58 protein-coding genes and 2 tRNA genes (1 of these 60 running past the window's edge) are annotated in these 56,595 nt (G+C 49.5%); 30 read left to right on the top strand and 30 right to left on the bottom strand.

Annotated elements, in window-relative coordinates; all coding sequences use genetic code 11:
• The 5 genes from P6574_RS00800 to P6574_RS00780 all read left to right on the top strand — a co-directional run.
• Positions 1–429 carry the 3' portion of an MATE family efflux transporter gene (locus tag P6574_RS00800; RefSeq protein ID WP_310618509.1) on the top strand. Its footprint begins 963 nt before the window's first position, so 429 of the gene's 1,392 nt are visible here — the last part of the coding sequence; its start codon lies off the left edge, out of view; the stop codon is at positions 427–429.
• Positions 430–540: 111 nt separating this feature from the next.
• On the top strand, positions 541–978 hold the full coding sequence (locus tag P6574_RS00795; protein WP_310618508.1) for a hypothetical protein: 438 nt from the start codon (positions 541–543) through the stop codon (positions 976–978).
• Positions 979–985: 7 nt separating this feature from the next.
• Positions 986–1,390 (top strand): glutathione S-transferase N-terminal domain-containing protein, encoded by a 405-nt coding sequence (locus P6574_RS00790; protein ID WP_310618507.1) that lies wholly within the window; start codon positions 986–988, stop codon positions 1,388–1,390.
• A 33-nt stretch (positions 1,391–1,423) separates the two neighbouring features.
• A protein-coding gene (locus P6574_RS00785; protein WP_310618506.1) for an IS630 family transposase occupies positions 1,424–2,487 on the top strand; the annotation gives its coding sequence in 2 pieces (ribosomal slippage) (positions 1,424–1,913 and positions 1,913–2,487; 1,065 coding nt in all).
• Complete coding sequence (locus P6574_RS00780) at positions 2,488–2,751, top strand: hypothetical protein (RefSeq protein ID WP_310618505.1); 264 nt, start codon at positions 2,488–2,490, stop codon at positions 2,749–2,751.
• Here P6574_RS00780 and P6574_RS00775 read toward each other — a convergent pair.
• From P6574_RS00775 to P6574_RS00745, 7 genes are all read right to left on the bottom strand, one after another.
• Positions 2,748–3,221 (bottom strand): ABZJ_00895 family protein, encoded by a 474-nt coding sequence (locus P6574_RS00775; RefSeq protein WP_310618504.1) that lies wholly within the window; start codon positions 3,219–3,221, stop codon positions 2,748–2,750. The two genes, P6574_RS00780 and P6574_RS00775, sit on opposite strands and share 4 nt — an antisense overlap.
• Positions 3,222–3,340: 119 nt before the next feature.
• The gene (gene nqrF / locus P6574_RS00770; protein WP_310618503.1) at positions 3,341–4,561 is read right to left on the bottom strand and encodes an NADH:ubiquinone reductase (Na(+)-transporting) subunit F; all 1,221 of its coding nucleotides are present in this window, start codon (positions 4,559–4,561) and stop codon (positions 3,341–3,343) included.
• 14 nt (positions 4,562–4,575) lie between these two features.
• Positions 4,576–5,184, bottom strand: a complete 609-nt coding sequence (gene nqrE / locus P6574_RS00765) for an NADH:ubiquinone reductase (Na(+)-transporting) subunit E (protein WP_310618502.1) — start codon at positions 5,182–5,184, stop codon at positions 4,576–4,578.
• Between the two features lie 2 nt (positions 5,185–5,186).
• Complete coding sequence (locus P6574_RS00760) at positions 5,187–5,843, bottom strand: NADH:ubiquinone reductase (Na(+)-transporting) subunit D (protein WP_310618501.1); 657 nt, start codon at positions 5,841–5,843, stop codon at positions 5,187–5,189.
• Positions 5,843–6,667, bottom strand: a complete 825-nt coding sequence (locus tag P6574_RS00755; RefSeq protein ID WP_310618500.1) for a Na(+)-translocating NADH-quinone reductase subunit C — start codon at positions 6,665–6,667, stop codon at positions 5,843–5,845. Before P6574_RS00755 ends, P6574_RS00760 begins: the two co-directional genes overlap by 1 nt.
• The gene (locus tag P6574_RS00750) at positions 6,660–7,868 is read right to left on the bottom strand and encodes an NADH:ubiquinone reductase (Na(+)-transporting) subunit B (protein ID WP_310618499.1); all 1,209 of its coding nucleotides are present in this window, start codon (positions 7,866–7,868) and stop codon (positions 6,660–6,662) included. Before P6574_RS00750 ends, P6574_RS00755 begins: the two co-directional genes overlap by 8 nt.
• A 3-nt stretch (positions 7,869–7,871) precedes the next feature.
• Positions 7,872–9,221, bottom strand: a complete 1,350-nt coding sequence (locus P6574_RS00745) for a Na(+)-translocating NADH-quinone reductase subunit A (RefSeq protein ID WP_310618498.1) — start codon at positions 9,219–9,221, stop codon at positions 7,872–7,874.
• 525 nt (positions 9,222–9,746) lie between these two features.
• Here P6574_RS00745 and P6574_RS00740 point away from each other — a divergent pair.
• From P6574_RS00740 to P6574_RS00725, 4 genes are all read left to right on the top strand, one after another.
• The gene (locus tag P6574_RS00740) at positions 9,747–10,790 is read left to right on the top strand and encodes an FAD:protein FMN transferase (RefSeq protein WP_310618497.1); all 1,044 of its coding nucleotides are present in this window, start codon (positions 9,747–9,749) and stop codon (positions 10,788–10,790) included.
• Entirely contained in the window at positions 10,787–11,023 is a 237-nt protein-coding gene (nqrM, locus tag P6574_RS00735; RefSeq protein WP_310618496.1) for a (Na+)-NQR maturation NqrM, read from the top strand. Before P6574_RS00740 ends, nqrM begins: the two co-directional genes overlap by 4 nt.
• Before the next feature lie 150 nt (positions 11,024–11,173).
• A complete protein-coding gene (locus tag P6574_RS00730) occupies positions 11,174–11,533 on the top strand; it encodes an ArsR/SmtB family transcription factor (protein ID WP_310618495.1) in 360 nt (119 codons plus the stop codon).
• A gap of 5 nt (positions 11,534–11,538) precedes the next feature.
• Positions 11,539–12,045: an SRPBCC family protein gene (locus P6574_RS00725; RefSeq protein ID WP_310618494.1), complete on the top strand. Its 507-nt coding sequence runs from the start codon at positions 11,539–11,541 to the stop codon at positions 12,043–12,045.
• A gap of 67 nt (positions 12,046–12,112) precedes the next feature.
• Here the strand turns inward: P6574_RS00725 and P6574_RS00720 are convergent, their stop codons facing one another.
• Both P6574_RS00720 and P6574_RS00715 read right to left on the bottom strand, forming a co-directional pair.
• Positions 12,113–12,919, bottom strand: a complete 807-nt coding sequence (locus P6574_RS00720; RefSeq protein ID WP_310618493.1) for an SDR family NAD(P)-dependent oxidoreductase — start codon at positions 12,917–12,919, stop codon at positions 12,113–12,115.
• A gap of 403 nt (positions 12,920–13,322) precedes the next feature.
• Positions 13,323–13,766 (bottom strand): hypothetical protein, encoded by a 444-nt coding sequence (locus tag P6574_RS00715; RefSeq protein ID WP_310618492.1) that lies wholly within the window; start codon positions 13,764–13,766, stop codon positions 13,323–13,325.
• Positions 13,767–14,080: 314 nt separating this feature from the next.
• Between P6574_RS00715 and P6574_RS00710 the strand changes: the two genes are divergently transcribed.
• Complete coding sequence (locus tag P6574_RS00710; RefSeq protein WP_310618491.1) at positions 14,081–15,874, top strand: DEAD/DEAH box helicase; 1,794 nt, start codon at positions 14,081–14,083, stop codon at positions 15,872–15,874.
• A gap of 130 nt (positions 15,875–16,004) precedes the next feature.
• On the opposite strand, the gene P6574_RS00705 is transcribed toward P6574_RS00710, so the two are convergent.
• Together P6574_RS00705 and P6574_RS00700 are read right to left on the bottom strand one after the other, a co-directional pair.
• Entirely contained in the window at positions 16,005–16,649 is a 645-nt protein-coding gene (locus tag P6574_RS00705) for a DUF1906 domain-containing protein (protein ID WP_310618490.1), read from the bottom strand.
• A gap of 272 nt (positions 16,650–16,921) precedes the next feature.
• Complete coding sequence (locus P6574_RS00700; protein WP_310618489.1) at positions 16,922–17,056, bottom strand: hypothetical protein; 135 nt, start codon at positions 17,054–17,056, stop codon at positions 16,922–16,924.
• Between the two features lie 121 nt (positions 17,057–17,177).
• Here P6574_RS00700 and P6574_RS00695 point away from each other — a divergent pair, with 121 nt between their 5' ends.
• From P6574_RS00695 to P6574_RS00680, 4 genes are all read left to right on the top strand, one after another.
• Positions 17,178–18,020: a formate/nitrite transporter family protein gene (locus P6574_RS00695; protein WP_310618488.1), complete on the top strand. Its 843-nt coding sequence runs from the start codon at positions 17,178–17,180 to the stop codon at positions 18,018–18,020.
• Positions 18,021–18,092: 72 nt separating this feature from the next.
• Positions 18,093–18,533, top strand: a complete 441-nt coding sequence (cynS, locus tag P6574_RS00690) for a cyanase (protein WP_310618487.1) — start codon at positions 18,093–18,095, stop codon at positions 18,531–18,533.
• A gap of 102 nt (positions 18,534–18,635) precedes the next feature.
• Positions 18,636–18,854 (top strand): DUF6500 family protein, encoded by a 219-nt coding sequence (locus P6574_RS00685; RefSeq protein WP_310618486.1) that lies wholly within the window; start codon positions 18,636–18,638, stop codon positions 18,852–18,854.
• 61 nt (positions 18,855–18,915) lie between these two features.
• Entirely contained in the window at positions 18,916–19,575 is a 660-nt protein-coding gene (locus P6574_RS00680) for an SDR family NAD(P)-dependent oxidoreductase (RefSeq protein ID WP_310618485.1), read from the top strand.
• A 52-nt stretch (positions 19,576–19,627) separates the two neighbouring features.
• Here P6574_RS00680 and P6574_RS00675 read toward each other — a convergent pair whose 3' ends face one another.
• Positions 19,628–20,962: an amidase gene (locus P6574_RS00675; protein WP_310618484.1), complete on the bottom strand. Its 1,335-nt coding sequence runs from the start codon at positions 20,960–20,962 to the stop codon at positions 19,628–19,630.
• 266 nt (positions 20,963–21,228) lie between these two features.
• Between P6574_RS00675 and P6574_RS00670 the strand changes: the two genes are divergently transcribed.
• Positions 21,229–22,005, top strand: coding sequence for a peptidoglycan-binding domain-containing protein (locus P6574_RS00670; protein WP_310618483.1), 777 nt, complete (start codon positions 21,229–21,231; stop codon positions 22,003–22,005).
• A gap of 213 nt (positions 22,006–22,218) precedes the next feature.
• On the opposite strand, the gene P6574_RS00665 is transcribed toward P6574_RS00670, so the two are convergent.
• Both P6574_RS00665 and ftrA read right to left on the bottom strand, forming a co-directional pair.
• Positions 22,219–22,380 (bottom strand): hypothetical protein, encoded by a 162-nt coding sequence (locus tag P6574_RS00665; protein ID WP_310618482.1) that lies wholly within the window; start codon positions 22,378–22,380, stop codon positions 22,219–22,221.
• Positions 22,381–22,539: 159 nt separating this feature from the next.
• Positions 22,540–23,595 (bottom strand): transcriptional regulator FtrA, encoded by a 1,056-nt coding sequence (gene ftrA, locus P6574_RS00660; RefSeq protein ID WP_310618481.1) that lies wholly within the window; start codon positions 23,593–23,595, stop codon positions 22,540–22,542.
• Between the two features lie 45 nt (positions 23,596–23,640).
• Between ftrA and P6574_RS00655 the strand changes: the two genes are divergently transcribed.
• The 3 genes from P6574_RS00655 to P6574_RS00645 all read left to right on the top strand — a co-directional run bounded on the left by P6574_RS00655 (position 23,641) and on the right by P6574_RS00645 (position 26,552).
• A complete protein-coding gene (locus tag P6574_RS00655; RefSeq protein ID WP_310618480.1) occupies positions 23,641–24,030 on the top strand; it encodes a nuclear transport factor 2 family protein in 390 nt (129 codons plus the stop codon).
• A 184-nt stretch (positions 24,031–24,214) separates the two neighbouring features.
• Complete coding sequence (locus P6574_RS00650; RefSeq protein ID WP_310618479.1) at positions 24,215–25,324, top strand: class I SAM-dependent methyltransferase; 1,110 nt, start codon at positions 24,215–24,217, stop codon at positions 25,322–25,324.
• Positions 25,325–25,445: 121 nt separating this feature from the next.
• Entirely contained in the window at positions 25,446–26,552 is a 1,107-nt protein-coding gene (locus tag P6574_RS00645) for a class I SAM-dependent methyltransferase (RefSeq protein WP_310618478.1), read from the top strand.
• Between the two features lie 138 nt (positions 26,553–26,690).
• On the opposite strand, the gene P6574_RS00640 is transcribed toward P6574_RS00645, so the two are convergent.
• On the bottom strand, positions 26,691–27,152 hold the full coding sequence (locus P6574_RS00640; RefSeq protein WP_310618477.1) for a GNAT family N-acetyltransferase: 462 nt from the start codon (positions 27,150–27,152) through the stop codon (positions 26,691–26,693).
• Between the two features lie 201 nt (positions 27,153–27,353).
• On the opposite strand from P6574_RS00640, the gene P6574_RS00635 reads away from it, so the two are divergent.
• Positions 27,354–28,019: an OmpW/AlkL family protein gene (locus P6574_RS00635; RefSeq protein WP_310622074.1), complete on the top strand. Its 666-nt coding sequence runs from the start codon at positions 27,354–27,356 to the stop codon at positions 28,017–28,019.
• A 115-nt stretch (positions 28,020–28,134) separates the two neighbouring features.
• On the opposite strand, the gene P6574_RS00630 is transcribed toward P6574_RS00635, so the two are convergent.
• The 3 genes from P6574_RS00630 to P6574_RS00620 all read right to left on the bottom strand — a co-directional run bounded on the left by P6574_RS00630 (position 28,135) and on the right by P6574_RS00620 (position 32,280).
• Entirely contained in the window at positions 28,135–30,549 is a 2,415-nt protein-coding gene (locus tag P6574_RS00630; RefSeq protein WP_310618476.1) for a Tex family protein, read from the bottom strand.
• A 112-nt stretch (positions 30,550–30,661) separates the two neighbouring features.
• Positions 30,662–31,147 (bottom strand): GNAT family N-acetyltransferase, encoded by a 486-nt coding sequence (locus P6574_RS00625; protein ID WP_310618475.1) that lies wholly within the window; start codon positions 31,145–31,147, stop codon positions 30,662–30,664.
• Between the two features lie 23 nt (positions 31,148–31,170).
• A complete protein-coding gene (locus P6574_RS00620; RefSeq protein ID WP_310618474.1) occupies positions 31,171–32,280 on the bottom strand; it encodes an ATP-dependent DNA helicase in 1,110 nt (369 codons plus the stop codon).
• Between the two features lie 182 nt (positions 32,281–32,462).
• Between P6574_RS00620 and P6574_RS00615 the strand changes: the two genes are divergently transcribed.
• From P6574_RS00615 to P6574_RS00600, 4 genes are all read left to right on the top strand, one after another.
• On the top strand, positions 32,463–33,839 hold the full coding sequence (locus tag P6574_RS00615; RefSeq protein ID WP_310618473.1) for a glutamate decarboxylase: 1,377 nt from the start codon (positions 32,463–32,465) through the stop codon (positions 33,837–33,839).
• A 127-nt stretch (positions 33,840–33,966) separates the two neighbouring features.
• The gene (locus tag P6574_RS00610) at positions 33,967–34,095 is read left to right on the top strand and encodes a hypothetical protein (protein ID WP_310618472.1); all 129 of its coding nucleotides are present in this window, start codon (positions 33,967–33,969) and stop codon (positions 34,093–34,095) included.
• Between the two features lie 80 nt (positions 34,096–34,175).
• Positions 34,176–35,129, top strand: coding sequence for a zinc ABC transporter substrate-binding protein (locus P6574_RS00605; RefSeq protein ID WP_310618471.1), 954 nt, complete (start codon positions 34,176–34,178; stop codon positions 35,127–35,129).
• 310 nt (positions 35,130–35,439) lie between these two features.
• On the top strand, positions 35,440–35,772 hold the full coding sequence (locus tag P6574_RS00600; protein WP_310618470.1) for a potassium channel family protein: 333 nt from the start codon (positions 35,440–35,442) through the stop codon (positions 35,770–35,772).
• Positions 35,773–35,851: 79 nt separating this feature from the next.
• Here the strand turns inward: P6574_RS00600 and P6574_RS00595 are convergent, their stop codons facing one another.
• From P6574_RS00595 to mnmD, 3 genes are all read right to left on the bottom strand, one after another.
• Complete coding sequence (locus tag P6574_RS00595) at positions 35,852–38,056, bottom strand: FAD-dependent oxidoreductase (RefSeq protein ID WP_310618469.1); 2,205 nt, start codon at positions 38,054–38,056, stop codon at positions 35,852–35,854.
• A 15-nt stretch (positions 38,057–38,071) separates the two neighbouring features.
• On the bottom strand, positions 38,072–39,283 hold the full coding sequence (locus P6574_RS00590; protein WP_310618468.1) for an acetyl-CoA C-acetyltransferase: 1,212 nt from the start codon (positions 39,281–39,283) through the stop codon (positions 38,072–38,074).
• A 470-nt stretch (positions 39,284–39,753) separates the two neighbouring features.
• The gene (gene mnmD, locus P6574_RS00585; RefSeq protein ID WP_310618467.1) at positions 39,754–40,443 is read right to left on the bottom strand and encodes a tRNA (5-methylaminomethyl-2-thiouridine)(34)-methyltransferase MnmD; all 690 of its coding nucleotides are present in this window, start codon (positions 40,441–40,443) and stop codon (positions 39,754–39,756) included.
• Positions 40,444–40,505: 62 nt separating this feature from the next.
• Here mnmD and P6574_RS00580 point away from each other — a divergent pair, with 62 nt between their 5' ends.
• Both P6574_RS00580 and P6574_RS00575 read left to right on the top strand, forming a co-directional pair.
• Entirely contained in the window at positions 40,506–41,633 is a 1,128-nt protein-coding gene (locus P6574_RS00580; protein WP_310618466.1) for an NAD(P)/FAD-dependent oxidoreductase, read from the top strand.
• 173 nt (positions 41,634–41,806) lie between these two features.
• Entirely contained in the window at positions 41,807–42,097 is a 291-nt protein-coding gene (locus P6574_RS00575) for a YggT family protein (protein ID WP_310618465.1), read from the top strand.
• Between the two features lie 77 nt (positions 42,098–42,174).
• Here the strand turns inward: P6574_RS00575 and P6574_RS00570 are convergent, their stop codons facing one another.
• The 4 genes from P6574_RS00570 to P6574_RS00555 form a co-directional block, all read right to left on the bottom strand.
• Positions 42,175–42,366, bottom strand: coding sequence for a Trm112 family protein (locus P6574_RS00570; protein ID WP_310618464.1), 192 nt, complete (start codon positions 42,364–42,366; stop codon positions 42,175–42,177).
• 49 nt (positions 42,367–42,415) lie between these two features.
• Complete coding sequence (locus tag P6574_RS00565) at positions 42,416–43,099, bottom strand: LON peptidase substrate-binding domain-containing protein (protein WP_310618463.1); 684 nt, start codon at positions 43,097–43,099, stop codon at positions 42,416–42,418.
• Positions 43,100–43,123: 24 nt separating this feature from the next.
• Positions 43,124–44,095, bottom strand: a complete 972-nt coding sequence (gene trxA, locus P6574_RS00560) for a thioredoxin (protein WP_310618462.1) — start codon at positions 44,093–44,095, stop codon at positions 43,124–43,126.
• 93 nt (positions 44,096–44,188) lie between these two features.
• A complete protein-coding gene (locus P6574_RS00555; RefSeq protein ID WP_310622073.1) occupies positions 44,189–44,737 on the bottom strand; it encodes a prolyl-tRNA synthetase associated domain-containing protein in 549 nt (182 codons plus the stop codon).
• Between the two features lie 266 nt (positions 44,738–45,003).
• Here P6574_RS00555 and P6574_RS00550 point away from each other — a divergent pair.
• From P6574_RS00550 to P6574_RS00540, 3 genes are all read left to right on the top strand, one after another.
• A tRNA-Gly gene (locus P6574_RS00550) sits at positions 45,004–45,078 on the top strand.
• A gap of 56 nt (positions 45,079–45,134) precedes the next feature.
• A tRNA-Gly gene (locus tag P6574_RS00545) sits at positions 45,135–45,209 on the top strand.
• 368 nt (positions 45,210–45,577) lie between these two features.
• Positions 45,578–45,886 (top strand): YchJ family protein, encoded by a 309-nt coding sequence (locus P6574_RS00540; protein ID WP_310618461.1) that lies wholly within the window; start codon positions 45,578–45,580, stop codon positions 45,884–45,886.
• 12 nt (positions 45,887–45,898) lie between these two features.
• Here P6574_RS00540 and P6574_RS00535 read toward each other — a convergent pair whose 3' ends face one another.
• The 3 genes from P6574_RS00535 to P6574_RS00525 are packed head-to-tail and all read right to left on the bottom strand — an operon-like array spanning position 45,899 to position 51,631.
• Positions 45,899–49,276 carry an error-prone DNA polymerase gene (locus P6574_RS00535; protein ID WP_310618460.1) on the bottom strand — a complete coding sequence of 1,126 codons (3,378 nt, stop codon included), beginning with the start codon at positions 49,274–49,276 and terminating at the stop codon, positions 45,899–45,901.
• Complete coding sequence (locus P6574_RS00530) at positions 49,273–50,730, bottom strand: Y-family DNA polymerase (RefSeq protein WP_310618459.1); 1,458 nt, start codon at positions 50,728–50,730, stop codon at positions 49,273–49,275. The genes P6574_RS00535 and P6574_RS00530 overlap by 4 nt, the downstream gene beginning before the upstream one ends.
• Positions 50,696–51,631 carry an ImuA family protein gene (locus P6574_RS00525; RefSeq protein ID WP_310618458.1) on the bottom strand — a complete coding sequence of 312 codons (936 nt, stop codon included), beginning with the start codon at positions 51,629–51,631 and terminating at the stop codon, positions 50,696–50,698. The genes P6574_RS00530 and P6574_RS00525 overlap by 35 nt, the downstream gene beginning before the upstream one ends.
• A 195-nt stretch (positions 51,632–51,826) precedes the next feature.
• Between P6574_RS00525 and P6574_RS00520 the strand changes: the two genes are divergently transcribed.
• Together P6574_RS00520 and P6574_RS00515 are read left to right on the top strand one after the other, a co-directional pair.
• Positions 51,827–53,182: a lipopolysaccharide biosynthesis protein gene (locus P6574_RS00520; RefSeq protein WP_310618457.1), complete on the top strand. Its 1,356-nt coding sequence runs from the start codon at positions 51,827–51,829 to the stop codon at positions 53,180–53,182.
• A complete protein-coding gene (locus P6574_RS00515) occupies positions 53,179–54,270 on the top strand; it encodes a GNAT family N-acetyltransferase (RefSeq protein ID WP_310618456.1) in 1,092 nt (363 codons plus the stop codon). The genes P6574_RS00520 and P6574_RS00515 overlap by 4 nt, the downstream gene beginning before the upstream one ends.
• A gap of 15 nt (positions 54,271–54,285) precedes the next feature.
• On the opposite strand, the gene P6574_RS00510 is transcribed toward P6574_RS00515, so the two are convergent.
• Positions 54,286–55,929, bottom strand: a complete 1,644-nt coding sequence (locus P6574_RS00510) for an AMP-binding protein (RefSeq protein ID WP_310618455.1) — start codon at positions 55,927–55,929, stop codon at positions 54,286–54,288.
• A gap of 125 nt (positions 55,930–56,054) precedes the next feature.
• Positions 56,055–56,549 carry a CAP domain-containing protein gene (locus tag P6574_RS00505; protein ID WP_310618454.1) on the bottom strand — a complete coding sequence of 165 codons (495 nt, stop codon included), beginning with the start codon at positions 56,547–56,549 and terminating at the stop codon, positions 56,055–56,057.
• Between the last annotated feature and the right edge of the window lie 46 nt (positions 56,550–56,595).

Genomic DNA, 56,595 nt, shown 5'->3' with positions numbered 1-56,595 from the left:
GGCATCACCCTGTCCGGCTGGTCCATCATCTTAATGGCCATGGTTATAACCCTCACGGGTACCCTGCTACTCTGGCTATTTTCCGATCAGGTGCTTGCCCTTTATATCGAGGAGAGCAATCCGGACATTGTGGAGCTGAGCGCCACTGCAACAACACTTCTTCTCATCGGAACCGCCTTTCTTATGGCAGATGGTGTACAAGTTGCCGCCTCGGCGGCTCTACGGGGCCTGTCCGACACCAAGGTTCCCATGTATATTGGCCTATTCTGCTATTGGGGAATAAGCGCAACGCTTGCATATGCTCTTGGATTTTGGGTGGAACTTGGCGCCATGGGCATCTGGATAGGCCTATCAACTGGCCTGTTCGTCACCGCAACCCTCTTCTCCCTGCGCTTTTATAATCGCGAGAAACTGGGGCTGGCCGGGTAGCTGTTCTTCCGCACCAAATACTGATAGGAAGCGCCCTGTTAGATAACGGGGTGCTCTATGCGTAAAATATGTCTTTTCCTGCTAGCTTTCCTTTCAATGAGCGCAATGCCCATGGCAGAGGAAGCTCATAGAAAGCGGGTTCTTTTAATGGCAAATCTAAGCAAGACCCAAAGTGACGCCTTTTATCAACTTCTTGAACGAACAAACCCAGAAATTGATGGATCTTTTAGACCCCAAAATATTGATGAGACAGATGTAGTTATCTATTTCCTAGATAGGTGGAGCGAGGCATCAAGTGTTCCAGGAGCAAAAGATCTACCTCAGGTCTTTGAACATATCTATGCCCTAGAAAAACCAGCTGCCAGTTTAGTCTTGTGGGGTGCGGCTAAAAGCGGGCGGGAAATCCAATTCATCTTCTACTCAATGTCTGATGTAGGTTATCCAAAATTGAAGTGCTTTGCACTTGATATTGCATTTGAAGTCAAACACAACCCTAAAGACCGTATGGAAAGTAGTATATTACTAGAATGTGCTGCACAGCCGGACTAACTGACCTATGAAAATCATTCTTTATGCTGCAGAGGGCTCCAACAGCTCTGAAAGGGTTGAATGGGCTCTTTGCCATAAGGCAATCGCTTATGAGCGGGTTGAGGTCGCTCCGGAGGAACTAAAGACTAGCTACCTGACAATCAACCCTTTTGGATACGTGCCCGCTATCTCGCTGGATGGAGAAATCATCTGCGAATCTCTTGCCATCATCGAGTGTCTGGAGGAGCTGTTCCCTAAACGGCCTCTGCTGCCATATGATCCCATTAAACGGGCAAAGGTACGCCAAGTCTGCGAGTATGTGAACAGCACCATACACCCTGCCCAGAACAGGAGCGTCCTTTCCTTTTTGCGGCCTGAGTTATACCAACGGCACCTGTTTTTGACTCGGGATGAGGATTCCCAAATCACTTGAATTGTGATTCAACATTGGGAAAGGAGATTCCCAATGTCAGCGATCCCATTGCGCCGAGACTATGATGCTTCTTCGTTACGAACTCTTGCTTGTCAAAGTAAGGATGTCAGGCAGAGCCGCCGCCTTCTTGCTCTTGCTGCTGTTTATGATGGGTTGTCGCGCTTGGAGGCGGCACGCATGGGCGGCATGGACCGCCAAACACTGCGAGACTGGGTGCATCGGTTTAACGCAGAAGGGCCGCAGGGCCTGTACAATCGTAAGATCCCAGGCCGTGCCCGGTGGTTAAATAAAGAGCAAATGGCTGAATTTGCAGATCTGGTTGAGGCTGGACCTGATTTACAACAGCACGGCGTAATTCGCTGGCGGCGGCGAGATCTGCAAGTTGTGATCGAGCAGAAGTTTGGGGCCAGTTATAGCGAAAGGGCTATTTCAAGCCTCCTCAGAGTTCTGGGGTTTTCTCGGGTCAGCGTTCGGCCACAGCACCCGGCACAGGACGAGCAAGTTATGGAGACATATAAAAAGACTTCCATGCCCGGCTTAAAGAAATAAAAGCGCGCTTGCCCTCACAAACATCCATGGAAATCTGGTGGCAGGACGAAGCCCGCATTGGTCAAAAAAATGGGCTCACCAGAAGGTGGGCAAAAAAAGGAACGAGACCACGGGCTCCCAGCGACGGGCGCTATCAATCAACCTATGTATTCGGTGCCATCTGCCCCGCCCTCGGCAAAGGGGTTGCTCTTGTTTTGCTCAAAGCCAATACAAATGTCATACAGTTACATCTGGCAGAGATCAGCCGAAACATTACCAAAGGGGCGCACGCAGTGGTCCTGATGGATCAAGCGGGTTGGCATACAACAGCAAAACTGAAGTTGCCTGATAATATAACCATCTTGCTGCTCCCACCCCGTTCTCCGGAGTTCAACCCGGTTGAAAATGTTTGGCAGTACTTACGGCAAAACTGGCTCTCTAACCGAACCTTTCAAGACTACCAGGAAATTGTCGATGCCGCCTGTTCCGCTTGGAATAAGCTTATTCAACAACCCCACACAATCACATCAATCGGTAGACGAAATTGGGCGCATACAGGTCAATTATAAGTGCCGTTGGTATTACAGGCCGCTCAAAAGAAAGACCTGCGTGCCAGATGGTGCTCCCAAACATTGCCCAAACTGAAGAGCCTTTTGTGGAAAGAGAGTAAATTTGCCGTTGGGCATGCGTTCACCCTTGCCGATATCTTCGTGGCAGTGATCTATAGGAAGGCGCGAAGCCACGGAATGCCGGTGGATCGCGAGTTTGAGGAGCACTGCGATTTTCTCAAACTCTGCAAATATTCACCTCCAGAGCTATCAAAAGCAAACTAACCCACTTTCTTCAACCGTCTCTGCTCATGCTTATACGCTGTCCAGCCGCCAAGCTTTATGCCCCACAAGATCATGAAATAAGTAAGTGCAGCAACACCAATCAACAAAGAGGCAAAAAGGGTTGCGTTCTCTTTAATGAGCAGCACCAGCGCAGACTCTTCTTTTATGAGGTCGGCTATGGTTATAGCAATCAAACCAGCAGAGATAAGCATCAGCGAGGCAAAACACAGTGCTGTCAGCTTATGAAGGGGTTTGCCTTTAAGGCGTATTTGATGCCTCTCATAAACTTTCTGTCCCACCAACATTCCGGCCAGTATGGCAATCACCCTTCCCACGTGCTCTAGAGGCAAGGAAGTCTGGAAGAAATGAACGGTTACAAATTCAGTCGCAAACATGGCAATGTTTACGAGAAGGATGACCATGACAAAGCGTAGGGTCAGCCTGAAATAGTTGAGTTCTTTATCACTCATGGAATCACCGGATTTTTAAAAAATGAATTTCAGTTTCTCTAGACTATCTGACCATAAAGCGCAAAAGCCGGTCCCGTTCAGAACCGGCTTCTTTTCATTTCACTAACTTCTTTAGCAGCTTATCCGCCGAAGTCATCCAGCATGATGTCTTCGCGTTCAACACCCATATCAATCAGCATGTTGATGACGGAGGTGTTCATGATCGGGGGACCGCACATGTAGTATTCGCAGTCTTCCGGCGCGGTGTGATCCTTCAGGTACTCGTTGTAGAGCACATTATGGATAAAGCCGGTGTAGCCGTTCCAGTCATCTTCTGGCAGCGGATCGGAAAGAGCCACGTGCCATGTGAAGTTGGGGTTTTCTTCCGCCAGTTTGTTGAAATCTTCCACGTAGAACATTTCACGCTTGGAGCGGGCCCCGTACCAGAAGGTGACTTTGCGGTCTGTAGACAGACGGCGAAGCTGGTCGAAGATGTGCGAGCGCATTGGCGCCATACCGGCACCCCCACCAACAAACACCATTTCCTTGTCCGTATCACGAGCAAAGAATTCACCGAACGGACCGGAGATGGTCACCTTGTCACCCGGCTTCAGGTTGAAGATGTAGGAGGACATCAGACCTGCTGGAATATCGGTGGACCCTGGAGGCGGGCTGGCGATACGCACGTTCAGCATGATGATACCCTTTTCTTCAGGGTAGTTCGCCATGGAGTACGCACGGGTGACCGGCACATCAGAGCGGGCCACATTATCCCAGAGCTTGAACTTGTCCCAATCACCGCGATATTCCTCGGCGATGTCGAATTCCTTGTAGGAGTTCTGGTAGGGAGGACATTCAATCTGGATGTAGCCACCAGCGCGGAAGTCTACGTTCTCACCAGTTGGCAGCTCCAGAACAAGTTCCTTGATGAAGGTTGCAACGTTGTCGTTGGAGCGGACAGTACACTCCCACTTTTTAACGCCGAACACTTCTTCAGGCACTTCGATTTTCATGTCCTGTTTGACAGCAACCTGACAAGACAGGCGGTCACCACAGCGCGCTTCGCGCTTGTTGATATGGCTTTCTTCTGTTGCCAGAATGGAGCCGCCGCCTTCATGTACCTTCACCCGGCACTGGGCGCAGGTGCCACCGCCACCACATGCGGAAGGCACGAAGATCTTCTCGTCAGAAAGCACTGAAAGAAGTTTGCCGCCCGCTGGCACCGAAATGGTTTTCTCACCGTTGATCTCGATGTTCACATTACCGGAAGACACCAGCTTGCTGCGCGCCGCCAGAATGATGAGAACGAGGGACAGAACGATGAGTGTAAAGAGTGTAATACCCGAAGCAAAATCAGCCATTTACCAGTTACCCCTTACAGTTTTACGCCGGAGAAAGCCATGAAACCCATAGCCATCAAACCTGCGGTGATGAAGGTGATGCCCAGACCTTGCAAGCCTGCTGGCACGTCGGAGTATTTGAGCTTTTCACGGATACCCGCCATTGCAGTGATCGCCAGTGCCCAGCCAAGACCGGAAGCAACGCCATATACGGAGGATTCAGCGAAGTTGTAGTCACGCTCCACCATGAACAGGGAGCCGCCGAGGATAGCGCAGTTCACGGTGATGAGTGGCAGGAAGATACCAAGAGCGTTGTAGAGCGCCGGGAAGTACTTATCGAGCACCATTTCCAAGATCTGCACAATCGCCGCGATCACGCCGATGTAGGAAATGAGGCCGAGGAAACGAAGGTCAACGCCTTCAAGACCAGCCCATGCCAGAGCGCCATCGTTGAGCAGGTAGGTGTAGATCAGGTTGTTAACGGGAACAGTGATTGCCTGAACCACAACAACGGAGATGCCCAGCCCCACAGCCGTTTCCACCTTTTTGGAAACAGCAAGGAACGTACACATGCCAAGGAAGAAGGACAGAGCGATGTTTTCAATAAAGACCGCTTTGACAAAGAGGGAAACAAGACCTTCCATAATCAGTGAGCTCCCTCGGATTCAATAATTTTATAGTCGGCTTCTTCAACCTGTGCCGGCTTCCAAGTGCGGAATGCCCAGATGAGAAGGCCGATGGCAAAGAACGCGGATGGCGGCATGAGCAGCAGGCCGTTTGGCACGTACCAGCCACCGTTGTTGACTGTTTCCAGAATCTGGACGCCGAACAGGGACCCTGAGCCGAACAACTCACGGATCACGCCAACGATCATCAGGATCAGGCCATAACCAAGGCCGTTGCCGATACCATCAATGAAAGACGGGATTGGCGGGTTCTTCATGGCGTAAGCTTCTGCGCGGCCCATCACAATACAGTTGGTGATGATAAGGCCCACAAACACGGAGAGTGTCTTGGAGATATCGTAGAGATACGCCTTCAGGATCTGGTCCACGAGAATAACAAGGGACGCAATGATCACCATCTGCACGATAATGCGGATGGAAGACGGAATCTGGTTACGCAGGCACGAAATGAAGAAGTTGGACAATGCAGTCACAGCTGTCACCGCAATTGCCATAACCAGCGCCACTTTCAGCGAGCTTGTAACCGCCAATGCGGAACAGATGCCCAAAACCTGAAGGGTGATCGGGTTGTTGTCGACAAGCGGGTCGAGCAACATTTCCTTTTTGCTCTCAGCCATCAGGCCTCTCCCTTCTTCAGGTTTTCAAGGAATGATTTAAAGCCCTGCTCACCCATCCAGAACTGAACGAGGTTGTTCACACCGCGCGAGGTGAGCGTTGCACCGGCCAGCGCGTCAATGTGATACTGGGCGTCATCAGGATTGGAACTGACTTTCTTGGAAACGTTGATGCGCACATCACCTTCCCCGTCATAAACCTTCTTGCCCGGCCACATGGCTTGCCACTTCGGATTGTCCACTTCCGCGCCAAGGCCCGGAGTTTCTGCATGCTCATAAAAGCGCAGACCATAGACATCGTTGCCGTCTGAATTCAGCGCAATGAAGCCGTAAAGGGTGGACCAAAGACCGTAGCCGTGAATTGGCAAAACTATGCGCTTGATCTCTCCAGCCTCATCACGAAGCAGGTAGATGGCGGCAATGTTGGCCTGACGGTTGATAGACGCTGGATCGTTTTCCAGATCACGGCTGAGAGCCGGATCTTTGGACGCCTTACGCTGGTCGTAAGTTGCTGGATCAGCTGCATCGGTGAACTTACCGGTTTGCAGATCAACCAAGCGCACTTCAAATGCGGAGAAGGCTTTCTCAACGTCTTGGCCAGCTTCATAAAGGCCCGCGACTTTGAGGATGTTTACCTTTTTATCCAGCAGCTTGTTGATTTCCTGCTGCGGCTTCAACATCACCGCAGCGCCGGAAACAATCATGGAGCAGAATAGGCAAAGCACAATCGCCACTGTGAGCGTGCGCGGAGCAGAATCCAGCGGCATGGCTTTAAAGCGTGCCCAAAAACCCTTAGGCGCTGCCGTTTGACTTGTCGTATCAGGCATGACGCTTCTCCCTGCGGGTAATATTGGCTTTCACCACGTAGTAATCGATGAGAGGTGCGAAGATGTTTGCAAACAGGATCGCCAGCATCATGCCTTCAGGGAACGCAGGGTTCACAACGCGGATGAGAACACACATGACACCGATCAAGGCACCGTAGACCCAGCGGCCTTTGTTGGTCATTGCCGCAGTCACCGGTTCAGTCACCATGAACATGAGACCGAACATGAAGCCGCCAGTAACCAAGTGCCAGTACCAAGGCAGAGCAAACATTGGGTTGGTGTCGGAGCCGATGAAGTTGAAGAGGCTGGAAAGCCCGATCATGCCAATGAGACAGCCCAGAACCAGACGGTAGTTGGCTATGCGTGCCACCATCAAGAACAAGCCACCCAGAGCGATAGCCACAACGGAAGTTTCGCCGAAAGAGCCCTGAATTGTGCCAAGGAAAGAGCTTGTCCAGGTGATGCCTTGCGCTGCCAGACCTTCAACACCGCTGCTAGCTGCTACACCCAGCGCAGTTGCGCCGGAAAAGCCGTCTACCGGTGTCCAGATACTGTCGCCGGACATGGCGGCAGGATAGGCAAAGTACAGGAACGCACGGCCAACAAGCGCCGGATTCAGGAAGTTTTTACCAGTGCCGCCAAACACTTCCTTACCGATGACAACACCAAAGGCGATGCCAAGGGCCACTTGCCACAACGGTGTGGAAGCAGGAAGAATGAGCGTGTAGAGCATGGAAGTCACGAAGAAACCTTCGTTCACATCATGCCCGCGCACAGCGGCAAAAATCACCTCGAAAATACCGCCGACTGCCAGTGTGACCACGTAGATCGGCAGGAAGTAGAGCGCCCCATGCAGCACATTGGCAAACACGTTGGCAGGGTTGAAGCCGATGCCAAGCGAGCTGAGAATAAACGCCCGCCAGCCCGGTACATCCGCAATGCCCATGTTGGCAAGGGCAGAGTTGGCCTGATAGCCGGTGTTGTACATGCCGAACAAAATGGCCGGAATGGTGGCCAGCACCACATAAGTCATCACCCGTTTCAAGTCAGCATTGTCACGCGCATGAGGCGCGGCCCGTGTGACTGTTTTCGGAGTGTACAAGAACGTGTCTACGAGTTCGTAGACAGCGTAGAACTTCTCATATTTGCCGCCCTTTTCAAAGTGCGGCGCTATGGAATCCAGTTTACTGCGCAAACCCAAGGATCAACCCTCTTTCTCGATTTGTTCAAGGCTGGCCCGCAGCGCTGCCCCGTACTCGTTTTTGCTATGGCAAATGAAGGTGCAAAGCGCCAAATCTTCCTCGTCCAGCTCCAAAGCGCCAAGCTTTTGGGCAAGATCCGTATCACGTGTCACCAAAGCGCGAAGCAGCTGAGTCGGCAGCACATCCATAGGCACAACGCGCTCATAAGACCCGACAGGAACAATGGCGCGCACCGAACCGTGCAGGCTGGTGCTGAATGGGAACTTCAGGGCTTTGCGGAACAGACTGGAAGGATGCACATTGAGGTTTGACCATTTCCTCATGGAAGGGCGAACCCAGCCCATAACTTCTTGGCTGCGATCTTCTTCCATTAGCGTTACCTGTGTGTGGTAACGGCCAAGGAAGTTGAAGCTTCCAGCGGCATGAAAGCCGGAAAGGATGGAGCCGGAGATGCGGCGGGTCTCAGAAGAAATATCCTCTTCACCGTTCAAGAGATCGTCAAGATCTGCGCCTTCACGGGTTTTGACCAAACGTGCCTTGATCGCCTTGGGACCACAGATTGCCACCACACGGGAGGTATCCAGCTTGCCGGTCAGGAACAGACGGCCAATGGCCTGAACGTCCTGATAACCGATAGTCCAGACGGTTTTATTTTCATTAACCGGATCAAGGAAATGGATATGCGTGCCCGCAAGGCCTGCCGGATGCACACCCTCAAAAGTTTCCATCTGCACGCCGTCAATGTTCGCGCCGGGGATGGAGTCTTTTGGATTGTGGCAAACAAAGGTTTTGCCTTCGCTCAGCTTGGCAATGACCTGAAGGCCACTTGTAAACGCAGCCTCATCCGCCTTGATGATTGTTCCCGCATCTGCCGCCAGTGGATTTGTGTCCATTGCGGTGACAAAAATGGAGCGTGGCTTGGTGCCAAACAGCGGAACCTTGGAATAAGGCCGCGTGCGGAAGGAGGTCCACAGGCCGGACTTCGCCAGCTGCTCACCAACATCTTCAGCACTGATCTTTTTCAGTTTATCGGCAGAGTAGGCGTTGAAGGAAGTTTCCTCTTCCGCATCATCCAAACGGATAACAACACTCTCAAGCACACGGCGTGCGCCGCGGTTGATGGCTTCAACAACACCGCCGCCCGGTGCCACATAATTGATTTCTGGAGATTGCTTATCAATGAAAAGAGGCTGGCCCTTGGCCACTTTGTCCCCTTCTGCAACAAGCATTTTTGGCTTAAGGCCAACGAAGTTACTGCCATTCACAGCAACCCGACGGACAACAGCACCTTTAGATATCTCTTGCAAAGGCGCGCCTGTAACAGGCAAGTCCATTCCTTTAGTTATCTTCATTCCGTAACCTATTCGGCTCCGACAGGTCTAAAACGAGAAGGTGGAACAGTAAGAATACGGTGTTGGCAACTGTAAATATCCGGCGAAAAGGCCAAGATGTCACAGCGCTGGAGTGTTGACTTCCAACCAAAAAACAACGATTTCCTACTTCGAGAACTTTTCCAGCAACCAACCCGTTCACCGCTGGAAATTTGTGATCCCGCACCTAAGGCCCGACCTGTCTCTAGAGCATACACAAATGTATGCAGTACAGATCGACTAATAAAGTTAGCAGGGCTAGTACCCTGAACGCCGTCTTGTTTCAATAGATTTCGCCACAGGTGACGTTACGGAAAGCTCAAAAATATTCGCTTCGGCAGCAAATGATCAGTATTTGTTGTTAGGATTCAACGTGATCTCGCAGTCTCTCTACGTTTCACTGCAATCGAAGATCGTTTTCACAAGTGCAGCAACCGCTATTTTCTTGACTTCAAGTGAAAACTAATTAGATAGCCCAAGCAAACTGACAGTGTTTAAAGGGCTTTTATGCGAATTCTTCCAGTTGTTGCCACTCTCTTACTGGTTTCTGCCTGCGTACAGGAAGATCCCAGCCGGGAAACGATCAGCTTAACAGGGTCCACCATGGGCACCACCTACACGGTGAAAGCCATTAAAGGGGATGCACCTATTACCGCTGACGAGCTGCAATTTGAGGTGCAGGAAGCCTTGAAGGACGTGAACGATAAAATGTCCAACTGGGTGAAAACCTCTGAAGTGGAGCGCTTCAACCGCTCACAAAGCACAGAGTGGACACCCATTTCCGCAGATTTCAGTGCGGTTTTAGGTGAAGCCTTTACTATTCACGAGGAAAGTACAGGCCGTTTCGACGTGACACTGGCTCCGCTGATTGACCTTTGGGGATTTGGCCCAAGTGAAGACCAGCCATCACGCCCTTCTGATGAGAAGATTGCACAGGCGCTGGAGTCCGTTGGCATGCAAACCAAGCTGGAATACAGAAACTCCCCCCCGGCTCTACGTAAAGTGAACCCGGAGACTACTGTGAACCTGTCCGCCATCGCCAAAGGATATGGCGTAGACAAAGTGGCCGCGACGCTGGAGTTCAACGGTATTCAGGAATATCTGGTAGAAATTGGTGGCGATTTGATCACCAAAGGCAATAATGCAAGCAATGTTCCTTGGGTCGTGGGTATTGAAAAGCCCGATACTGCCCGCCAAACGGTGCAGGAAGTCATCCAGCTGAAAGACAAGGCCCTCGCAACATCAGGGGATTACCGGAATTACAAGGAAGTGGACGGTAGGCGTCTTTCCCATATTCTGGACCCAGTTACCGGTTTACCAATCGAGCACAAACTGGCTTCTGTCACTGTGATTGCAGAGAGTGCCACACGGGCCGATGGGCTGGCGACAGCCATTTACGCTTTGGGTGATGCACGAGGCATGCATCTTGCCTTAATAAAAGATCTCCCTATCTTCATGATCATTCGCGAAGGGGATTCCTTCGTAGAAAAAGCTTCACCAGCCTTCAAAGCGCTGCAAAATCAACACTCCACGGATGAGGGTACCTCATGATCACGTTTTTAATCGCTTTTGTTCTGCTTGCCCTGATCATTGCGGGAATGTCCATCGGTGCTGTTTTCAGAAACAAGCCCATTACCGGCAGTTGCGGCGGTTTGAACGCTATCTCCGGCGCGGACAAATGTGTTGTGTGCCAGCGGGAGATTGACCCCAACAGCCCCCTAAAAGAGCAGCTTTCACCTTGCAAGCGTGCTCAAAAAGATCTGGCAAGTGAAGCTGCTGGTTAAGCTGGCACAAATGAACTTCTGACTGTGAACGGGCCCATGGCCCGTTTTTTTGTGTTTAACACCCCCGACTACAGAGCAAAAAGATATAAGCTCCCCTCCCCCATTTACCACTGAGTTGACACGCAGCTGAACTTATATAACCATATGGTTATGAATCAGCTTAATTACTCGACCCCGCCACAAAACCTTGATGCTGTGTTTTCAGCTTTGGCTGATCCAACCCGCCGCGCAATTCTTACAAAGCTGGCGCAGGGTGAAACTTCGGTAAACGACCTCGTAAAGCAATTTGACATCTCTCAACCAGCTATCTCCAAGCACCTGAAGGTGCTTGAGCGGGCTGATCTGGTGGAAAGAGCCGTAGACAAACAACGCCGTCCAGCCCGAATTAAGGCCGAACCCATGAAGGCTGCCATTCAATGGCTGGAGGAATTTAGCAAGTTTTGGACATCCAATTTCGATCAACTGGATGTTCTTCTGGAAGAACTCAAAAATTCAGAGAGCAAGGAGTGAAGGAAATGAGTGACATACCCACCTATGTGCTGGAACGAACATTTAATGCCCCCGTGGAACTGGTGTGGCGGACATGGACAGAGCCAGATCTTATTGCTCGCTGGTATGGGCCAAATGTGGAAAGCGTTATCCATAAACTGGATGTGCAAAAAGGCGGTTTGTGGCTCCATGAAATGAAATGGGGTGATAAGTCGAATTACCAGCGGATTGAGTACACGGAAGTTGTTCCCAATGAGAAGCTGGTCTGGCTTCACGCCAATGCCGATGAAAACTGGGACATCTCGGCAAATCCAATGATGCCTGACTGGCCGCGTATTCTTTTGACCACCGTCACATTCGAGCAGGAGGGCGAGAGCACAAAGATGCGCCTGACCTGGGTGCCCCACGAAGCGTCGGAAGCAGAGATCAAGTACTTTGCCGCTGCCGTTGGCGGTGCCGACAAGGGCTGGAAATCTGGCATGGATCTGCTGGAAAAACTGCTGCTTGAGCTACAAAACAAAGTTGAGGCCTAAGCCTTTCGGTCTCCTCAAACTCTCTTGGCTGAGGGTTTGAGGAGGGAACCTGTTTTATTCCAATACGCTATTCCCAGAGTTTATCTTTCCGGATTGCCCGCTTCATAACTGCCCCGCCCAAACAGGCAGCTACGCTAAGGGGGCTAAATTTTGCTGAGCCAACCGTCATCTGGTTTCTAAAGCCCGCGACAACAGACAGTTTTTTGCCAAGGCTATCCAATCCCGCTTTCGCAACAACATCCGGCTTCATGGAAGAGACAGGAAGCTTATCCCAATCTACGCCATTGTCTTCCGTCATGGCTGTCTCTGTCATCCCCGGAGACAATATGCACACATCAACGCCTTTGGGTTTCAGCTCTCCATAAAGAGACGCGCCGAAATTGAGCACATAAGACTTGGTGCCAGCATAGTTGCTGAAATAAGGGCTTGGCATATGCGCCACAATGCTTGCCAGAAGCAAAATTCCCCCTCGCCCGCGCGAGATCATTGGCCTTGCAAAATGATGGGCAAGCTGCATTGTAGAAAGAACGTTGAGCCGGATCATACGTTCTTGCACCTCAAGATCTATTTTCCCGAACGCACCATTGGTTTCAATGCCGGCAGCATGAACAAGAAGACCGATATCCTTGTCTGTTGCGGTGACAGCCTCTATCCCTTGCGCGCTGGCCAGATCGGCTGCGATATACTCGGCTTTCACCCCATATTTATGAGCAAGCTTCTCGGCGTTTTCTTTCAAAACATCTTCGCGTCGGGCAACCAAGACAAGGTTAAGGCCCCGCTGTGCCAGCTGGTGAGCAAGTTCCGCCCCGATGCCAGACGTAGCGCCGGTCACAAGCGCCCATTCCCCATATTTTTTTCTAAACTGCTCATACATTGAAGATCTCCTACCCCCACCCAAGAATCGTATTCTGCGGCTTACAGTATGAGCAAGTTTTGGGGCTCTATCAATCTTGGTGGAGGGAAAGGCAGGGGCTCCTCTCTATTGGGTCCAGCTGAAACTTCCAAAAACCAAGAGACAGAAGCTTAGAGTAGATAAGACACCATAGAGCCAGCAGCGCCCCTTCCAACCCTGGTTCTGGTGTTTCCAGTTTTCACGAAAGCCCCTACCGGAAAAAGCAAACACCACCAGAAAAACCACTCCCCACCAGCGCGGCATTTCGTGAAACAGGTTAAGCAACGCATCCATTACAGCAAGTCCTCTTATTCTTATTGTTGCGGCAGGTCTTTAACTGGATGTTTTGTGCGTCGCAATGGCTCATATCAAAAGGCGGCTCTGTTCATTGCTCAAGATCTTCCACAGTCTTTTTCCCTTCTCCGCCTGCAGCTGTTGCTGCAAATGAACATAGGAAGCCGAAAATAGCCCCTTCCACAACAAACCATTGGGGACCTGCCTCAACGCCGCTGGCCTGCAAACTCATGGCGCCGAATTGCGCAAACAAATTATAATTGAAAAGAACGAGGATAAAGTTCATCCATCCACCAATCCATGGACCGACAAACCACCATGGCATCGGCATTCTAATCACCGGATTATAGGTGAAGACACCCGAGAGCCCAATAAAAGCACCAATAGAGGTGTACCAGAACAAGATCGCCAGCCGAAACTTCATATCAGCCTCTGGCCAAATAGAAGGAATAATAAAAAAGCCGAGTAGACCCACACCAAACCCAATGAGTTTGGCAACAACTATACGAGTGAAAAGTGAGGGTTTTGCAAACATTTTTCCACCAACTCCAGCATATTAACCCGACCTTTCAATAGGTAAGCATAAAACTCAGGTTGGTGACACTAAAGTTTTCATTAAACGTATGGACTTAGTGAGAACAAGCGAGTAGAAGGCGCGTATAGGTCAAAGAGTCGGGTGTAACCAGACAGCTTCGTGAAAAGAGGCGGTTGCAATGGTTCGTGCAAAGTTGACGCAGACCCAGTTGCACATTAAAAAGCACTCGAGAAGAACAAAGGCAGCAATGAAATGCTCCTCATTCCACCCACATTTATTGGGTCGAATGCATACTTTCCTCGAAAGAAAACTATATGACACTTCACGAAGGGGTTGCCCCAGCGCTTGCCACAGCCTTGGAAGAGCGCGGCTACACCAGTTTGACACCCGTCCAGTCCTCTGTTTTGGAAGCGGATGCGGATGGAAAAGATCTTCTAGTTTCAGCTCAAACCGGATCCGGTAAAACCGTTGCATTCGGTCTGGCGATCGCACCAGAATTGCTTGCGGACCAGAATGAGCTGCAGTCTACAAAAGAGCCACTTGCTCTTGTTGTTGCACCAACCCGCGAATTGGCACTTCAGGTCAGTAAAGAACTTGAGTGGCTTTACCGTCCAGCCAAAGCGCGTATTGCAACGTGCGTTGGCGGCATGGATATGCGCAAAGAACGCCGCAACCTTGCTGGCGGAATCCATATTGTTGTTGGCACACCTGGCCGTCTGCGCGATCACATCGAACGCGGTTCTTTTGCCACCAAAAGCCTGCGCACTGTGGTTCTGGATGAAGCCGATGAAATGTTGGACATGGGCTTCCGCGAAGATCTGGAGTTCATTCTTGGTGCAGCGCCGGAATCTCGCCGTACATTGATGTTCTCCGCAACTGTTCCAAAGCAGATTGCCAACCTTGCCAAACAGTACCAGAAAGACGCCCTGCGTATTTCCACTGTTTCCGAGCGTGAGCAGCATCAGGACATCGAATACCGCGCCCTGCAGGTTGCTCCGAACGACCGCGAAAATGCGATCATCAACGTTCTTCGCTACTATGAAGCACAGAACACGATCATTTTCGCCGGAACTCGCGAGATGGTGAAACACCTGTCCTCCCGTTTGGGCAACCGTGGTTTCTCCGTTGTTGCACTGTCTGGTGAACTGAGCCAGAACGAGCGTAACCACGCACTTCAAGCAATGCGCAGTGGCCGTGCCCGCGTTTGTGTGGCAACCGATGTTGCTGCCCGCGGTATTGATCTGCCGAACCTTGATCTCGTGATCCACGCGGACTTGCCAACCAACTCCGACACCTTCTTGCACCGTTCTGGCCGTACAGGCCGTGCTGGCCGTAAAGGTGTGTGTACCCTCATCGTACCACACACACGTCGCCGCTCAGCTGTTCGCCTTCTGGGCTTTGCAAAGGTGAAAGCGGATTGGGCTCCAGCTCCAACTGCAACCGAAATTGTAGACAAAGACCGTCAACGTCTCTTTGCTTCTGATGTGCTGACAACAGCGCCGAATGAAGACGAAGCACCAGCAGTAAAAGAACTTCTTGAAAAGTTCGGCGCTGACAACATTGCAGCGGCATATTTGCGCCAGCTGCAAAAAGACCTTCCAGCTCCTGAAGAGCTGCTGGCAGGCGGCGGCGACTTTACAGAAGAGCGCAAGTCTCGCAATAAGTTCGAAGACGGCGTCTGGTTCCGCATGAACGTTGGTCGCAAGCACAATGCCGACCCGCGTTGGTTGCTGCCAATGATCTGCCGTGCCGGCCATGTATCCAAACAGGATATCGGCTCTATCCGCATCTTTGACGCTGATAGCCGTGTAGAACTTCCAGGCAATCTGGCAGACAAGTTCGCTGAAGCGATCAAAACCCACGGCACTGGTGAGAAAAACATCACCATTACCCGTATTGAAGGTAATCCTGACCGTGGTGGCAGCGGACGTCGGCCACCTCGCAAGAACTTCAAGGGTGGCGGAGAACGTGGCGGCTTCAACCGCAAAGGTGGTGGTGGTGGTGATCGCCACCGCAAAGGCGGCAATGGCAACCGTGATCGCCGTGAAGGCGGAAAACGTGGCGGCGGTGAACGTGGTGAGCGTCGCTCAGCTGCTCCTGAAAGCTAAAGCGTGTTCCGTTTGATTGGATTCAATCAAACGATAACAATATAAAAGTTAGAGTGCGCAGCGTGAATGCAACGTGCTCTAAACTCTTTAAAGGCGGGAACTCTCCCGCCTTTTTTGTTGCCGTAAAATTTCACTGGGCAGCAGGCATGGTAATTCGGTCAAAGGCACCGAAGTTTGGCTTTTCCGGATTGATCAAGTCTGTATCGAAGGATTGAGATTCTTGACAGTACTGCTGGCTGAGGTTCCACTGTCCACTGCCCAAAAACTCGCTGTACCCGCTGAACCCCTTAGACATGCTGAGCCAAGTGTATTTGGTCAAGTTATCTGAAAGAAGGTTGGAGCAGATGAGACCGCTGCCATAAGCGCCCACAATGAACGGGTTTCCCTGACTGCGAAACACTTGATTTACAGCTACAAAATACGGTTTGATGTGGGACTCGTAATCCTCTTGAGAGGCATCGTAATCAACTGCAAAGTAGATACCGCTTCCATAAGGCTGGCCGATCATGTTCTGCGCCTGGTCTATAGCAACTTTTGCATCTTTCTCGCCCAGCGCGGAAGTGAAGCATGAAGCGGCATTATTTGCATCCTCATAAACGGTAAACAAAGACAGACCGGCATCAAGAAGTTGTTGCGCCTCTCCCTCCGAAAGCCGTTTCCATGCACTAAGCGAGAGGTATCGCCCGACAGCGACTACATTGTACTGCTTGAGCGCACTGATACTGGGAACAGCATTGCCTGCGGTATCCACGGCATACTCTGAGTTATTTGACATATTTTCTCCTCTCATGACTGCCCAAAGGACGGACCGGTAGAGGACATGTGAAAATAACTATTATTTATGTAATACAATTAGTTATACAAATAATGTGCATTTAATGGACTTCAGTTTAGGGCGGTGAGCTACGCCAGCTCCCAACTGCTCCAGACTTTGCTCACAATATGGACACTGCCAGTTACAATCGGTGCATGTTTAAGCAATCACGGGTTTAGCTATGGGTGCCACATTTTCATACACTGGCATAAAACACTTTTCTTCTTAAGAACTTATCCGTTTTCAACCGAGAAAAATGCTCGTTGGCATGGTCTTTGCTCAACTTCATTTGGTTCGTTTTGATACCCATTTTCATGATCGGCAAAGGCGCCAATCACCCGCAATGCTGCAAACACCAAAGCTGACATAACCCACGACCTGAAGGCCCGTGCGTGAGCCGCATTGCACACCCAGTTTCAAGTGACAGAACGCTGGGCGTCGCCCACGAACCTTTTTAGAGTTTCATTGCTTCAACTCAAAGGATTTCCAATGTCTTACTTACCTCCCCCCGAGTTTGTTGGTAAAATGGTTGATGCCGGACAGCAAAAAGTCCTGATGTCGACACGAGATACCTTGATCCGCGCGTTTATGGCTGGTGCAATTCTAGCCCTAGCTGCGGCCTTCGCAGTAACCATTACCGTGCAAACGGGCCAGCCATTGGTTGGTGCCATCCTGTTTCCCGTTGGCTTTTGTCTTCTTTACCTATTGGGCTTTGACCTGCTCACCGGGGTATTCACCCTTGCGCCCCTTGCCCTTATCGCCAAGCGCCCCGGCGTGACCCCGCAGGGGATTATGCGGAACTGGGGACTGGTGTTTTGCGGCAACTTTGCCGGAGCCTTTACCGTGGCAGTGATGATGGCCATCATCTTTACCTTCGGGTTTTCCGAGGCTCCAAACGCAGTGGGGCAAAAAATCGGCACCATTGGTGAAGGACGCACAGTAGGATATGCAAACCACGGCGCTGCTGGCATGCTGACTTTGTTTATCCGCGGGGTTTTATGTAACTGGATGGTCTCAACAGGCGTTGTAGCGGCGATGATGTCCACCTCCGTTTCAGGCAAAGTCATCGCCATGTGGATGCCCATTATGCTGTTCTTCTATATGGGATTCGAGCATTCCATTGTAAACATGTTCCTGTTTCCATCCGGTCTGATGCTTGGTGGTGATTTCTCCGTCATGGATTATCTGCTCTGGAACGAGATTCCCACGGTCATCGGAAACCTTGTGGGTGGTTTGGCTTTTGTTGGCTTAACCTTATACGCAACACACCTTCCACGCGCTGCTAAGCACTCAGAACCTGCTGCTGATGGCTACGCTGCCCCTGCTGAATAAACCTCTGTTTTCCGGTTGGCATGTTTGTTCAGCCGGAACACCCTACCCTTGACACTTCCCCAAGGAAAAAACATGAATAAACTTGAGGTAACCGAATTTATTTTTGAGCGTAAGCGTAGAACCGGTTTGAGCTGGTCTCAGATTGCCGAAGTCGCAGGCCTTTCTGAAGTTTTCACCGTTTCCGCCTGTCTTGGGATGAACAGCTTTCCACTTGAGAACGCGAAGAAGATAACCCAGCTTTTGGATTTACCAGAGGCGGCGGAGGCAGCTCTTACCCAGTACCCGACCAAAACCTTTGCACAAATAATACCCAGTGATCCCTGTATCTACCGCTTCTACGAGATTGTTGGCGTTTATGGAGAGACTTTGAAGGAGCTTATTCAGGAGAAGGGCGGGGACGGCATTATGAGTGCAATTGATTTTGATATGTCCGTTGAAAAAATCCCCCATGAAAAGGGAGATAGAATTCAGGTGGTCATGAGTGGCAAGTTTCTCCCCTATAGTCGGTGGTAGGCATCCCATTCAAAAGAGTATTCAACAAAGAAATGTTCCTCATTTGTTCAGAATCATGTATGCACGCCACAAAACATCTGAAGTCTACCCAAAGGGAACCACATGAGAGACAGCCTCAGAGAGAAAATCGTTAATGTCTGCAACAGTAAGATTGCTCAAAAAGGGGAGAAGGTGGGCCTTTCCTTCTATGCGTTTTTTGCCAATAAAAACGATGATCCCGACCGTCTTATGGAAGCAGCAGAATGGTGGATCATGACCCATAAGCTTGACCACTTTGAAAAAGCAGTCAAGATTAAGGAAATGGTTCTGTCGGGTAAGTAACCCAGTGTTTGGTGATACGCTGTTCCAGAGCTGTATTCCATGAAACTTTGAGGCCGAAACTGTGACCAAGCATGCTCTTGTTACTGGAGGAAATCGTGGTATTGGGCGCGCAATTGCGCAAGGCCTGTTGGAAAAAGGGCTGAGCGTGACCATTGGCTGCCGCAAGCCTGAGGAGGCGCAAAAGGCAGCAAATGCTTTGCCCTGCGATTATGTGGAGCTGGATGTCTCCAATAAAGAATCCATCAAATCCATTGGTGACCAAATCGCTCCTGTGGATGTGCTTGTGAACAATGCGGGGGTTTTATTCAACCGCCCCTGCCTCACGCATCCGGAGGATTTCGAGGCGTGTATGGCTGTTATGGTGCACGGCCCCTTTGAGCTTATTGGCCTGCTCTCCCCTTCCATGATCCAAAAAGGATACGGGCGCATTGTGAACCTATCTTCTGACTGGGGATCATTTGCGCACAATCTTGAAGGACCGGGAGCCTATGGCATTGCCAAGGCATCTTTGAACGCCCTGACGCTGGCTTTATCCCGGGAACTACCTGATACCGTTAAAATCAACAGTATGTGCCCCGGTTGGGTCAGAACCCAAATGGGAGGGGAAAGCGCCATACGGACCCCTGAAGAGGGGGCCGACACAGCGCTTTGGTTGGCAACCCTTCACGAAGGTGGGCCAACGGGAGGCTTCTTTCGTGATAGAAAGCCATTCCCGTGGTAAGCCTCACCTTGCGATAGAAAGCATGCAGCTGCCCTAAAAGACAGTCGTTTGATTAACAGCCGCTGCCGGGAGTCACTTCTTCGGAAATCAAAGCCGCCAGCTCAAGAACTTTCCAGTCGCTGCGTGCTGCTCCTATCACCATAAATCCGGTTCCAAGTGTACCTTGCTCATGCATTGGGACTGTGGCAGCACAGCCATCCACCAGATTGATAATGGAGGAGTTGCGCAGCATACGCAGATTATGTGTTGCAAAATCCTCCAGAGCTTCTGCAATGGTTGGCGCTGCGGCGGCAACCGTTGGTGCGATCAACACATCATAGTCAGCCGCCAGCGTCTCATAGGCCTCAATAGCCTGCTGGCGCAGTGTTTGCGCCTGCGATAGCTGCTGGGCATTGAAAGTTTCACCCCGTTGCAGGCGGGACATGATATCCTCATCCCCCAGCTGCTTTAACCCCTCTATATGTGCTTGGTGCACAGCATAGGCTTCCGCTCCAACCAACATACGCATGGCTTCAAGCGCTTCCACGAGGATCGGTGCTTCTACTGAAGTGATCTCGGCTCCAGCGGCTTTTAGTTTCTCAACTGAACGGTGAAAATCACTGGCAACCTTACAATCGAGATCTTCCATCATCACCGTTTCAAGCAGGCCGATGCGAAGCCCTTCCACACGATCATACTGAGCGGCAGGGCGCGGCTGCGCACTGATGACCCCATACAGCTCTGCGCACAGGTCCAGACTGCTGGCAAGAGGGCCAGCACAATCAAACGAGCTGGCAAGAGGGAAAACATCATCCATGGGAACAGATTGGCGTGTAGGTTTGAAGCCGAAAATTCCATTCAGTGCTGCTGGAACACGAATGGAACCACCTGTGTCAGTACCCAGTGCTCCATCACACAAGCCATAGGCGACACTCAACGCAGCACCGGAAGACGAGCCACCGGCAATCCGTTTCGGATCAATGGCATTGGCAGGGTGGCCCCAGTAAGGGTTAAGCCCCAGACCAGAATAAGCCAATTCACTCATGGATGTGCGGCCAAACGGCAAAGCGCCGGCGGCTTTCACCCGCGCAATAACGCGAGCATCCTTGCCCGCCGGATAGCGGGAGAGGTAGTAGGGAGACCCCGCGCTTGTCACTTCGCCCTCTTCTTCAAAAAGGTCTTTGACGGAAACTGTTTTACCAAGCAAAGCGGGGCGGGAGGCAAAACGGCTAGCGCTCTTGTCCAAGGCCCGCGCTTGAGCCATGATCTTCTGCGCATCAAATCGGGTGAAAATTTTGGAGGCTTCCTTTTCATCAAGGTCCATAACCCTGTCAATGCCACGCCGCGCAGCATCTTCTGCGCGAAAGAAAAGACTTTGCTGGGGCTTGTTAGGGTTTGAAGTGGTCATGATGAATTCCTCAGGAGCTTACAACAAGCGCTCACTGATGCCGCGAACGCTCCCAAAATGCAATGGAAAAATGCTTCAGGGCGAGCGTTACTGGCACCCGTTAGAAAACCCGCAAGCAGCAAGGCACAATTACCTAAACTTTAAATTGCAATTTATACTTCAACTTCCACCCAAAAGGGCGTAAAGGTACCGCTTGGAACGCCAGATTGTTGTCCATCGGAGTTTCCAGAGCCGTTGGTCAGGATATAGAGGTTGGAACAGGTTGCATGTTAAGTTTGCCTTCAAAGTTATCTTGGGCACTTGCCCTGATGGTTTTCAGCCTCCCGCTCTCCCCTGCTTATTCGCAAAGCATCTATAATAACTCGGGCGTACCAACCCAATGGCGTACCATTGATACACAAGACCTGTTACACACTCTTGGTTATTTTCAAGATGCAAGCGATGGGCGCATGGGAGCAGCCACCCGAGTGGCTATCACCCGTTTCCAACTGGATAACCACTTCCCGGCCACGGGCTATTTAACAGCACAGCAGTTCGCTGTTCTTTCTCAAAAAGCAGCGCAGGCTCGGCCCAAACTTCCCACGCCCTATCAAGGTGTACAGCATCAACTAAACACTCAAACGACCTCAAATGTAGCGTCTTCTGCAGCAAGGCCTAAAACCTTTGAAGAAGGGGACCCTTTCATTGGCAACTGGGGCAGCCGCTGTGTTCATAAATATCAAACCCCACCGGGGAAGCCTAAAGATTCATGCGAACTCATAGTTTCAAAGCAAGGGCACAACTATAAAGTCACATTTCTCGCTTCAACTAATGGCTCCAACTCTAGGAAAATCTGCGAGGTAAACGCAATTATGGAGCGCGGGCCCATTCGTTATGATCCTATCCATACCTATGAGGATGGCCTTTCCGGGCAACTTCAAAATAGCTTTACCTTTGTAACCTATGAAAGAGGCGCTCTTGTTTTAGGTGGCGGCTTGGTGGCTGGCTTTGCCTGTGGAACCTATATTATGCAAGGCGCCTATGCCTTTTATGGAGATGAGTAGAACCTGAGAACCGAGAGTATCTCCAAAAAGTGGATACCGTTTTCTAATTAAAGGTACGCGCCTAAACAATAGCTTAAAGCACTGAACTGTTTCAATAAAACGTCTCACTACTTTGGGCGGGAGGACAGCTTTACGGTAGCGCAACGACAAATGCTTCACGCTTCATACCTTTAATACCGCTCCAGACGGTATTAAAACTGTCTTCCCTGTTTGTTAATCACTAGGCTGAGTTACCCTTTTGTATTTATGCTGGATCACTGCCAGTTCAGCCAGCACCGCCACCGCCCCCGCCCCAGCCACCACTTCCACCACCGCCAGAACCTTCACCAGGTGGAGTTTTACTGGAGACAACACCTGAAGGTTTCCTTTGAACATTGCAAGAAACTTGCATGCGAAATTGCTTATTTTCCATGAGTCTATTCCTTCTCGCTGTATTCCGAAAAGGATAATGCCTACAACCACAGCGAAATAAAAATAACTTTCAATAACTTTAATGTTAAAGAAAATGAGGGCATCGAGCCTCTCATATAAGAATTACACATACACATTATTATATTTTGCAGAAAAAACTCTTCTGTATTCTTTCGGCGTTACTCCAAGGGACTGTTTGAAGTGGTAACGCATTGCCTCGGCATTTGGAAACCCCACTTCATAGCTGATCGTTTCTAATGCCAATTTTGTCGTTTCCAACAAACTACAGGATCTGGCCACCCGCTCCTGTATCAGCCACTGTTTGGCAGGAGTGCCAGTGAGTGCGAGAAACTTCCTCTGAAACGTTCTTGAGGACATTTGAGCAACGCGAGCCATGGTCTCAATATCGTGAAGGTCCGACAAGTTTTCACGAAGACGGTCCATGAGCATTGAAAGGCTGTGTTTGTTTGTGTCCTTTGGCACGGGCTGTTCGATAAACTGTGCCTGCCCACCTTGCCGGTGTGCGTGCATGACAAGACGGCGAGCTACGGAATTGGCTACTTTCGAACCATAATCCTTCCTCACAACGTGCAGGCAGGCATCAATTCCCGCTGAACTTCCAGCAGAGGTTATGATGTTCCCCTCATCTACATAAAGGTCATTGGTTTCAACGCTCACTTTAGGAAACTTTTCACTAAAATGTTGCGCGTACTGCCAGTGGGTTGTGGCGCGCTTTCCATCCAGAACCCCTGATGCTGCCAGAACATAAGACCCTGAACAAATAGAGAGTAACCTTGCTCCGCGAGCATGGGCAGAGCTGATTATCTGGCAAAGTACTTCCGGAACGGGTTCATCCTTCCCCTTCCATCCAGGAACAACAATCAAGTCAGCCTTCAACAAGTCTTCTTGAGTACCCGAAGCTTCAACCAGTATACCGCCAACTACGCGGATGGGGCCACTTTCAACTGCCACGGTGGAGAGGTGATAGAGGTCTCCGCCCAGTTCCGGCCGTGGCAAACCAAATACCTCGCACACTATGCCATATTCAAAAGTACACAGGTTGTCATAGACCAAAGCAGCAACACGAACTGGTGAGCTCCGAAAGTCTCTCGCATCTCGTTTTGGCATTTTTTCCCTCAAATTTGGCGCAGCACGGCGTGGCGCATTCTCACCTATCATGGAATTTTTGCCAAGTATCCATGAAAGACAACAACGGATGTGACAATGAACAAACAACACGACCTGCTAAAATCTGTAGGAACATATTTCGACGCGCTCTACTTTTGTGACACAAAGATGCTCGATGCAGTTTTCCATAAAACCTCCAGCCTTTTCGATGCTGATGAAGGGAGGCTGTTCGTTGAACCCATTGAAAGCTATATCCGCGATGTTGGCTCCCGTACTTCCCCCGCGAGCAAAGGGCAAGAACGGGAGGATGAGGTCCTTCTGATAGATTGGCTTTCCCCCATCAGTGCCACTGTTAAGGTCAGATTACGGTTTCACCAAAACGTGTTTGTTGACCACCTTGGATTTGTGAAGGGGGAAGAAGGGTGGAAAATTGTCTCAAAAATCTGGCACCTTGAAAACGTTAGGGAAGAGGCTGGAAGCGCTTAATTGCTCCTTAACCATCTCTCCACCAATGAGGGGGCAAAAATCCGGCGCATCCATCCGGACTTTCCGCCCCCTCACGACACATGCTGTTATTCATAATTTCACATTTATATAACTTAATTTGAGCCCCCCCTCCTTCCACACTAGTCTTAGGAAAACTCAAGCTCCCTCAAAAAGGATAAGTGCTATGAGCCTCCCTTCTGCCCAGACTATCAAGTCGGCAACCCGTGGCATGCGTGGTGGCGGGTTTTACGACAAGAACTCTGGCCCACAATCAAACAGCATCTCCCACATACTCCCCTGGCTGGAAGAGGCGGTTGCAGACCTGCCAGACGCCGAACATGTGCGTGTTGCTGACTTCGGTTGCGCTGAGGGGCGCAACTCCTTGCGCGCTATGGGGTTTATTGTAGATAATTTGCGCCGGAAGCATTCAGGTCCCGTTTCAATTGTAGAAAGCGATGTGCCAAGCAATGACTACACGGCAATTTTGAATGCAATTGCGCATAGGTCAGCCCCTCCCTTCACAGACCCCCATGTATTTGGAGGTGTTGTCAGCGGCTCGATGTATGACCAACTGCTCCCGCCAGCTTCAACTCATTTGGCCATGTCCTTCAATGCAATTGCCTATATGTCTCGCCGCCCAGCCGAGAGAATAAAGGACCACATAATCCCTGGCGGAATTCCCTCACCTTCCGGAAAAGGTAAGGTTACAGCCAAGGAGTTCGAAATCTGTGCCAAGCAGGCCCGTTTGGATTTGGAACAATTCTTTGAGGCCCGGGCCTTCGAGCTCGTTAAAGGGGGCAAATTATTGGTGCAGTGCTTTGCAAGAAGTACCAAGTTTGGAGAATACCCTGCCCCGACAAATACTTTAAACGAAGCACTGATCGAACTGGTGGAAGCGGGGAAAATACCGCGAGATACCTATGAAAAGTTCTATCGAGCCTCTTATCTTAGAGATCAGGCTGAACTTTTGGCCCCAGTTACAACGGGAGGGAAGTTCTCACATCTGTTTCATGTGGACCGTTTTGAAACATATAATGTAGATGTACCAGCAGTCGTTCAGTTTAAAAGGGATAACAATACATCTGAATATGCGCACCAGCTGGCCAATTTCGTGCGAGCTTATACGGAAAGTGACCTGTACGATGCCTTGGCAACTACGGATCATTCTACTCAGCTTGTGGAAGACGTCTACATGCGAATTGAAGAGATTATCTACCAATCACCAAAGCACTACGAATTCCAATTTCACTGCCACGCAATACTTCTGACATACTTGGGTGATCAAGGCAGATAGCCCAAAACGACAGGATCTGAAAACACCCATAAAGGCTCTTCATCTACCATTATATTTTAACTTGAGAACCATAGACTTTTAGACTGAACATTGGAGAAACCCACGATCGGGAAGAGCAAAGATGAGCAACGAAGCGGCTAATTCCCCCATTAAGGCAACAACAGCTGGAATGGTTGGTCAACAATTCTACGATAAAAACTCCACGCCACAATGGAATACAATTGCCCACGTTCTTCCATGGTTAGGGGAGGCAGTCAAAGAGCTGCCTTCGGAAACACAGTTCCGCCTTGTTGACATTGGCTGCTCTGAGGGTGGTAATTCCATGCGGATGCTGGATCATGTTGTCAAAGCTTTGCGCGAAAACCACTCCGGCCCCATTTCCATTGTTGAAAGCGACCTACCAAGCAACGATTACTCCAAAATTTTAGAGGCTATGGGGTATAGGTCCACACCTCCATTTACCGACCCTTTAGTTTTTGGCGGGATCGTCAGCGGCTCCATGTATGACCAGCTCTTGCCAGCTCATTCCGCGCACTTGATTACAACTTTTAATGCAATAGGTTTTCTTTCTCATCGCCCTGTTGAGCGAATTAAAAACCACATTGTGTGCGCGAAAAAACGCCCCACCTTGAATGTAGAAAATGCGAATGAAGAGCATTTTGGTACATTTCTGCAGTGCGCTCACAATGATCTGGAGCTGTTTCTTCAGGCACGCGCGCATGAGCTGGTGAGTGGCGGCAAACTTCTTGTTCAGGTCTTTGGGAAAGACGATAGGATCAAGAACGCGCTAACAATATTCGAAGCCCCAAATGACGCCCTGATAGAACTGGTGGAAAAAGGAGAGATCTCCCGGGACATCTATGAGAGATACTACCACCCAGTGACGTTCAGAACACTGGATCAGTTGCTGGCCCCTGTTACAGCTGGAACCGGCAAGTTCGCTTCAGCCTTTAAAATAGAACGAACGGAATCCTATGAGGTGCAGCTCCCGTTTGTGGAGCAGTTCAAGAAGGATGGAAATGTGGAGCAATACGCCCACCAAATGACAAACTTCTTCCGGGCGTTCATGGAAGCCGTTCTCAAAGAGGCACTGGAAGAAACCGGGAGGGCAGAAGAGCTTGTTGAGGCCGTGTTTAAACGATCGGAAGAACTTATTGTCCAGTACCCTGATCGCTACCAGTTCCATTACGTGAGCGTCGCAATGTTGCTGACTTATACAGGAGAGTAAGCCATACACGGCCTACTCCTCCCTTGAAGAGTCAATACTCGTAAACTGGTGTAGTTATGACAGTGTATCTCCCTGATAGAGATACGCGCAGGCAATGAGTTAAAGCGGTGAAGTGTTTCCATTAAAACGAGGGGCCGCTTAGTTCAACTCAAGGCATTTGCTGATAACATCCTTTGAGGTCTTATAGCTCCGAAATCCCATGGCCTCATAATAGCCAAGCCCTTCCAGATTACTGGCGCCTATTGTGGCATCAATTTTCTGTAGCCCTGCATTTCTTGCAGCTTCAATAGTGGCCGAAAACAATAGCTTTCCAACACCCTGTCGCCCTGCCTTGGGGTTTACATGGGTTCCAATCATCCCCCAGCCCGGCGTGACATCATAAGGGTTGTTCTCACTAGCCATTTTCAGAATTTGCAGCCCCAGAAGAGAACCATCGATATCTTCAACAACCGTGCACTGAATTTTGTCTGTATGCAAAATATAATGGGAGCGAACATATTCTTCATCACTTGGAAGCCTCCGTTTTCCAAGTGCAGTAAGCTCAACTAAGAAAACACTTATTTCTGCTGCATCTGCCTCAACGGCTTTTCTAGCTCTCATATATATTCCTATGTCTGCAATTTGCTCATGGATACGATCAGTTATCAGAGGGATCGTAAGCGTTCCGCCTGACGCTCCTAATAAAATTTTAGTCAAAGTCTCCAGACTGCGACCTAATACCACGTACTAATCACTAGAACACTCCAGATATAGTTGTGCAATATCGACTCACTACTTTTAATGGAGATTAAAGTGAAATGGATGATGGGCCTGATGGCCGCAACTGCACTCATGGCACCAATTGCTCAAGCAAGTGCAGCAGACTTATATGACACGAAGGAAAAGACTGCCGCAGAGACCTTTGCCGCACCAAGCCCTTGGCAAATTCGTGTGCGCGCTCTGGGTGTGATTACAGAAGATGACGGCTCCATTGACGCAATTCCCGGTTCAGACCTTTCCTATTCAGATACGGTGATTCCTGAGCTGGATATCACTTACTTCTTTAATGAGAATATTGCTGCTGAACTCATTTTGGGAACAACCAAAGCAAAAGTTTACGGTAAAGGTGAAGCGTCACACGTTGGGCAAGTTGGCGATACTTGGGTTCTACCTCCTACTTTGACCCTTCAATACCACTTCACAAACTTTGGTAGTTTCAAACCGTACATCGGTGCCGGCGTAAACTACACCATCTTCTACAATCAAGATGGAGAGAATGTAGATAAACTTGATATTGAAGATACATTTGGCTTAGCTCTACAAGCTGGTTTCGACTACATGTTTGATGAGCATTGGGGCATAAACCTTGATGTGAAGAAGATCTTCCTTGAACCCGATTTTGAGGTAAAAGCTGGCAATGACACATTAACAGGCGAGGCTGATCTCAATCCATGGCTGATTGGTGCCGGTATCACCTACCGCTTCTGATGGCGCCTCGTAAATCCCGTTTCTCTTAAACGGATTTACGTCCAAAACTGTTCGAATGACAGGTACTAAAGGCGGAACCTGTTAGCCCATACTTTGGGTCCCGCCTCTCCATATATTATCGTTTCGGTTTATTAAACGCAGCTGCAAGAGCAGCAGCCATGGCATTGTTGGTTCCTGTCCCGCCTTGTTTAGGGGCTGGTTTACCGCCCTTTCCTTTTGGTGCACTCCCTTTAGGCCCATTACCACGCCCGCCGCGCTGGTTGCTTTGAGACTGGCGTTCCCTCACCTGCTCACGCGCTTCGCCGCTGTCCTTTTTCATGGTCAGGCCAATGCGCTTGCGGGATACATCCACTTCCACAACGCGCACTTTGACGATGTCCCCTGCCTTCACAATCTTGTGCGGGTCGTCAACAAACCTGTCAGCCAGCTGGGACACATGCACCAAGCCATCCTGATGGACGCCAATATCTACAAAGGCCCCAAAATTGGTGACGTTTGTAACGGTCCCTTCCAGCAACATTCCAGATTTCAGGTCACTGATTTTTTCAACACCCTCTTGGAAACTGGCGGTTTTGAATTCTGGACGCGGATCGCGGCCCGGTTTTTCCAGTTCTGCGAAGATATCCTTTACAGTGGGAAGTCCGAAACGCTCATCGGTAAACTCTTTCGGGTCCAAAGTACCCAGTGCGTTTGAGCCCATAATCTCACGCAGATCACGGCCACAGGCCTTGATGATTTTCTTGGCAAGCGGATAGGCTTCCGGATGAACGGAGGACGAATCCAGCGGGTTATCTCCATCGCTGATACGCAAGAAACCTGCGCATTGTTCGAACGCTTTAGGGCCAAGGCGTGGCACTTTGAGCAAGGCGCGGCGGTTCTTGAAGGCCCCGGCAGTGTCGCGGTGCTCCACAATAGCGCTGGCCAAACTTTGAGACAGGCCGGAGATATGCGCCAGAAGCGGCGCGGATGCTGTGTTAAGGTCCACGCCAACAGCATTCACCGCATCTTCCACCACACCCTCCAGCGAGCGGGCCAGCCTGGTCTGGTTCACATCATGCTGATATTGCCCCACCCCAATGGATTTGGGTTCGATCTTCACCAGTTCCGCCAATGGGTCTTGCAGGCGGCGGGCGATGGAGGCGGCTCCACGCAGCGATACATCCACATCCGGCATTTCCTTGGCAGCAAGGGCCGAAGCGGAATAAACAGAGGCGCCTGCCTCGTTCACCATCACTTTAGTGGGGCGTTTGTCCGCTGGAATTTCCTTAAGAACGTCGGCGGCAAGCTTGTCTGTCTCGCGGCTGGCTGTGCCGTTACCAATGGCGATCAGGCTTACATTGTGCTTGGCGATCAGCGCCTTGATGGTAGCCATGGAACCGACCACATCCATTTTTGGCTGGTACGGATAGATGGTTGCTGTGTCCACCAGCTTACCTGTGGCATCCACCACCGCAACTTTAACGCCGGTGCGAATACCCGGATCAAGGCCCAGCGTAGCACGTGGACCGGCTGGGGCGGCTAACAGAAGGTCCTTCAAATTGCGGGCAAACACATTGATGGCTTCTTCCTCGGCTTTCATCCGAAGGTCCCCCATCAAGTCCACTTCCAAGTGCAGCGCTATCTTTGCCTTCCATGCAAAACGAACAACTTCGCCAAGCCATTTGTCTGCGGGGCGGCCTCTGTCTGCTATCCCCGCCGAATTGGCGATCATCTGCTCTACGGGTTTGACTGGCGAGGGATCGTCCTCATCCACCACAAGATCAAGGGACAAAATCCCCTCATTACGTCCGCGCAGCAGCGCAAGTGCGCGGTGACTCGGGATTTTCTGCCACTTTTCTCCGAACTCGAAATAATCGGAAAACTTGGCCCCCTCCTCTTCCTTGCCTTTGACAACGGAGGCTTTCACCTGTCCGTTGCGAGAAAGGTAATTACGCAGCTTACCAACCAGCTGGGCATCCTCAGAAAAACGCTCCATAAGAATTTGTCGGGCACCGTCCAGAACAGCTTTCACATCAGCAAACTTCTTTTCTGCGTCAATGAAACTGGCCGCTTCCTTTTCCGGATTCCTTGTCGGATCACTCAGCAACAGGTCAGAAAGAGGTTCCAAGCCTGCTTCACGGGCTATCTGAGCTTTAGTCCTGCGTTTCTTGCGGTATGGCAGGTACAGGTCTTCCAGCGTGGACTTGCTTTCTGCAGTAAATATCTGTTTTGCAAGATCCGCCGTCATCTTGCCCTGCTCTTCAATTGACTTGGAGATGGCGGTGCGCCGGTCTTCCATCTCGCGGCGATAAATCAACCGTTCTTCCAAAGTGCGCAGCTGGGTATCATCCAGCCCCCCTGTCACCTCTTTGCGGTAACGGGCGATGAACGGCACGGTGGAGCCTTCATCCAGCAGCCCAACGGCAGCACTCACCTGCTCAGCCCTACACCCGATCTCTCCGGCAATAGCGCGGGAAATTCGCGTGGCAACCTCAGGAGATACTTTGGAGGATTTGGAAGAACTAGCGGAAGCGCTGGCAACGTCAGTCATGGAAACTCGCAGGGGTTCACTTGAAATAAAATTCGGCGGTGGACAAACCACCTAACCCGACAGATTGAAACTACGCTGCCCATTGCGGCAGCAAAAGGACCAAAAGACAACTTCACACAAGAGTTGTACTCTCAAAAGCCACCCTTTTAAATACAAAGAGCCCATCAGCATCCTCATCAATCAACTGCCATCCATAGTTCCTATAGAAAACACTGAGGCTTGGCGCTGCACAAAGGTAGATGCTGCTGAAGCCTCGAGCGTGACCATGGTCAACTACCGCCTCCAGCAACTGTTTGGCAAAACCGCGACCTCGAAACCGGGGCTCAACTACAAGAGAAGCGACCTGCGGCACCAGTTCGGGGCAGCGGCTCACATCTTCCTCAATTAAAGACACAAACCCGATAAACTGATCATCTTCCAATGCAACGAATGTGGTGGGTAGGCTGTCAGGTGCCAGATGTCTTTTCTTGTCTGCAAGCAGCGCCTCATGGGTTTTGCCGGATTCCTGCCAGTGAGACACCCATTCACTCCACGCACACTGTGCCACGGCGTGAACCAGTTCAGGCTTTTCACAGAGGTTAAAGACCCGAATAGACATCTCTCTCCCTTAATAGTGCAAGGCTACCGCACCACCGTAATCTGCTCGGCTGCGCGAGTTACAGCGGTATAGAGCCAGCGTTGTTTATGTTCGCGGAAAGCCCAGCTTTCATCAAACAGAACCACATTATCCCACTGGGAGCCCTGTGATTTGTGAACGGTGAGTGCATAGCCAAAGTCGAACTCATCCGCACGTCGGCGGATGGCATAGGGGAGCTGGTCACCGCCATCTTCAAACATGGCGGGCAGGACTTTTACTGCGACGCTGGTTTTAGTGTCGTCTTCTGAGGCCACATCAAAGCGGATTGTGTTGCCCCGAGGCGGGCGAAGACGTTTCACGGTCCAGAGACCGCCATTCAAGAGCCCCTTGGTTTTGTCATTTCGCAGACAAACCAGTTTATCCCCAACCGCAGGCATTTGGGTAGTGAACTCCATGAGTTCCCGAATGCGGCCATTGTACTGGCGGCGGGTCTTGTTGGTACCAACCAGCACCTGATCGGAGGCCAGAATCTGTTCCTTGTCGATCTGGCGTTTATTGATGACCCTGCTCTCACCATACTCGCCCAGTTCCAGCTCTCCGCCATCGCGAATAGTCATGGACATGCGTACAATGGGGTTATCTTGTGCCTGACGGTGAACTTCTGTCAGCATTACATCAGGTTCTGCCTCTGTAAAAAATCCGCCGCCCTTTACCGGCGGCAACTGGGCAGGATCACCCAACACCAGCACCTTTTTACCAAAGGAAAGCAGGTCGCGCCCAAGGTCTTCATCCACCATGGAACATTCATCAATGATGATCAGATCAACCTTTGCAGCCGGACTATCGCGGTTAATTGCAAACTGCGGGCCAGCCTCTTCCTCGTCCTCTTCATTTTTGTTGGCACGAGGGCGGTAAATGAGAGAGTGGATTGTGGAAGCATCGGCGCAGCCCTTCTGGCGCAAGACATGGGCAGCTTTGCCGGTAAACGCTCCGAACGCCACATCCCCGTCAATCCCCTCGGCAAGATGTCGCGCCAGCGTTGTTTTGCCCGTACCGGCAAAGCCGAACAGGCGAAACACCTGCTTGCCACCTTTTTTGCGCAGCCAATCTGCTGTCTCAGTTAGGGCCTGATCCTGTTGCGGCGACCAATCCATTCGTCAATCCTTGGGCTTCTTGGAATCTCGGGCTACCTTCTTAACCCATGAAGCTTTCCCCGTCCCAATATTTTTAAAAGAGGTTCACAAAGCAAGAAGCATTTTTGCCATTTAGGTTACGTCAATTTCAGCCGCATCCTTTAGCCTGCCCCACAAAGACACTTAGTCCGGGGCGAGCACCGATGCCAATTCATATGATTCCTCCTTTGATTAACAGGGATATTTATTCCGCATTCAGGGCGCGCAAAGGCCTTTCCAAAAAAGAGCTTCCCTTAGGGTCTCTCTCTGGAGCTCAAGCCTACCAATATGTGCGCGACGAGTTGTTTCTTGATGGCAACGCACGGCAGAATTTGGCGACCTTCTGCACCACATGGGTGGAGCCTGAAGTGGAAAAGCTCATGGTGGACAGCATCGACAAGAACATGATCGACAAGGACGAATATCCACAAACAGCGGAAATCGAAGCGCGTTGCGTCCACATGATTGCACATCTTTGGCACTCGCCCGATGCAGAGACCACCGTTGGCTGTTCGACAACAGGCTCCAGTGAAGCTGCCATGCTGGGCGGGCTTGCCTTGAAATGGAAATGGCGCGCAAAACGTGAAGCAGAAGGAAAGCCTGCGGACAAGCCAAATATTGTTTGTGGCCCTGTTCAGGTATGCTGGCACAAATTCGCCCGCTATTTCGACGTGGAGCTAAGGCAGGTTCCACTGGAAGATGGCTACCTTCACATGCAACCCAAGCAGCTCAAAGACTACATAGATGAAAACACCATTGCCGTTGTGCCAACCCTGGGTGTGACCTATACGGGCGTTTATGAGCCGGTCGCCGATATATGCCATGAGCTTGATCATTTACATAAGACCACCGGCCTTGATATTCCTGTTCATGTGGATGCAGCATCCGGTGGATTTATTGCGCCATTCCTACACCAGAAAGTGAACTGGGACTTCCGGCTGGCTCGCGTGTGTTCAATCAACGCCTCCGGACACAAATTCGGCCTTGCTCCACTTGGTGTTGGATGGATTATCTGGCGCACTCAAGATGACTTGCCCGAAGACCTGATCTTCCATGTGGATTATCTGGGCGGGAATATGCCCACGTTTGCACTTAACTTCTCCCGTCCGGGTGGTGAAGTGATCGTGCAATACTACAACTTCATTCGGCTTGGCCTTCGCGGATATACAGACGTTCAACAAGCATGCGCTGAAGTAGCCCAGCATATTGCTGACCGGCTGGCCCAGCTTGATGATCTGGAAATCCTCTATAATGGCAACGGGGCGCTCCCGTGCGTTTGCTATAAACTCAAACAGCCGGATAAGAAGAAGTTTACGCTCTACGATTTGTCGGAGCGTGTCCGTATTCGCGGGTGGCAGATCGCGTCCTATCCCCTGCCCGCCAACTCCGAGGATGTGGTAGTTCAGAGAATCATGGTCCGACATGGAGTGAGCCATGACTTGGCAGACCTCTTGATGGATGATATTGAAAAGGGACTTGAGTACCTTGAACGGCACCCCGTAAAACACTCGGAGGCAGGCCCTAGTTTTTCCCATGGGTAGTGGAAAAACACTCGTGCCATCATGATGGGCAGAAAGTCGCACTACGTAAATTAACGGATGCGTGCTTTCGGCTGAATCAGTGATACTCCCTAGGTAAAACCAGTCATCTTTTGGCAGGAGGCATGGCATGAAACCCCTAAGAACAAATATGCTCTATCGTGGTGCTGATAATCTCTTGAAAACACTTGCAATTACCACTGGTTTCGCTGGAACACTCTACCTCCTCTTTTACGTGTGCCAGTTTGTAATCAGGTAGCTTGCTCATAGATTGACAGGAAGCTGTGCATCTGGTTTGCTGTAGTGTAATAATATAACATTACAAACCGGATACTCTGAATGTCTACTGTGAAAACCAGTTTCGCAAGTTTTGCCACTGCCCTGTTGATGACAGCATCGGCCAGTGCCGATGTTGATGTGGTCGCCTCCATCAAGCCTGTTCACTCTCTCGTTTCGGCAGTGATGGAAGGGGCAGGCGCACCAAAGCTTCTTATAAGCGGATTGGCTTCCCCCCATGACTTTGCCCTCAAACCCTCTCAGGCGTCTCAGCTCCAGAATGCAAAGCTGGTCTTCTGGATTGGTCCAACCCTTGAAACATCTTTAGTAAAGCCGATTTCAGTATTGGCAACCCACGCAACCTCCGTTGAACTCATCAACTCACCCGGACTTATCGAGCACAAGTTCAGACATGGCGGGCTTTTCGAAGCAAATAGCGAGGTTGAGGATGCCTTGAGCGTAGTGGACGATCATGCCGGTCATGACCACGATGACATTAACCCCCACATATGGCTGGACCCACGCAACGCAATTGCCATGACGGCACAAATCGAAACAAGCCTTGCCAAAGCTGATCCGGACAACGCAGGCCTTTATAAAAACAACAGTGAAAAGCTACGCAAACAGTTACATGCTCTGGATATCTCATTGGCAAAAGAGTTGAAGCCAGTGGAGGGAAAACCCTATTTTGTCTTTCATGATGCCTATGAATATTTCGAGGACCGCTATCATGTTCCTGCATTGGGATCTTTAACTTTTAACCCTGAAATCCAACCCGGAGCCCGCCGCCTAGATGAAATTCAGGATAAAATTAATCAAGCCGGTGTCGTCTGTCTCTTTTCCGAGATCCAGTTCAAATCCAACTATGTAAAACTGTTGCTTGAGGGTACAAAAGCCAAAACTGCCGTTCTTGACCCACTTGGTTCTGAACTCAAGCCCGGTCCCAACCTCTATCCGGAGATGATGCAGGACATCGCCCGCGAAATGGTCGAATGTTTGGAAGAGCCAAAAGCTTGAGCATCAAATAGCATTTTGCGAGCATACAAGGAAACCTTTGCGGGGCACCCCGCAAAGATCCGATGGTTTCGCTTTTATTTTTGATTTTAGCCCTATCTAATTAAGGGCACTGCAAAACACCCGTTGCCCCGAACTTATCAACTCAAGCAGTGAGACGTTTTATTGAAACATCTCACTTGCTTTTACCTATTGTTTAACCGCGTATCTTTACCCGAAAACCAATATCCACTTTTCGGCGATACGCTCTAAGGTCAATGCGGTTAGGCAAAGGTTTGTAGTTTCTACTTGAAGTGCGACAGCGGGACTTTTGATGCTGTTTGGCGCACTGGCGATCTTACAGGCGGGAAAAGGGATAGAGGAGGCAAATATTCACAACATCGGGGATGCTTTGTGGTGGGCTTTTGTAATGGTTACGACCGTTGGCTATGGTGACTTTTACCCTGTTAGCCTGATTGACCGCCTCATCTCCATTTTTCTCATGATTACAGGTGTTGGCCTATTTGCAATGTTCACTGCCGAAGTGGTCAAACGGTTCTTTTTTACGGATCAACCAGACACAACTGCTCAAGACTATGAAGCACTCCAGCAAGAGCTGACAGAAATAAACCGTGAGCTAGTTATTTTGAGTAAAAGGCTCACTTGATAAGCACAGCTTTTACAACCTTAAAACAAAAAAAGCCCCGCCAGAAGCGGGGCTTTATAATTTTTAAAAGTAAGCCGGATTAAGCAGCTTTTTTGTCAGCAGCAAAGCGAGTGTAGAATTTCTCGCCTTTTTCAGCCATATCGCGCAGGAGAGCAGGTGCTTCAAAGTGTGCACCGTTTTCCTTGGACAGTTCGTCACAAATCGCAACAGCTTTCTTGGCGCCGATGATATCAAGCCAGCTGAATGGACCACCGGACCAAGGCATGAAGCCCCAACCAAGGATGGAACCAACGTCACCTTCACGGATGTCCATAAGAACACCAGCTTCAAGGGCACGAACAGCTTCCAGAACCTGTGCCATGATCAGACGGTTCTGAACACGCTCAAGAGTAGGTTGCTCGTCAGCATGCTTCCAGTTTTCGGAAAGACCGGACCACAGACCCTGACGTTTGCCTTTTTCATCGTAATCATAGAAGCCAGCGCTTGATTTACGACCAAGACGGCCCTCATCAAACAACTTCAAGCTCACACCATCTGCAAGGCTTGGCACGTATGCATCGCCCATAGCAGCCTGAGTGGCCTTCATGATCTTAACACCCAGTTCAATGGATGTTTCATCAACCAGCTGAAGCGGGCCAAGTGGCATACCCAGCTGTTTTGCAGCGTTCTCGATGAGAGCAGGGTTTACACCCTCTGCAACCATGTTGATGCCTTCGTTGATGTAAGGAATGATACAACGGTTGGCATAGAAGTAACGCTCGTCGTTAACAACGATCGGTGTCTTCTTGATTTGGCGTACAAAGTCCATCGCTTTTGCAACAGCTTCATCACCTGAGTTCTTGCCCTTGATGATTTCAACAAGGTTCATTTTATGAACTGGTGAGAAGAAGTGAATACCGATGAAGCGCTCATCATTGCGGCTTGCTTTCGCAAGTTCAGTGATTGGCAGAGTTGAGGTGTTGGTAGCAAAAATTGCATCCGCACCAATTTGAGCTTCAGCCTGTTCTGTCACACCGGCTTTAACGCCAACGTCTTCGAACACAGCTTCAACAATCAGATCACAGCCCTTCAGCGCGTCATAAGAAGTTGTGGCGTTGATACGGCCCAGAACTTCTTCTTTCTTCGCTTCTGTAACTTTCTTGCGCTTGATACCGCCATCAAGAATACCAGCTGCGTGGGCTTTACCACGGTCAGCAGCTTCCTGTTTGCTGTCGATCAGAACAACATCAATACCAGCGTTCGCAGCAACATACGCAATGCCTGCACCCATCATGCCAGCGCCAAGAACACCAAGTTTCTTAACGGACAAGTCAGGAACACCAGCTGGACGTACAGCACCTTTTTCCAGTGCATCTTTGTTCAAGTACAAGGACTTGATCATTGCAGAGGAAGACGGGTTCATCAGAACACTGGTGAACCAGCGTGCTTCAATGCGAAGACCAGCGTCGATCGGCACCTGAGCAGATTCATAAAGAACGGAAGTCGCAGCTTTTGCAGCAGGGTAAACACCAGCTGTTTTGCTGTGAACCATCGCGGACATTCCAACATAGGTCATGTAACCTTGTGGAACGTACGGTGCGCCGCCTGGAATCTTGAAGCCTTTGGCATCCCATGGCTTGACGATGTCTTTGTCTGTAGCGTTCTTAACCCACTCTTTTGCAGCGGACAGAAGCTCATCAGCCGGAACAACTTCGTCGATCACGCCCATAGCCTTCGCCTTTTTCGGGGAAAGCATTTTCCCTTCAAGGATGAGGCCGGAAGCAACCATGGCGCCCAGTTTCAGGCCAAGGCGAACTGTACCGCCACCGCCTGGGAAGAGACCCACGAGGATTTCAGGAAGACCGATCTTAGCTTTTTCGTTGTCAGCAGCAAAAATGCGGTGACATGCCAAAGGAAGCTCGAGACCAAGACCAAGACCAGTACCAGGCATTGCACAAGCGATTGGCTTGCCGCCTTTATTGGTCTTAGGATCCATGCCAGCCCGCTCGATTTTGCGGAATAGCTTGTGGAATTGCATAACGCCTTCGTAAACACCCTCAGCAGGGTTATCACTCGCATTTTTGCCCATTCCAGAAAGGACGTTCAGGTCCATACCTGCAGCAAAGTCTTTTTTGCCGGAAGTGATGACAGCACCCTTGATCGCATCGTCAGAGATGACGCGGTCAATGAATGTGTCCAGTTCGGCTAGGCCCTGCTCGGAGCCCACATTCATGGACTTACCTTCTACATCCCACGAGATGGTGGCGATGCCGTCAGCGTCAAGATCAAAATGAAAATCAGCCATTGTCTTCGCCTCCCCTTATACGCGCTCGATGATTGTAGCGGCGCCCATACCAGCTGCCACACACAATGTAGCAAGAGCTGTACTCTTACCGCTGCGCTCCAGCTCTTCCAGAGCTGTACCGATGATCATTGCACCAGTTGCACCCAGTGGGTGACCAAGAGCAATCGCGCCGCCGTTTACGTTTACCTTGGAATGGTCCACATCAAACGCCTGCATGAAGCGCAGCACAACAGCTGCAAATGCTTCGTTTACTTCGAACAGGTCAATGTCGTTGATAGACATGCCGGCTTCGCGCAGGATTTTCTCGGTTACAGGCACAGGACCTGTCAGGTTCATGCATGGGTCAGAGCCGATTTTCGCAGTTGCGCGAATGCGGGCACGAGCCGTAAGGCCATGCTTTTCACCAAACTCTTTAGAACCAACCAGAAGTGCAGCCGCACCGTCCACGATACCGGAAGAGTTACCAGCATGGTGTACGTGGTTGATCTTCTCAAGGTGAGGGTATTTCAGCAGAGCAACGTTATCGAAGCCCGGCATGGTTTCACCCATTTCGCGGAAAGCTGGCTTCAGCTTTTCCATTGCAGCCATGTCTGTGCCCGGACGCATGTACTCGTCACGATCCAGAATAGTCAGGCCGTTCTGATCTTTGATCGGAACAATGGATTTGGCAAAGCGCTTTTCTTCCCATGCAACAGCTGCACGGCGCTGACTTTCAACTGCGTAACGGTCGCAATCTTCACGAGAAAAACCGTATTCAGTCGCAATGATATCAGCAGAAACACCCTGAGGTACGAAGTAGGACTTCATGACCAGATATGGGTCAACTGCCATTGCGCCGCCGTCTGATCCCATAGGAACGCGGCCCATCATTTCCACACCGCCGGTAACATACGCGTCACCTGCGCCGGCACGAACCTGGTTTGCACCTAGGTTTGTAGCTTCCATGCCAGAGGCACAGAACCGGTTGATGGACAGGCCTGGAACCTGTTCATCGTAATCAGAATAGAGGACGGAGGCACGGGCTAGACATGCGCCCTGCTCGCCAACCTGGGTCACGTTACCCCAGATAACATCCTCGATCTCTTTTGTGGTGAGGTTGTTACGCTCTTTAAGAGCGTTCAGAACGTCAGCAGAAAGCCGAACGGAAGTCAGCTCATGCAAGCTTCCGTCTTTACGGCCTTTGCCCCGCGGAGAGCGGATCGCGTCATAAATATATGCTTCGGTCATTTTCATCCTCTAAGCAGGAATGTTCGGAGCAAGACAGGCCATAAGCGCAACACACAAGTATCAGTCCAGTCTACGAAATATCGCAACGAGAGCCATGCTTGTTATTTTTGCTACTCTCTGGCTTTCTCCTCGCGTGCCTTCCTCCCAACAAGAAAACACATTTCACAGATAAGTATGATCCCAACGGACGTTAAGGGCAACTAAGACTAAGAGATCAGAAATTGCACAATAAGTTGCACTTATTCGCGATTTTTTACCACCATGACCGAAAGATATGCATTTTCAAGAAAGCCCTCACTCGAACACCTAGAAATTGGTGAAATATTAGGCAATTTATAATGATGAATGAAGCAAATGGGGAGAGCCTTAGATACTCTATTCAAAAGCGCAGAAAGTATGTTCCCTGTTTTTGAGAAATTCTCACTGCAAAACCCTTACTGACGAACCTCTAGGCTAACGATTCAGCGACCTTAGGGCTTTTTTGTACCGCGCATCATTTCCCGTTTGTGGCCAAACCCCTTAATACGCTCAACGTCAAAGCCCGCGGATTCTAAGTTTCTCCTGACCCAACCAGCGGCGGTATATGTCGCAAAGCTTCCACCCTCCTTGGTTTTTGAATAAAGACTGTTCAGTAACTCCTGCCCCCACAAGGCTTTATTGAGTGCGGGGTTGAAACCATCCAAATACCAAGCATCCACGTTCCCTTGAAGTTCGGGAAGAAGTACATTCGCATCTCCAACCCCCAAGAGGAGGGTAGCCCCATCCAGTTCCCACGTGTTCCACCCTTGTTTCGGACTCCAAACACTTTTTAGCTCTCTCCAAAGAGCGCTTAATTCCGGCCATTGTCTAAGCGCCTTTTCCATTTGATCAGCATTCATTGGATAAAGCTCGAATGAAATGAAAGTCAGTTTGGGGCGTCTGGAATGCTCAACGGCCCTTAACTGCCGGAGGGTTTCAAGAAAATTGAGAGAAGTGCCAAACCCAAGCTCTCCTATTGTGAAATGTTCGCAGTCAATAGCCCGTTCCGGCAGGCCGTTCCCCTTCAAAAAAACATAGGAGGTTTCATCGCGCCCTCCACTTTTGGAATAATAAGTGTCATTAAACTGCGGCGAAAACGGAACATCCCCTTCGCGCCATTCCAATTCGGGGTGGTCTGACATATGTGTTGCTTCAACTCCAATTAACGTTCAGGCGCTTATAGCGACTTCAGGGATCAAATAAAATGAAGGCATATGATCTGGTAATTATTGGCGGTGGAATTTTTGGCTTATCCATTGCAAAAGCTGCTATTGACCAAGGCTTGAGTGTTGCAATCCTAGATAAAAACAAGCTGGCATCTGGTGCTAGTAATGGGCTCGTTGGGGTTTTAATGCCGCATATTCCAGCTCGCTGGAATACCAAGAAGCAATTCCAGTTTGACGCCCTTTCAGAGCTTGCTGAGAGCATTGAGGAACTGGAAAGCTCAACAGGTGTGAGCACAGGTTACAGCCGCTGTGGGCGCATTATACCAATATATACGCAAGCGAAACTAGATCATGCATTAGAACGGTCTCAAGAAGCAAAAACTCGTTGGAAGACTTCCACTACCGGGTTTGACTTCAAGGTGTTGACCGCTCCACTTTTTGATCACTGGTTATCACCCAGTGTTACCCCATTGGGCTACTCCCACGATACACTGGCGGCACGAGCCATTCCACGGCAAGTTTGCGCGGCTTTACGGGCGTATATCACCTCTCGCGTGGATATCTTTGAGCACTCTGAGTTCCAAGAATTTGACGAGGGGACCGGGGAGGTTTCAATAAAAGATGGTACTTCTATACGCGCAGACAAAGTCGCAATTACAGCAGGATTTGAAGGGTATAAAATCATTGAGCGTTTGAGTGGTCAATCGGTCGGAACAGGCGTAAAAGGCCAATCGCTCCTATTGAAAAAAACATTTAGTGAAGAGCTACCGGTAATTTATGATGATGGAATCTATATAGTTCCGCATACCAATGGAACAGTTGCCATTGGATCGACCTCTGAAAATAAATGGGAAACTCTGGATCCAATATCCGCTGATGTACAGGAAATGCACAGGAAGGCGCTCGCCCTTTGCCCCAGCCTGCAAGGTGCCCCGATTTTGAGCTCATGGGCTGGGGCTCGCCCAAAATGTTTCAAACGGGATCCGCTAATCGGACTGATTCCAGATTTCAGTAAAACATTTGTCGCTACAGGTGGTTTCAAAATTTCCTATGGCATTGCCCACCGCGTTGCGAAAGCCCTTTTACAGACCATGTATCCTGAAATCGGGCAGAATATTGAAATTCCGCCAAGTTTCAAAACAGACTTCCACTTTTCCCGAGATTGACCGCTTTGCTTGCAGAAAATAACATGAAGCCGGACTGACAGACTCGGGTTTCTCTTGAAGAGATCGACCATCGCCGCTACATCATATTAATTAAGTAGCTACCCAGCGGCAATTGTATTGCGGTTGCGGCGGTGCCTTGATAGGGCAAATAGAGATTGGAGATATGCCGACCCATGGCTGCACTTCTTGATGTTATTATGTTGATCCTTCGCCTTTACACGTGGGTGATTATCGGCAGCGCAATTTTTTCGTGGCTTTATGCTTTCAATATTGTCAATTCAAGTAATCAGTTTGTTGCCGTAATTGGCCAGACACTTTACAATCTAACAGAGCCTCTGCTGCGTCCAATACGCCGCTTTATGCCTAATCTAGGTGGTATTGACGTTTCACCAATCATCCTCTTGATTGGTATTTTCTTTTTAGAAAGCTTGATTGTTCGCTACGCCTACCCAAACGTCTTTTAAGGCTTTAAGAGCCGCTTTTCAAACAGCATAGCTGATGATGTCCTTACATCATCAGCTATTGGGAAAAGCCTATTGGGCTAATCGTCCAGCTTCCTTGCTTCATCCACGAGCATAATCGGAATACCGTTTTTTATAGGGTAAGCCAGTTTAGCCGCACGTGAGATAAGCTCCTGTGCTTCCCTATCATACTCCAATGTAGTTTTGGTAACTGGGCATACCAATAACTCCAACAGCTTCCTGTCTATTTCAGGGGCCTTATTATCCGCCATCAAACCCTTATCTCCTCAAGTTTTCTTGCTCATCTAGTATTACCGCACATCACTGCAGGATATTGCCTGTACTGGAGCTGTCATTTTTGGCTAATTCCACCTCAGTCAAAGCAATCAGCGTTTCTGCTCGCATTTTCAAGCTCTCCGCCTCTAATAGGGCCTGCTTCTCACGGGCACCAAACGGGCTCATCAATGACAGGGCGTTCACAAGAACCTCATTATCGGCATCATTGATACCATCCCAGTCTGCCTCAAGATCGTTCGATGTAAGGTAGGCCCGTAGTGTTTTCAGTAGAAGGTCCCGATCAACGTCTTCTTCTCCCAAACCCGGAGTAAAGTCCTGTGCGAACTGGGTCAGATCAATAGCCCCACGGCGAAACTGAGAACGCTCTTCAAGCTCTCCAACAAGATTAAAGCGAGAAATACCAGAAAGTGTTAGCAGATAGCGTCCGTCCCCTGTCTCTTGAAAGGCTGTAATACGTCCGACACATCCCACGGAACATAGTTTGGGACGTCCTTCAAGCTCATCCTCTTTCGTATTGAGGGCAGGCTGCACGAGCCCAACAGTCCGGTCAGTTCTCAAGGCAGCGTCGACCAAAGCCATATATCGAGGTTCAAATATATTTAACGGCAAATGGGCGCGCGGCAACAGCAACCCACCCGGCAGCGGAAAAACCGGGACGACCCGAGGAACGTCATTTATAGCCGAATAGGTTGCATTTCCAACTTTCATCAATCTTCTCTGTTGTTGTGTATTTTATGAAAACAGGACGGAAGACAATTTACGTCGACCGTAAACAGATGCCGGGTCTTTAAATCCCCAAGCTTCAAAGAACTGGAGAAGCTGCTTTCGTGCACTATCTTCGTTCCATTCTCTATCTGACTTTATAATTTCAATTAGCTGATCTACAGCTTCGGTTTTCAAGGCCTTAGCATTAAGCGCAACAGCATATTCAAACCGAGCATCTAGATCATTTTCTGACTGCTCGACACGTAAACGAAGTCCCGCCAAATCATCCAGGTTTTCGGCCTGTTCTGCTAAATCCAAAGCAGCTTTTGCAGCAATATAGTCTTGAGAAGACTGTCCGCTTTCAGGCACCATTTCCAAAATCTGCTTGGCTTGCGCAAGATCATTTCCCGCCACACAGCAGTGCACAAGCCCTGAAAGCGCTGCCGTATTTTGTTCCTCAAGAGAAAGTACCGCACCATAAGCCTGCGATGCACCGGCAAAGTCTTGAGCTTCACGAGCAGCGTTGGCTTTGTCCAGCAGCACATCAACATCACTTGGCCCAATTCGTACGCCAAGCTTTTCGATAAACTTCTTGATTTGTCCCTCTTGCTGCGCCCCCATAAACCCATCTACCGGCTGACCATTCACAAAAGCAACAACAGCCGGAATAGACTGAACGCCCATCTGGCCAGCAACTTCAGGATGATCTTCAATATTCATTTTAACGAGGGTAACCGCGCCATTGGCTTCGGTGACAACTTTTTCAATAATTGGGGTTAATTGCTTGCATGGCTCGCACCAAGGTGCCCAAAAATCAACGAGCACAGGCTGTTGTGAGGATGCCTCAATTACGTCTTTCATAAAAGACTGAGTTGACGTTTCCTTGATAAAGGCTCCTTTACCCTCCGAGGCGGATACTGTTGTTTGATAACTGCCCCCAAAACCCCCGCTCATAGTTCCACCGAGGCTTCCTCCAACCGAAAAACCGGATCCGCTCATTGTATAAAGGTCCCTAATTTAGTGTTTGACGCATACGGATGCATCATTCGCGTTTGTCAATAAAGCTTTAAATGGCTCTTTTTTCCGTAAATTTCAAATCCCATCTGGCATTATCTCTTGTGCTTGCATTGAACTTTGAGCCTCATCAGAAACCGCTAGGACCTCTGGGGCATGCCCACACAACCTTGCAAACTTCAGCAAGTCTGAAGCTGTGATTGCTGTTGAAGCGTTATTGAGCAATGGATGATAGTTTAAAATCGGCTCTTTCATCATGTGAGCATCAAAAATAGGTTTAACAATACATTCCTCTCTGTCGTTAATCAGGGAAAATGGTGTAACCGAACCGGGTTGCACACCTAAAACACTCCACAACAACTCCGGTTTCCCAAACGAAACCCTCCCAGAAGCACCAATTACACCGGATATCCTTTTCAAATCTATTGTCGCATCATGCAGAGCGACAACAAGAAACAGATTTCCTTTTTTATCTTTCAAGAAAAGATTTTTGGTATGGGCCCCAGCAATATCACGGTGTAACTTTTCAGATTCAGCGACGGTAAATACCGGTTCGTGATCCACTGTCTGGACCCTAATGTCCGCGTGAGAAAAAAAGTTCATAAGATCACTTCTTGTCGCGACCATAAGCACGATCTCCTTTTGAAGGTCATTCATTTCTCTATCTTGGTAAAGAAAAATCTATCGCAAAAACTGCATATTGAAATTTAAAGGTTCTCAACTGGCCGTTCAAAATTGAACTAATCAGAAAAAACCCTTAGTTTTGTGGGAAAAATCCACATAACCCACAAAATGTTAGGAAACTTTCAAAATTCGTTGTTGCAATCCTGCGAAGCTTTTGTCATATAACGCCCACCTCACCGGCGGGCCTCACCAGAGACCCTTCGAAATAAGCGGGCGTAGCTCAGGGGTAGAGCATAACCTTGCCAAGGTTAGGGTCGTGAGTTCGAATCTCATCGCCCGCTCCATTTTCTCTTAAAAGAAAATGGCATCCAATAGGATGAATAGAATTGTTTTGGAATATGCGGGCGTAGCTCAGGGGTAGAGCATAACCTTGCCAAGGTTAGGGTCGTGAGTTCGAATCTCATCGCCCGCTCCAAAACACAAATTTCCTACTAAATTTGCATTATTTATTCATTCGGGCGAGTAAAGCCTATTCCTGACCACTTCGGACTTACCTCTTCACTTTTCTGACATTCTCTTATTCTCTCTCCCATTCAATGCGTCCCAAGTTTCGCACTAGATCCAAAGTCGGCAACACTTAAACCTTTTCAGCAAGGTTAACTTGCTTTTACGCTGAAAGATCAAATCGACACGCAGCTCTAAAGTGGCTTCAAAAAAGTGTCTTTTGAGGTTAAGTCATAGCCAAAATACTCACAGTGAGAAATTGCCATGACTAAAGAATGTCCTTGCTGCTCAGGTTCCCGTTTTGAAGACTGCTGCAATCAGTTTATTCATGGAAACAGATTGCCTGAAACCCCTGAACAGCTCATGCGCTCGCGTTACACTGCCTACGCTATTGGCGAGGTGGAGTACTTACAAAAGACTCTGTGGCCAGCCAGACAAAAAAAGCTTGATATGAATGAGATTTCGAACTGGGTAGAACAAACGACATGGGTTGGCTTACAAATACATGAAACTACTGAGGAAGCCTTGAAAGGAACAGTACATTTCACGGCCCGCTACCTCTTAAATGGTTCTCTAGAGGCTCAGAACGAAAACAGCCTTTTCAAAAAGAAGGCCGGCCGTTGGTACTATGTAAAACCAGTAGAATAAGACTGAAGGAAACTAGTGAAAATTACGCCCCTTTGGCAGTACGGAGTATGTCTTTTGTGCAAGAGCAGCATAATCATTGGCAATAGCAGGAACCTCATGAGCTAACTCAGTTAGCCCACGCCCTGGGCGAATTTTCTCAGTCAACTCAATGACAGGACTACGTACTTCATCCGCATTTGCAAGCGCGGCGTTATCAAGCGAGGAACCGGCATGAGGCGTCAGTAAATTCGACACATCTTTGATATCATTCGCCACAACATGAATGACCCCCTCAGCCTTTTGCAGGAGGCCGCTCACCTTTACAAAGCGGGCACCAAGCACAACAGCACGGCACTTTTCAAAACACTTTGGCCAAACAATAATATTAGCCGGAGCCGTTTCATCTTCAAGCGTCATAAAAATAACGCCTTTTGCCGACCCTGGGCGCTGACGTACCAAAACCAACCCTGCCACAACCACTTTGCTTCCATTTACCAGTGCAGCCAGATCCCTGCACGTTACAATTCCAGATCTTGTGAGCTGGTAGCGGATAAAAGAAACTGGATGTGCTTTCAAAGAGAGAGAGAGATACTGATAATCTAAGATAACTTGTTCTCCAAGAAGCATTTGCGGGAGGTTCGCATCAGGTTCTGAGTGAAAATCCCCAACCCCTGCTCTATCAAACAACGGTAACCGCTCTGCACTACTACCCTTATCCAGCCCCTGAGCAGCCCAAAGCGCAGTTCGCCGGTCCAGACCAATTGAGCGAAACGCATCTGCTTCAGCAAGTCTGGTGATTGTTGCTCTTGGCAGGCCTGTCCGTAACCAAAGATCACGCAGGGAGTCGTATCCCCTCTCCCGCATGTTGATCAGCTGCTCCATGTCTCCTTTCCGAAGTCCCTTAACACTGCGAAAACCCAAGCGAACTGCATGGTGCGAGCGAACCGTATTTCTCATCTCATGAAAGCGAGCTTGCACCTTACCAGCAGCGTCCCCTCCCGGCTCCAAAGTAGCATCCCAAGCAGACAGGTTGATATCCACCTCTCTCACATCAACACCATGTTCCCGTGCATCCCCTACAAGTTGGGCAGGGGCATAAAACCCCATTGGCTGAGAGTTTAAAAGAGCGGCACAAAACACATCGGGGTAGTATGCCTTAATCCAGCAAGAGGCATAAACGAGGAGTGCGAAACTGGCAGCGTGGCTTTCAGGAAAACCATATTCTCCAAACCCCTCGATTTGCTTGAAGCATCGTTCTGCAAAAGACTGGTCATACCCGCGCGCCACCATTCCCTCTACCATTTTGCGCTGGAAGCTACCAATGGTTCCCACGCGCCGAAACGTTGCCATCGCACGGCGAAGCTTATCCGCCTCTGCCGGTGTAAAACCAGCAGCAACAATCGCAATTTTCATGGCCTGTTCCTGAAAAAGAGGGATCCCCAGTGTTTTCCCTAGGACTTCACGCAACTCTTCTTTAGGGTAATGGACAGGTTCCAGATTTTGGCGTCTTCGAAGATACGGATGTACCATATTACCTTGAATCGGTCCGGGACGGACTATGGCGACCTCAATCACCAAATCATAAAAATTTCTTGGCCTGAGGCGCGGCAGCATGCTCATTTGTGCACGGCTCTCAATCTGGAAAACACCAATTGTGTCTGCCCGCCCAATCATATCGTATACTTTGCTTTCCTCGTCAGGGATTTCTGAAAGGGAATAGGTTTTTCCATAATGGGACGTGAGCATTTCAAGAGCTTTACGCAATGCTGACAGCATTCCAAGTGCCAGGACATCAATCTTGAGCATACCAAGCGCTTCCAGATCATCCTTATCCCATTCAATAACAGTGCGGTCCTGCATTGCCGCATTTTGAATAGGAACCAACTCATCCAACCGTCCGCGGGCAATAACAAATCCACCTACATGCTGAGACAAGTGGCGCGGAAACCCAATTAAAGTCTTTGACAGCTGTAATACTTGAGCAAGAACGGGGTCTTGAGGGTCCAGTCCAGCCTCACGGATATACTGCGGCTCCCCACCCCCAGATGAACGTCCCCAAACAGTACGAGCCAGAGCCCCCCCAACCTCCTGTGAAAGGCCAAAGACTTTTGCAACTTCTCTAAGGGCTGAGCGAGAACGGTAAGTTATAACTGTAGCTGCAAGCCCTGCCCGCTCTCGCCCATATTTTTTATAGATATACTGAATAACGTCTTCGCGTCGTTCATGTTCAAAATCTACATCAATATCTGGAGGCTCGCGGCGCTCAGGCGAAATAAAGCGCTCAAATAAAAGGTCAGCCCGTTCTGGGTCCACCTCCGTAATACCTAAACAAAAACATACGACCGAATTGGCCGCTGATCCTCTCCCTTGACACAGGATATTTTGAGAACGGGCAAATTTTACAATATCATAAACAGTGAGAAAATAAGGTGCATATTCGAGCTCCTCAATGAGGTCCAGTTCATGTCTGATCGTTTGTAAAACCTTGTCCGGCACCCCTTGCGGATACCGGAGTTCAACCCCTTCACCAACAAGATGCTCTAGTTCTTCCTGCGCAGTGCGCCCCTCCGTACAGCATTCCTCTGGATACTCATAGCGTAGCTCATCAAGTGAAAATTCAATGGCATCAAGAAGCAGGAGAGACTGCGAAAGCGCTTGTGGGGCCTCACGATATAATGGCTGCATCTGGCTATAATTTTTTAAATACCGCTCTGCATTGGCCTCCAGCTTGCGCCCAGCGCTTTCAAGCGTTTCCTGCAGGCGTATACATGTCATGACATCTTGAAGCTTCCCACGCTCGCTGACGTGATACAGCACGTCATTGACCGCAAGCAAAGGCACACCAGCGCTCTGCGACACCTTTAGAAGCTCGACAAGATTTCTCTGGTCATACCTGCCATATGAAAGAGAAACGGCAAGGTTGATATGCTCAGGAAACGTGCACGACAAAGCCTCCAAAAGCTCCTGAATCTTTTTACTTTCTTCAGCCGACATAGGAAAGGTTGGGTACGGAGCCAGAAAAAGCCCTACTCCATAAAACAGTAAATCTTTTAGATATAAGTGGCATTCCCCCTTTGGGGCTCTTCGATTACCAAGCGTAAGAAGTCTGGACAACCGTGAATATGCAGCCTTATCTTTTGGCCAGCACAAAACATCAGGCGTACCATCGGCAAAAACCAAACGGCAGCCGACAATAACGCGAAGGCCAACCTCTTTTGCGGCCACGTGCGTACGTACCACCCCTGCTAGAGAGTTACGATCACAAATGCCAAGGGCCTTCATTCCCAGTTTGGCAGCCGTGAAGGCCAACTCCTCAGGATGGGAGGCACCACGCAAAAAAGAAAAATTTGTAGAGCAACATAGCTCAACATAACCACGAGGGCGCAACAAAGCGGGGGAAGCCTTCTTCATGCATGCATCCCCTGTAGGAACCAGCGGGGAGGCTGTTCCAAATTCTCATAGTTCCCCTCTCGAAACAGCCAGAAGCGACGCCCTTCCTTATCTTCAACATAATAATAGTCACGAATGTTTTCACATGAATTCCACCAGGGAGGTGCAATGCGCTCTGGACCTTCAAACCGCGCAATCTCAAATAGAACCTTGCGCCACCGAAACCTGACTGGTGCCCCCTCTGGTATTGCAGCAACGGCTTCAACAGATTCTACATAGGGTAAAAGGCGCAGGGGTAACCCAATGAAACTTTTCTGCGGTAGAACATCAACCTCTGGCCAATACAGGGCATCTTCGCGAACAGTTGCAGCTGGAACAATTAAAAATTGTTCTTCAGGCAAGTGACGCTCGCGCGGCAAGAATCGCCCGACACGGCCTATACCTAAACGGGCACCAAGTCTGTCAACCAATTGCGTAATATCTTCAGATACAGTCGAACTCCCGTCAACGTTCAACTGCTTTGCGTCACGATGCTGGGTCTCCAAAGCACTTAAGCGTATAAGATCATAACCAAATCCTGCATCCCACCCCTCTTCAGCAGATGCCAATTTCTCACGAAACAGCCGGCAAATAAATGCAGGGGCTTGGACAGGTTCACTCGTACCAACAACCACTCGGGATACGGTGCCATCCACACGAAATAGGGCCAGCTCAAATACCCGCCCTCCCTCACCTCGCACTAAGAGTGTCTGTTTAAGTTTTTCAGCAAGGGACAAAAGTGTAGCAAACACACCCTCTTCCGTTGCAATCGGTTCAAAAAAGCCTCGTTCAGCCATAATCCGCGCCTCGTAACGGCGAGGTGAAATAGGCTCCCCTTCAAGACCCAGAGCTTGATCGAGGCGCCGTAACAGCTCTGACCCGAAACGATTTACAAGAGGGGCCCTTGGCCGATCATATATATCTACAATTCGCGTCAACCCCACCTTTGCCAAGCCCGATACCGTTGCGCCATCTACACGCAGCAAAGAAATAGGAAGATGCTCTAGAGCTGTTTTCGTTTCTTTTGCGAGGACAACACCGCCACCAGAACGCGCAACAGCCCACGCAGCCCCAACAGTATCTGCAATAGCCCCTGCTACGGTAAAGCCTTGGCTGTAAAGACGGGACAAACAATCAGCCAACATCTCGTCCTCATCTCCAAACAGGTGAGCACAGCCCGTTATATCCAAAAGGAGAGTCTCATTGCCATTCAATGCAACCAATGGCGTATATCGCTCACACCAATCGGCAAGCGAAGATAACAGGGCTCTATCTACATCCAGCTGCTCCTCTTCAACCTGTAGCAAAGGCAGGCGGGAGCGTGCATCGCTTAAAAGCATGCCACACTCAAGACCTGCTTTATGCGCTGCCTCATTTATGCATGTTACGCGCTGGCCATTCCTATGGCTTGCGTAAACGACGAGTGGATTTGTCAATGTGCTGGAGCGCCACGACCTCCCCAGATCCCGACGGCAAATTCTGTCTGTTGCCAACTCCTTGAGCCATAGGCACAGTATTCTCTGATGCGGTGCGAAAGCAGCTTTGCTCATAGTTCCATTCCAAGGCACAGCGGCCCATCCTCCCCTCCCGATTACGTTCAAGATAGGCCAACCATCGAGGCCTTCCGATAATATTTTCTAGGGAAGCGGCCCTTTCACTGGGCATGGGCTCTATGCGCCAGCGGGTTAAAGCCGCAGTTGGCATGGGAGTTCCGCCATAGCGCACCAACAAGAATGGTAAACAGGCCTGCTCACTCCGGAGTGACAACCGCCGTGTCGCAGTTAAACCCAACGCCGCATGATCCCCCCTAAACTCTCCCAGAACCCCAGCAAGAGATGGGCACTGCCCTCCCTCTTCCATCACCCACAGAGCTTCTTCAACCCGCCTGGCGCGCACGAAAATCACACGGGCAGGATCAATTCCAAAACTGCATAGGCCTGATGGGTAAGGGCTACCTATTTCTCTCAAAGAACGCTCTTCACTCACCCATAGAACCGGCCCTGACTTATTTCGTAATATCCCAGCCAGCAGGCCAGAAACAAATCCAATCACTCCCCCACTTAACCGCGTCTCAGTTCCATAAATTTCATGAAGAGCAGAGAGTTTCATTCCAGCTTCAGGAAAGAACGAATCCAGCGTTTGAACATGAAATTTAAGCCGTTCAACAAGCTGCCCTGATACCAACTCACCTTTATCAGGATCGCACTCTTTCCCCGGCTCCCGCCTGTTTGTGGCGGAGGCGAGAGCCGGTGCGCTCTGAAAACTGGAAGGGAGGCGCCCTTCCAATCCAGCAATGCGTTTTCTCAACTCTTCAATACGATGACGGTTAGGTTTCATATATCAAACTCTCAATATGTTCACCTTTTGTTCTTATTATTAATTATAAAAAACAGATGAGGAGTCAATCCCATTTTTTTTAGGAGTATTTACCACAATAAATTACATGAATAATTCTACATAATACATCATAATGGGAGCTTGAGATAAACAGTTTTAACTATATTAATTAACCAAATTGGATATAGATAAAAATTGCCCCACATTAATTATAATAAATTCAAGAAAGCCATAGGCAAACAAAACGCTAACGCTATAACAAATTACTCAGCTTTTACTGTATTTTCTATACGGGTTGCAGGCGCAGCTCTAGCTTACTTACTTCAAGTTTTTATTGCTAGAATAATTGGAACACACCACTATGGGGTTTTTGTTGTTGTCTGGACCCTCCTTGTCATTCTGGTTATGTTCTCCAACCTTGGCCTTTCAAATTCAGTCAGCAGGTTCCTCCCCCAATACACCAGTCAAGGTAAGGCGTCCCTCGTCAGGGGGATTTTATACGGCTCTCGTATTGCCGTCTTCATCTGTGCCAGCGCTATCGCAGGAATAGGAGCTTTGGGGATCTGGTTACTAGATGATGCCATTGCCCAACCCTACATTCTCCCAATAGCAATAGCATTGACCTGCCTACCACTCTACACCCTATGCAGTTTGCAAGAAGGAATCGCGCGAGCATATAATTGGCAGTTTTTGAGCGTCGCCCCAGAATACATTTGGCGCCCCACATTAATTATCATTTTTATGGCTATAGCAGTCTTTCTCGATTTCCCTCGAACGGCTGTTACCGCTGTTCTTTGTACCATCTTTGCCATCTGGAGCATCACTGCCATTCAGACACTTTTGCTGCACAAAAAGTTAAAGAAACAGTGTCCACCTGCACCCCGGCAATATCAGTTCAAACTTTGGCTCCAAGTATCGCTGCCTATTCTTCTGGTTGATGGTTTCTTCCAGCTTCTGACAAGTGCAGATGTCATCATAGCTGGCTTCTGGGTACCTTCTGATCAGGTCGCAATTTATTTTGCAGCATCCCGCACGGTTGCTCTTTTGCATTTCGTTTATTACGCTGTCAGGTCAGCAACCGCCATGCAGATATCACAGCTATACTATACAAAAAACTCAAGAAAACTGAGCGAATACATAGGCAGAGCCGCTCAATTGACCTTCTGGCCTACACTCATTCTCACAGCAATTCTTCTGCCCTGTAGCCCATTTCTATTATCTTTCTTTGGAGAAGGCTATGAGAAAGGGTTTCCGGTTTTACTCATTTTAACGTTTGGAATCCTTGCCCGCGCAGCCATTGGGCCAGTAGATTCTCTCCTCAGTCTATCTGGAAATCAGACACTGTGTGCTGGCATTTACGCACTAACCTTTGCAGTTAATGTTGGCCTCAATATCAGCTTGGCCCCCTCATTCGGGCTAATAGGTATAGCGATTGCCACATCTCTTGCTATGATACTGGAGGCCATCCTGCTCATTAGGGGCTCCTATCTGCGACTTGGTATTCTCCCCTTCTTTATCCCTCTACATAAAAAAACAGTGATAGAGGTATGAAGCACCCACCTTACAAAACGGTCGCCTTCTCCTGCAGGGCTCAAGGAGACTTCCAGCAGGAGTGGGAGCACTTAGCCATCAATACCATCACTCCAAACCCTTTTCTCTCACCATCCTTTTTGCAGGAGCTCACACGTACCTTTCCCAGTTTGCAAGTGAGCGTAGTCTTAACCATAGACACTTTGACACAAAGGGCTGTTGCAGCATTACCGGTATATTCTTCACGTGAGGGCATAACCGCTAAAACACTAAAAGTACCGGTTTCCGAATATGGTCCTCTTGGTACTTTACTCGTATCTGAGGAAGCGACGCCTCACGCTCTCAACCTACTCTTTGAAAAGGCTGCCAGTTTAAGTAAATGGCCATTGCTTACACTACCATATCACGCTGTTGATGGAACGGTACCTGACCTTATTAGAGAAACTGCCCAAACCCACAACTGGAGGCTTGCCAGTTGGTTGCCTCAAGAACGGGCATGGCAAAGTAGTCCCCCCTCCTCATCAAGCTTACCAAAGAGGTTAAGAACCTATCAGAGGAACTTGCAAAGTCTTGGCTCTGTTGAATTTATTCAGTCACAAACACCAGAGACCGTTCACACAGCCTTTGAACGTTTTCTTGCTCTAGAGGCAAATAGCTGGAAAGGACGACAGGGATCAGCCCTGCTACAACGCAAACAAACCACTCGGTTTGGGCGCAAAATCATCACCACTTTTGCTCAATCTGGCCAAGTGCAAATCCATGAACTTCAGCTAAACAGAAAAGTGATTGCATCACTGATCACCCTAAACCAAAACGGCCATGTATTTACATGGAAGACTGCATATGATGAAGCGTTTGCAAAGTTCTCACCCGGCCGCCTTTTGTTACACGCTGTCTGCCTGCAAACTCATCAACTAGACGGCTTCAAGGGAATGGACTCTCTTGCTAACCCTGACAATCATATGGTGAACGTGGCATTTAAAAACAAATTTCGTTACGCAACGATTACATTAACAAAAGGTACAGTTCCATTTTGCCTAGCCAAGGAAGCCGAAATGAAAACTCGGCTAAAACATTCCTTGAAAAGGGTGATGAAGAGGAAGTATTGAGACCCGCAATAAACATCAATCAGCAATAGCCATAACTTCAGAGCTTGCACGATGCCTTAGCTTTTGGCGGATGATCTTACCTGTTGTTGTTAATGGCAACTCTGCGACAAACTCAATTTCTCTTGGATATTCATGCGCGGAAAGCCTCAATCGAACCCATTGCTGGATACTCTTTTTTAGTTCACTGCCTTGAGTGGTCCCTTCGTTCAAAACAATATATGCTTTCACAACTTCTGTTCTCACCGGGTCAGGTTTCCCTACAACAGCCGCTAAAGCAATCTTTGGGTGTGTAACGAGACAGTCCTCCACCTCCGCAGGGCCAATCCGGTAGCCAGCCGAGGTAATAATATCATCGTTACGACCGACAAAATGGAAGTAGCCATCTTCATCCATCACTGCCTGATCCCCAGTCAGCATCCACTCCCCTTGAAACTTCGCCTGCGTCAGACTCTTGTGGCGCCAATACTCCAGAAACATGGTGGGGCTACTTTTATGTATTGCAATTTGCCCCTGCTCACCCGCTTCAGCCTTTTTCCCATCATCCTTCAAGAGCGTAACATTGTGCCCAACAACCGGTTTGCCAATTGCACCAGATCGAGAAACGCCTAGTTTCTGGCATGAACCAAGCACTAGATTGCACTCTGTTTGCCCATACATCTCATTGGGAGTGACATTTAATATACTCTTTGCCCAATCATATGCAGCGGACCCTAAAGGTTCTCCAGCAGAGCACAAACTACGTAAGTTAAGATCTGGCACATACCTCCGCGCATTCACACCTGACATGATTTTCAAAGCTGTCGGTGGAATGAACGCATTGCGAACCTTGTAATTACACAACAGCCTAAATGCCTCTTCCGGGTCAAACTTCCTTAGTTTCTTTGCAATTACGGGCACCCCCATCTTCAAACTAGGCATGAGGGCATTAAATAATCCTCCCGCCCATGCCCAGTCTGAGGGCGTCCAAAATAGATCCCCCTTCTGGGGGAATAGGTCATGAGAGAGTTGAATTCCCGGTATATGGCCAAGTAAAACTCGATGAGGCAGCAAAGCACCTTTTGGTGCCCCTGTCGTACCGGATGTATAAATCATCACAGCAGGATCCTCAGCCAACGTCGGAATGGGATCAAAACACTCTGATGACCTACTCAGCAAATTGTGAAAGTCATAGCTACCTGTTCTCTCACCGTCGATACAAACTACAAACTCAAGATCGGGAAGACGGTTACGAATACCAGAAAGTTTTAGGAGCCCTTCTTGATCAGTAATCAATCCTTTGGCACCTGATGTTTTGAGACGATATAACAAGGCTTCAGGACCAAAGAGCGCTGCAAGAGGAACTGTAATTGCCCCCAGCTTATATGAGGCGAAATGTGTTATCGCAGTTTCTGGAGTCTGAGACAGAAGAATCCCGACACGATCACCACGGGTAATCCCCATCGCTTTGAAAGCATTGGCAAGTTTATTGGAGGCAGCACTAAGAGCACCATACGACCATGCTTCCTCACCACCACCCTCACACAGGTATAACAGGGCTACTTTTTTGGGGTGAGTTCGTGCCCAAACGTCACAGGCATCCGTTGCGATATTATAAAAGTGCGGCACATTCCATTTAAAGCGAGCCTGAACCTCTTCATAGGTCTTCGCTTTCGGTAGCATTCCCAAACTATCCCTCACTTGTCACTACAAGTATCCAAGGCCTAGCATTTTTCTTAAGAATGGCAATTGAAAATATGCTTTCAGCCCAATGAACGAAACTCTCAAACTTCATATAGAGATAGTTGTTAAGAGCCAACTGCAACCAAGGCCCAAAACACCTTATACTTTGATTGAGGGTCATAAGTTGTCGCAAGACCGATGCGCTCAATATTCGGGTCCAGCATTACTTTATTGTGCTTGGGAGACTGTCTCCACCCTGAAAACGCTTCGGCCCAACTCCTATACCCAGAGCTCGTATTCTCCACGACATAGGAAGTATATACACCCTGCTCAGCCAGTGTATTCCCCAGTATCTCGCGGTCCGAAGGCTTTTGCCCCTTCAATGCGGCCACTTCCGCAGATCGAGACTGTGCAACTCTACTCAGTTTTTTATCTGCATAAACAGGGGGCAGCCCAAATTGCGCCCTGTAAGCAGAAATCATTCCGGAAGCTTCATACACATCTACTGACGCTTGATAACTCTCCAAGTTCCGATAGGCCTTTGGTTGGTCGGAGGCAGACTGGCAGGCCGCCAACACAATAACAGTACAAAGAGAGAGGAAATATTGGAGTGAGTTCATCTTAAACAGGGCCCAAAGTGAATGCTAACAGTAGCATAAGAGATAA

The sequence above is a fragment of the Pseudovibrio sp. M1P-2-3 genome (genome assembly GCF_031501865.1).
Taxonomy (GTDB): Bacteria; Pseudomonadota; Alphaproteobacteria; order Rhizobiales; family Stappiaceae; genus Pseudovibrio; species Pseudovibrio corallicola.
The sequence above is the reverse complement of the archived record's forward strand: the minus strand, read 5'-3'. Positions and strand labels throughout refer to the sequence as shown.

Excerpts from the sequence above, each read along its gene's own strand:
- P6574_RS00595 (WP_310618469.1), bottom strand. The coding sequence starts at position 38,056 with ATGGCTGATTTTCATTTTGATCTTGACGCTGACGGCATCGCCACCATC.
- P6574_RS00575 (WP_310618465.1), top strand. The coding sequence starts at position 41,807 with ATGGCTGCACTTCTTGATGTTATTATGTTGATCCTTCGCCTTTACACG.
- P6574_RS00650 (WP_310618479.1), top strand. The coding sequence starts at position 24,215 with ATGAGCCTCCCTTCTGCCCAGACTATCAAGTCGGCAACCCGTGGCATG.
- P6574_RS00620 (WP_310618474.1), bottom strand. The coding sequence starts at position 32,280 with ATGGATTGGTCGCCGCAACAGGATCAGGCCCTAACTGAGACAGCAGAT.
- P6574_RS00675 (WP_310618484.1), bottom strand. The coding sequence starts at position 20,962 with ATGACCACTTCAAACCCTAACAAGCCCCAGCAAAGTCTTTTCTTTCGC.
- P6574_RS00670 (WP_310618483.1), top strand. The coding sequence starts at position 21,229 with ATGTTAAGTTTGCCTTCAAAGTTATCTTGGGCACTTGCCCTGATGGTT.
- P6574_RS00600 (WP_310618470.1), top strand. The coding sequence starts at position 35,440 with ATGCTGTTTGGCGCACTGGCGATCTTACAGGCGGGAAAAGGGATAGAG.
- P6574_RS00795 (WP_310618508.1), top strand. The coding sequence starts at position 541 with ATGGCAGAGGAAGCTCATAGAAAGCGGGTTCTTTTAATGGCAAATCTA.
- P6574_RS00755 (WP_310618500.1), bottom strand. The coding sequence starts at position 6,667 with ATGCCTGATACGACAAGTCAAACGGCAGCGCCTAAGGGTTTTTGGGCA.
- P6574_RS00710 (WP_310618491.1), top strand. The coding sequence starts at position 14,081 with ATGACACTTCACGAAGGGGTTGCCCCAGCGCTTGCCACAGCCTTGGAA.
- P6574_RS00730 (WP_310618495.1), top strand. The coding sequence starts at position 11,174 with ATGAATCAGCTTAATTACTCGACCCCGCCACAAAACCTTGATGCTGTG.
- P6574_RS00625 (WP_310618475.1), bottom strand. The coding sequence starts at position 31,147 with ATGTCTATTCGGGTCTTTAACCTCTGTGAAAAGCCTGAACTGGTTCAC.
- ftrA (WP_310618481.1), bottom strand. The coding sequence starts at position 23,595 with ATGATAGGTGAGAATGCGCCACGCCGTGCTGCGCCAAATTTGAGGGAA.
- P6574_RS00555 (WP_310622073.1), bottom strand. The coding sequence starts at position 44,737 with ATGGTCGCGACAAGAAGTGATCTTATGAACTTTTTTTCTCACGCGGAC.
- P6574_RS00720 (WP_310618493.1), bottom strand. The coding sequence starts at position 12,919 with ATGTATGAGCAGTTTAGAAAAAAATATGGGGAATGGGCGCTTGTGACC.
- P6574_RS00610 (WP_310618472.1), top strand. The coding sequence starts at position 33,967 with ATGAAACCCCTAAGAACAAATATGCTCTATCGTGGTGCTGATAATCTC.
- cynS (WP_310618487.1), top strand. The coding sequence starts at position 18,093 with ATGAATAAACTTGAGGTAACCGAATTTATTTTTGAGCGTAAGCGTAGA.
- P6574_RS00515 (WP_310618456.1), top strand. The coding sequence starts at position 53,179 with ATGAAGCACCCACCTTACAAAACGGTCGCCTTCTCCTGCAGGGCTCAA.
- P6574_RS00605 (WP_310618471.1), top strand. The coding sequence starts at position 34,176 with ATGTCTACTGTGAAAACCAGTTTCGCAAGTTTTGCCACTGCCCTGTTG.
- nqrE (WP_310618502.1), bottom strand. The coding sequence starts at position 5,184 with ATGGAAGGTCTTGTTTCCCTCTTTGTCAAAGCGGTCTTTATTGAAAAC.
- P6574_RS00570 (WP_310618464.1), bottom strand. The coding sequence starts at position 42,366 with ATGGCGGATAATAAGGCCCCTGAAATAGACAGGAAGCTGTTGGAGTTA.
- P6574_RS00740 (WP_310618497.1), top strand. The coding sequence starts at position 9,747 with ATGCGAATTCTTCCAGTTGTTGCCACTCTCTTACTGGTTTCTGCCTGC.
- P6574_RS00510 (WP_310618455.1), bottom strand. The coding sequence starts at position 55,929 with ATGCTACCGAAAGCGAAGACCTATGAAGAGGTTCAGGCTCGCTTTAAA.
- P6574_RS00640 (WP_310618477.1), bottom strand. The coding sequence starts at position 27,152 with ATGAGAGCTAGAAAAGCCGTTGAGGCAGATGCAGCAGAAATAAGTGTT.
- P6574_RS00665 (WP_310618482.1), bottom strand. The coding sequence starts at position 22,380 with ATGTTCAAAGGAAACCTTCAGGTGTTGTCTCCAGTAAAACTCCACCTG.
- nqrF (WP_310618503.1), bottom strand. The coding sequence starts at position 4,561 with ATGGCTGATTTTGCTTCGGGTATTACACTCTTTACACTCATCGTTCTG.
- P6574_RS00630 (WP_310618476.1), bottom strand. The coding sequence starts at position 30,549 with ATGACTGACGTTGCCAGCGCTTCCGCTAGTTCTTCCAAATCCTCCAAA.
- P6574_RS00565 (WP_310618463.1), bottom strand. The coding sequence starts at position 43,099 with ATGAAAGTTGGAAATGCAACCTATTCGGCTATAAATGACGTTCCTCGG.
- P6574_RS00525 (WP_310618458.1), bottom strand. The coding sequence starts at position 51,631 with ATGAAACCTAACCGTCATCGTATTGAAGAGTTGAGAAAACGCATTGCT.
- P6574_RS00685 (WP_310618486.1), top strand. The coding sequence starts at position 18,636 with ATGAGAGACAGCCTCAGAGAGAAAATCGTTAATGTCTGCAACAGTAAG.
- P6574_RS00700 (WP_310618489.1), bottom strand. The coding sequence starts at position 17,056 with ATGTCAGCTTTGGTGTTTGCAGCATTGCGGGTGATTGGCGCCTTTGCC.
- nqrM (WP_310618496.1), top strand. The coding sequence starts at position 10,787 with ATGATCACGTTTTTAATCGCTTTTGTTCTGCTTGCCCTGATCATTGCG.
- P6574_RS00725 (WP_310618494.1), top strand. The coding sequence starts at position 11,539 with ATGAGTGACATACCCACCTATGTGCTGGAACGAACATTTAATGCCCCC.
- trxA (WP_310618462.1), bottom strand. The coding sequence starts at position 44,095 with ATGAGCGGATCCGGTTTTTCGGTTGGAGGAAGCCTCGGTGGAACTATG.
- P6574_RS00580 (WP_310618466.1), top strand. The coding sequence starts at position 40,506 with ATGAAGGCATATGATCTGGTAATTATTGGCGGTGGAATTTTTGGCTTA.
- P6574_RS00505 (WP_310618454.1), bottom strand. The coding sequence starts at position 56,549 with ATGAACTCACTCCAATATTTCCTCTCTCTTTGTACTGTTATTGTGTTG.
- P6574_RS00695 (WP_310618488.1), top strand. The coding sequence starts at position 17,178 with ATGTCTTACTTACCTCCCCCCGAGTTTGTTGGTAAAATGGTTGATGCC.
- P6574_RS00615 (WP_310618473.1), top strand. The coding sequence starts at position 32,463 with ATGCCAATTCATATGATTCCTCCTTTGATTAACAGGGATATTTATTCC.
- P6574_RS00645 (WP_310618478.1), top strand. The coding sequence starts at position 25,446 with ATGAGCAACGAAGCGGCTAATTCCCCCATTAAGGCAACAACAGCTGGA.
- P6574_RS00760 (WP_310618501.1), bottom strand. The coding sequence starts at position 5,843 with ATGGCTGAGAGCAAAAAGGAAATGTTGCTCGACCCGCTTGTCGACAAC.
- P6574_RS00705 (WP_310618490.1), bottom strand. The coding sequence starts at position 16,649 with ATGTCAAATAACTCAGAGTATGCCGTGGATACCGCAGGCAATGCTGTT.
- P6574_RS00535 (WP_310618460.1), bottom strand. The coding sequence starts at position 49,276 with ATGAAGAAGGCTTCCCCCGCTTTGTTGCGCCCTCGTGGTTATGTTGAG.
- P6574_RS00590 (WP_310618468.1), bottom strand. The coding sequence starts at position 39,283 with ATGACCGAAGCATATATTTATGACGCGATCCGCTCTCCGCGGGGCAAA.
- P6574_RS00635 (WP_310622074.1), top strand. The coding sequence starts at position 27,354 with ATGATGGGCCTGATGGCCGCAACTGCACTCATGGCACCAATTGCTCAA.
- P6574_RS00790 (WP_310618507.1), top strand. The coding sequence starts at position 986 with ATGAAAATCATTCTTTATGCTGCAGAGGGCTCCAACAGCTCTGAAAGG.
- P6574_RS00715 (WP_310618492.1), bottom strand. The coding sequence starts at position 13,766 with ATGTTTGCAAAACCCTCACTTTTCACTCGTATAGTTGTTGCCAAACTC.
- mnmD (WP_310618467.1), bottom strand. The coding sequence starts at position 40,443 with ATGTCAGACCACCCCGAATTGGAATGGCGCGAAGGGGATGTTCCGTTT.
- P6574_RS00745 (WP_310618498.1), bottom strand. The coding sequence starts at position 9,221 with ATGAAGATAACTAAAGGAATGGACTTGCCTGTTACAGGCGCGCCTTTG.
- P6574_RS00775 (WP_310618504.1), bottom strand. The coding sequence starts at position 3,221 with ATGAGTGATAAAGAACTCAACTATTTCAGGCTGACCCTACGCTTTGTC.
- P6574_RS00655 (WP_310618480.1), top strand. The coding sequence starts at position 23,641 with ATGAACAAACAACACGACCTGCTAAAATCTGTAGGAACATATTTCGAC.